Annotated in this window: 51 protein-coding genes; 21 read left to right on the top strand and 30 right to left on the bottom strand. The window is 72.0% G+C overall.

Features of this window, described 5'->3' with window-relative positions:
• The first annotated feature begins 200 nt into the window (after nucleotides 1-200).
• Entirely contained in the window at nucleotides 201-848 is a 648-nt protein-coding gene (locus WG209_RS07055; protein ID WP_337174316.1) for a fibronectin type III domain-containing protein, read from the top strand.
• Between the two features lie 454 nt (nucleotides 849-1,302).
• On the opposite strand, the gene WG209_RS07050 is transcribed toward WG209_RS07055, so the two are convergent.
• The 14 genes from WG209_RS07050 to WG209_RS06985 form a co-directional block, all read right to left on the bottom strand.
• A complete protein-coding gene (locus WG209_RS07050; RefSeq protein WP_337174315.1) occupies nucleotides 1,303-2,166 on the bottom strand; it encodes an alpha/beta hydrolase in 864 nt (287 codons plus the stop codon).
• A gap of 79 nt (nucleotides 2,167-2,245) precedes the next feature.
• Entirely contained in the window at nucleotides 2,246-3,631 is a 1,386-nt protein-coding gene (locus WG209_RS07045; protein ID WP_337174314.1) for a sigma 54-interacting transcriptional regulator, read from the bottom strand.
• A gap of 14 nt (nucleotides 3,632-3,645) precedes the next feature.
• Entirely contained in the window at nucleotides 3,646-4,329 is a 684-nt protein-coding gene (locus tag WG209_RS07040; protein ID WP_337174313.1) for a S24 family peptidase, read from the bottom strand.
• 519 nt (nucleotides 4,330-4,848) lie between these two features.
• Nucleotides 4,849-5,148, bottom strand: coding sequence for a metal-sulfur cluster assembly factor (locus tag WG209_RS07035; RefSeq protein ID WP_337174312.1), 300 nt, complete (start codon nucleotides 5,146-5,148; stop codon nucleotides 4,849-4,851).
• A 48-nt stretch (nucleotides 5,149-5,196) separates the two neighbouring features.
• Nucleotides 5,197-5,634 carry a SufE family protein gene (locus tag WG209_RS07030; protein WP_337174311.1) on the bottom strand — a complete coding sequence of 146 codons (438 nt, stop codon included), beginning with the start codon at nucleotides 5,632-5,634 and terminating at the stop codon, nucleotides 5,197-5,199.
• Between the two features lie 91 nt (nucleotides 5,635-5,725).
• On the bottom strand, nucleotides 5,726-6,586 hold the full coding sequence (locus WG209_RS07025; protein ID WP_337174310.1) for a sulfurtransferase: 861 nt from the start codon (nucleotides 6,584-6,586) through the stop codon (nucleotides 5,726-5,728).
• Between the two features lie 29 nt (nucleotides 6,587-6,615).
• Nucleotides 6,616-7,953, bottom strand: coding sequence for a Fe-S cluster assembly protein SufD (gene sufD, locus WG209_RS07020; protein ID WP_337174309.1), 1,338 nt, complete (start codon nucleotides 7,951-7,953; stop codon nucleotides 6,616-6,618).
• A complete protein-coding gene (locus WG209_RS07015; protein WP_337174308.1) occupies nucleotides 7,950-8,438 on the bottom strand; it encodes a hypothetical protein in 489 nt (162 codons plus the stop codon). The genes sufD and WG209_RS07015 overlap by 4 nt, the downstream gene beginning before the upstream one ends.
• A gap of 80 nt (nucleotides 8,439-8,518) precedes the next feature.
• Nucleotides 8,519-8,839, bottom strand: a complete 321-nt coding sequence (locus WG209_RS07010; RefSeq protein WP_337174307.1) for a type II toxin-antitoxin system PemK/MazF family toxin — start codon at nucleotides 8,837-8,839, stop codon at nucleotides 8,519-8,521.
• Nucleotides 8,814-9,110, bottom strand: coding sequence for a hypothetical protein (locus WG209_RS07005; protein WP_337174306.1), 297 nt, complete (start codon nucleotides 9,108-9,110; stop codon nucleotides 8,814-8,816). The genes WG209_RS07010 and WG209_RS07005 overlap by 26 nt, the downstream gene beginning before the upstream one ends.
• Nucleotides 9,111-9,124: 14 nt before the next feature.
• Entirely contained in the window at nucleotides 9,125-10,540 is a 1,416-nt protein-coding gene (gene sufB / locus WG209_RS07000; protein WP_337174305.1) for a Fe-S cluster assembly protein SufB, read from the bottom strand.
• 64 nt (nucleotides 10,541-10,604) lie between these two features.
• A complete protein-coding gene (sufC, locus tag WG209_RS06995; RefSeq protein WP_337174304.1) occupies nucleotides 10,605-11,438 on the bottom strand; it encodes a Fe-S cluster assembly ATPase SufC in 834 nt (277 codons plus the stop codon).
• Nucleotides 11,431-12,147, bottom strand: coding sequence for a MarR family transcriptional regulator (locus WG209_RS06990; RefSeq protein WP_337174303.1), 717 nt, complete (start codon nucleotides 12,145-12,147; stop codon nucleotides 11,431-11,433). Before WG209_RS06990 ends, sufC begins: the two co-directional genes overlap by 8 nt.
• Nucleotides 12,148-12,256: 109 nt before the next feature.
• Nucleotides 12,257-13,702: a hypothetical protein gene (locus WG209_RS06985; RefSeq protein ID WP_337174302.1), complete on the bottom strand. Its 1,446-nt coding sequence runs from the start codon at nucleotides 13,700-13,702 to the stop codon at nucleotides 12,257-12,259.
• A gap of 253 nt (nucleotides 13,703-13,955) precedes the next feature.
• Between WG209_RS06985 and WG209_RS06980 the strand changes: the two genes are divergently transcribed.
• Together WG209_RS06980 and WG209_RS06975 are read left to right on the top strand one after the other, a co-directional pair.
• A complete protein-coding gene (locus WG209_RS06980; RefSeq protein WP_337174301.1) occupies nucleotides 13,956-17,210 on the top strand; it encodes a serine/threonine-protein kinase in 3,255 nt (1,084 codons plus the stop codon).
• An 86-nt stretch (nucleotides 17,211-17,296) separates the two neighbouring features.
• Nucleotides 17,297-17,476 (top strand): hypothetical protein, encoded by a 180-nt coding sequence (locus tag WG209_RS06975; protein WP_337174300.1) that lies wholly within the window; start codon nucleotides 17,297-17,299, stop codon nucleotides 17,474-17,476.
• A gap of 22 nt (nucleotides 17,477-17,498) precedes the next feature.
• Here WG209_RS06975 and WG209_RS06970 read toward each other — a convergent pair whose 3' ends face one another.
• On the bottom strand, nucleotides 17,499-18,332 hold the full coding sequence (locus WG209_RS06970) for a cytidylate kinase-like family protein (protein WP_337174299.1): 834 nt from the start codon (nucleotides 18,330-18,332) through the stop codon (nucleotides 17,499-17,501).
• 321 nt (nucleotides 18,333-18,653) lie between these two features.
• Between WG209_RS06970 and WG209_RS06965 the strand changes: the two genes are divergently transcribed.
• The 5 genes from WG209_RS06965 (at nucleotide 18,654) to WG209_RS06945 (ending at nucleotide 23,085) form a co-directional block, all read left to right on the top strand.
• On the top strand, nucleotides 18,654-18,866 hold the full coding sequence (locus WG209_RS06965; RefSeq protein ID WP_337174298.1) for a hypothetical protein: 213 nt from the start codon (nucleotides 18,654-18,656) through the stop codon (nucleotides 18,864-18,866).
• An 88-nt stretch (nucleotides 18,867-18,954) separates the two neighbouring features.
• Entirely contained in the window at nucleotides 18,955-20,697 is a 1,743-nt protein-coding gene (locus WG209_RS06960; RefSeq protein ID WP_337174297.1) for a hypothetical protein, read from the top strand.
• 114 nt (nucleotides 20,698-20,811) lie between these two features.
• Nucleotides 20,812-21,057, top strand: a complete 246-nt coding sequence (locus tag WG209_RS06955) for a hypothetical protein (protein WP_337174296.1) — start codon at nucleotides 20,812-20,814, stop codon at nucleotides 21,055-21,057.
• Nucleotides 21,058-21,163: 106 nt separating this feature from the next.
• A complete protein-coding gene (locus tag WG209_RS06950) occupies nucleotides 21,164-21,949 on the top strand; it encodes a glucosamine-6-phosphate deaminase (RefSeq protein WP_337174295.1) in 786 nt (261 codons plus the stop codon).
• Between the two features lie 275 nt (nucleotides 21,950-22,224).
• Nucleotides 22,225-23,085, top strand: a complete 861-nt coding sequence (locus WG209_RS06945; protein ID WP_337174294.1) for a fumarylacetoacetate hydrolase family protein — start codon at nucleotides 22,225-22,227, stop codon at nucleotides 23,083-23,085.
• Between the two features lie 502 nt (nucleotides 23,086-23,587).
• Here the strand turns inward: WG209_RS06945 and WG209_RS06940 are convergent.
• From WG209_RS06940 to WG209_RS06925, 4 genes are all read right to left on the bottom strand, one after another.
• The gene (locus WG209_RS06940; RefSeq protein WP_337174293.1) at nucleotides 23,588-24,466 is read right to left on the bottom strand and encodes a tetratricopeptide repeat protein; all 879 of its coding nucleotides are present in this window, start codon (nucleotides 24,464-24,466) and stop codon (nucleotides 23,588-23,590) included.
• Between the two features lie 107 nt (nucleotides 24,467-24,573).
• Nucleotides 24,574-25,347, bottom strand: a complete 774-nt coding sequence (locus tag WG209_RS06935) for a HAMP domain-containing sensor histidine kinase (protein WP_337174292.1) — start codon at nucleotides 25,345-25,347, stop codon at nucleotides 24,574-24,576.
• 44 nt (nucleotides 25,348-25,391) lie between these two features.
• On the bottom strand, nucleotides 25,392-25,652 hold the full coding sequence (locus WG209_RS06930) for a hypothetical protein (RefSeq protein ID WP_337174291.1): 261 nt from the start codon (nucleotides 25,650-25,652) through the stop codon (nucleotides 25,392-25,394).
• 129 nt (nucleotides 25,653-25,781) lie between these two features.
• The gene (locus WG209_RS06925; RefSeq protein WP_337174290.1) at nucleotides 25,782-26,432 is read right to left on the bottom strand and encodes a response regulator; all 651 of its coding nucleotides are present in this window, start codon (nucleotides 26,430-26,432) and stop codon (nucleotides 25,782-25,784) included.
• A 198-nt stretch (nucleotides 26,433-26,630) separates the two neighbouring features.
• Here WG209_RS06925 and WG209_RS06920 point away from each other — a divergent pair, with 198 nt between their 5' ends.
• Complete coding sequence (locus WG209_RS06920) at nucleotides 26,631-27,119, top strand: MaoC/PaaZ C-terminal domain-containing protein (protein WP_337174317.1); 489 nt, start codon at nucleotides 26,631-26,633, stop codon at nucleotides 27,117-27,119.
• A gap of 74 nt (nucleotides 27,120-27,193) precedes the next feature.
• Here the strand turns inward: WG209_RS06920 and guaA are convergent, their stop codons facing one another.
• Nucleotides 27,194-28,756: a glutamine-hydrolyzing GMP synthase gene (gene guaA, locus WG209_RS06915; protein ID WP_337174289.1), complete on the bottom strand. Its 1,563-nt coding sequence runs from the start codon at nucleotides 28,754-28,756 to the stop codon at nucleotides 27,194-27,196.
• Between the two features lie 279 nt (nucleotides 28,757-29,035).
• On the opposite strand from guaA, the gene WG209_RS06910 reads away from it, so the two are divergent.
• On the top strand, nucleotides 29,036-29,491 hold the full coding sequence (locus WG209_RS06910; protein WP_337174288.1) for a hypothetical protein: 456 nt from the start codon (nucleotides 29,036-29,038) through the stop codon (nucleotides 29,489-29,491).
• Nucleotides 29,492-29,938: 447 nt separating this feature from the next.
• Here the strand turns inward: WG209_RS06910 and WG209_RS06905 are convergent, their stop codons facing one another.
• From WG209_RS06905 to rpmA, 5 genes are all read right to left on the bottom strand, one after another.
• Nucleotides 29,939-30,238, bottom strand: a complete 300-nt coding sequence (locus tag WG209_RS06905) for a hypothetical protein (RefSeq protein ID WP_337174287.1) — start codon at nucleotides 30,236-30,238, stop codon at nucleotides 29,939-29,941.
• A 15-nt stretch (nucleotides 30,239-30,253) separates the two neighbouring features.
• Nucleotides 30,254-31,105 carry a pyrroline-5-carboxylate reductase gene (gene proC, locus WG209_RS06900; RefSeq protein WP_337174286.1) on the bottom strand — a complete coding sequence of 284 codons (852 nt, stop codon included), beginning with the start codon at nucleotides 31,103-31,105 and terminating at the stop codon, nucleotides 30,254-30,256.
• On the bottom strand, nucleotides 31,102-31,863 hold the full coding sequence (locus WG209_RS06895) for a type III pantothenate kinase (RefSeq protein ID WP_337174285.1): 762 nt from the start codon (nucleotides 31,861-31,863) through the stop codon (nucleotides 31,102-31,104). The genes proC and WG209_RS06895 overlap by 4 nt, the downstream gene beginning before the upstream one ends.
• Nucleotides 31,864-31,865: 2 nt before the next feature.
• Nucleotides 31,866-32,990 (bottom strand): GTPase ObgE, encoded by a 1,125-nt coding sequence (gene obgE, locus WG209_RS06890; RefSeq protein ID WP_337174284.1) that lies wholly within the window; start codon nucleotides 32,988-32,990, stop codon nucleotides 31,866-31,868.
• Between the two features lie 122 nt (nucleotides 32,991-33,112).
• Nucleotides 33,113-33,364, bottom strand: coding sequence for a 50S ribosomal protein L27 (gene rpmA / locus WG209_RS06885; protein ID WP_337174283.1), 252 nt, complete (start codon nucleotides 33,362-33,364; stop codon nucleotides 33,113-33,115).
• A gap of 207 nt (nucleotides 33,365-33,571) precedes the next feature.
• Here rpmA and queC point away from each other — a divergent pair, with 207 nt between their 5' ends.
• Nucleotides 33,572-34,279 (top strand): 7-cyano-7-deazaguanine synthase QueC, encoded by a 708-nt coding sequence (queC, locus tag WG209_RS06880; RefSeq protein ID WP_337174282.1) that lies wholly within the window; start codon nucleotides 33,572-33,574, stop codon nucleotides 34,277-34,279.
• Nucleotides 34,280-34,306: 27 nt separating this feature from the next.
• Here the strand turns inward: queC and WG209_RS06875 are convergent, their stop codons facing one another.
• Nucleotides 34,307-35,080 carry a hypothetical protein gene (locus tag WG209_RS06875; protein WP_337174281.1) on the bottom strand — a complete coding sequence of 258 codons (774 nt, stop codon included), beginning with the start codon at nucleotides 35,078-35,080 and terminating at the stop codon, nucleotides 34,307-34,309.
• Between the two features lie 314 nt (nucleotides 35,081-35,394).
• On the opposite strand from WG209_RS06875, the gene WG209_RS06870 reads away from it, so the two are divergent.
• The 6 genes from WG209_RS06870 to WG209_RS06845 all read left to right on the top strand — a co-directional run bounded on the left by WG209_RS06870 (nucleotide 35,395) and on the right by WG209_RS06845 (nucleotide 44,774).
• Nucleotides 35,395-36,408, top strand: a complete 1,014-nt coding sequence (locus tag WG209_RS06870; RefSeq protein WP_337174280.1) for a trypsin-like peptidase domain-containing protein — start codon at nucleotides 35,395-35,397, stop codon at nucleotides 36,406-36,408.
• A 201-nt stretch (nucleotides 36,409-36,609) separates the two neighbouring features.
• Nucleotides 36,610-38,418: a hypothetical protein gene (locus tag WG209_RS06865; protein WP_337174279.1), complete on the top strand. Its 1,809-nt coding sequence runs from the start codon at nucleotides 36,610-36,612 to the stop codon at nucleotides 38,416-38,418.
• 101 nt (nucleotides 38,419-38,519) lie between these two features.
• On the top strand, nucleotides 38,520-41,030 hold the full coding sequence (locus WG209_RS06860; protein ID WP_337174278.1) for an excinuclease ABC subunit UvrA: 2,511 nt from the start codon (nucleotides 38,520-38,522) through the stop codon (nucleotides 41,028-41,030).
• A 59-nt stretch (nucleotides 41,031-41,089) separates the two neighbouring features.
• Nucleotides 41,090-41,746 carry a hypothetical protein gene (locus WG209_RS06855; protein WP_337174277.1) on the top strand — a complete coding sequence of 219 codons (657 nt, stop codon included), beginning with the start codon at nucleotides 41,090-41,092 and terminating at the stop codon, nucleotides 41,744-41,746.
• Nucleotides 41,747-42,067: 321 nt separating this feature from the next.
• Entirely contained in the window at nucleotides 42,068-43,534 is a 1,467-nt protein-coding gene (locus WG209_RS06850; RefSeq protein ID WP_337174276.1) for an RtcB family protein, read from the top strand.
• 4 nt (nucleotides 43,535-43,538) lie between these two features.
• Nucleotides 43,539-44,774, top strand: a complete 1,236-nt coding sequence (locus WG209_RS06845; protein WP_337174275.1) for a DUF4832 domain-containing protein — start codon at nucleotides 43,539-43,541, stop codon at nucleotides 44,772-44,774.
• Between the two features lie 14 nt (nucleotides 44,775-44,788).
• On the opposite strand, the gene WG209_RS06840 is transcribed toward WG209_RS06845, so the two are convergent.
• Genes WG209_RS06840 through WG209_RS06830 form a run of 3 tightly spaced genes read right to left on the bottom strand, consistent with a single transcriptional unit; the run spans nucleotide 44,789 to nucleotide 45,858 of the window.
• Nucleotides 44,789-44,974: a hypothetical protein gene (locus WG209_RS06840; protein WP_337174274.1), complete on the bottom strand. Its 186-nt coding sequence runs from the start codon at nucleotides 44,972-44,974 to the stop codon at nucleotides 44,789-44,791.
• Nucleotides 44,975-44,981: 7 nt separating this feature from the next.
• Entirely contained in the window at nucleotides 44,982-45,365 is a 384-nt protein-coding gene (locus WG209_RS06835) for a VOC family protein (protein WP_337174273.1), read from the bottom strand.
• A 7-nt stretch (nucleotides 45,366-45,372) separates the two neighbouring features.
• A complete protein-coding gene (locus WG209_RS06830) occupies nucleotides 45,373-45,858 on the bottom strand; it encodes an EVE domain-containing protein (protein ID WP_337174272.1) in 486 nt (161 codons plus the stop codon).
• A gap of 82 nt (nucleotides 45,859-45,940) precedes the next feature.
• On the opposite strand from WG209_RS06830, the gene WG209_RS06825 reads away from it, so the two are divergent.
• Entirely contained in the window at nucleotides 45,941-46,483 is a 543-nt protein-coding gene (locus WG209_RS06825; RefSeq protein ID WP_337174271.1) for a hypothetical protein, read from the top strand.
• Nucleotides 46,484-46,530: 47 nt separating this feature from the next.
• On the top strand, nucleotides 46,531-47,595 hold the full coding sequence (locus tag WG209_RS06820) for a GTPase (RefSeq protein ID WP_337174270.1): 1,065 nt from the start codon (nucleotides 46,531-46,533) through the stop codon (nucleotides 47,593-47,595).
• Nucleotides 47,596-47,608: 13 nt separating this feature from the next.
• Here WG209_RS06820 and WG209_RS06815 read toward each other — a convergent pair whose 3' ends face one another.
• Entirely contained in the window at nucleotides 47,609-51,154 is a 3,546-nt protein-coding gene (locus WG209_RS06815) for a serine/threonine-protein kinase (protein ID WP_337174269.1), read from the bottom strand.
• Nucleotides 51,155-52,213: 1,059 nt separating this feature from the next.
• Here WG209_RS06815 and WG209_RS06810 point away from each other — a divergent pair.
• Nucleotides 52,214-53,686 carry a peptidylprolyl isomerase gene (locus tag WG209_RS06810; RefSeq protein ID WP_337174268.1) on the top strand — a complete coding sequence of 491 codons (1,473 nt, stop codon included), beginning with the start codon at nucleotides 52,214-52,216 and terminating at the stop codon, nucleotides 53,684-53,686.
• Between the two features lie 105 nt (nucleotides 53,687-53,791).
• Nucleotides 53,792-56,329 (top strand): ATP-dependent helicase HrpB, encoded by a 2,538-nt coding sequence (gene hrpB, locus WG209_RS06805; RefSeq protein ID WP_337174267.1) that lies wholly within the window; start codon nucleotides 53,792-53,794, stop codon nucleotides 56,327-56,329.
• Nucleotides 56,330-56,581 lie beyond the last annotated feature (252 nt).

Genomic DNA, 56,581 nt, shown 5'->3' with positions numbered 1-56,581 from the left:
GGCCGGCCGCGCGGCCGGCCCCGCGAACGACGCGGCCATGGTCGAATATCGCCGACCGCCTCCGCGGTCTTCCCGAGGGAGCCAAGGGCATCTCATGAATCACTACTACATTTCCGCCGCGCGGGGCAGCGATTCGGCCGGAGACGGCTCCGCGACGAGTCCGTGGAGTACGGACCGTCGCGGATATCAAGTCGTCCGCGGTGATCGCGAGCGGAGGGATCGCCCTCGGCGGAGCCGGCCGCCCCGCCAACACCGGGATCGTCTATCGCATCTACTCCAACGGAGGCCACGGGCCGATCGACTACGAGTCGCCGCTCGCGGAGGCGCCCGGGCTGGAATGGACCAGCCAGGCCTTGCCGGCCGGGTCGTCCTTCCGATTCGCGGCGCGAGCCCACGACCCCGTCACCGGCCTCCAGGACGGGAACCTCGACGCGACGGCCTCCCTCGTCATCGACGCGGGGGGGCGGGACGCGACGCGAGTCCCCCGCCCGCCCATGGGCCTCCGCGTCGTGGACAGGGGCGGGGGCCGGGTCCGCCTGGAGTGGGCGGTCGCCGACGCGACGCCGTCCTACCGCGCGACCCACTTCCACGTCTACCTCCGCGAGGGCGCCGTCACGGACTTCACGTCCCCGATCCTGGTCCCCGCGTCGTCCTGGCGCGGCGACGTCGCCTCGGCCGAGATCCACGGCCTCCTGGAAGGGCGGCGTTACGCCGCGGTCGTCCGGGCGGCGAACGCCCACGGCGAGGACGGCAACGTCGACTCCATCTTTTTCACCGCCGACCACACCCCGCCCGCTCGCGTGGACGGCCTGTCCGGCCCCGACGATACGAACGCCCAACTACATTGAAAGGAAAAATCTCCATGCCAAGTCCTCGTAATGGCAAGTCTCAAGCCCCCCGCCGCTCACGTGCAACCGCGGAAGGTGCAAGTTGGTTCTCTCGCAAACTGATTGGCTCCCTGATCGCAGGCGTCGCCCTGGCGATTCCCCAAATTGTCGCCAAATGGCCGTCTCCTCCCGCCAAGGAGTCTCAGCCATCGCATCTGCCACCCATCGTGGTTCGGCAGGAGGTAACGATCACCGGACAGAGATCGACCGACGGCTGCCGCTGTCAACGCGACCCGCGTCCACCCAGCGACCGTAATCCCACTGACGGCGTTTCAAGGGAGCGACCTACCCGGGAGCATGGCCCACCAACGAACAGGACATCTCCACGGGCGACCGAGTGAACGCGGGGCCCATTGCCGCGCTCCAAGCCCTCTGGTCCCGGCCCTGCCGCGGTCGCAACATTGGGTAGGCCGCGTCAGGCCGGTTCGCGCAGGAAGCCCAGCAAGAGTTGGTTCACCCGATCCGCTTCCTCGTGCTGGACCCAGTGCGTCGCCTCCTCGATGAATTCGAGCCGGCCGCGGTCGCAGTAGGCCAGGCTTTTTTCCGCCAAGCGACGGTCGATCGCCGGATCCCTGGCGCCCCAGATGACGAGCGTCGGGGCCGAGACGCGCGCCCGCGAGGTCTCCGAGGACGAGGGCAGGGGGGCGCGATACCAGTTGATCATGGCGGTCATGGCGCCGGGCCGGGACCACGCCTCGGCGTAGGCGTCGAGGTCGGCCTCGGTGAAGGCGTCGGGGCGGCCGGACCGCCGCATCATGCGCCGGAGCGGCGCCCAGCGTCGCGGGCGGAGCAGGGCCTCGGGCAGCCAGGGGACCTGGAACAGCATCGCGTACCAGCTCCGGAGCATCTGCCGGGGCGAGGTCCTGATGAAGCGGCGGAAGGCGTCGGGATGCGGGGCGTTGAGGATCGCGAGCCGCTCCACCCGCTCGGGATGCCGCGCCGCGAGCCACCAGGCCACGATGCCGCCCCAGTCATGGCCCACGATCGCGGCGCGCGGCAGCCCCAGCGAATCCAGCAGGCCCACCACGTCCCCCGCCAGGGCGTCCAGGTTGTACGCCGAGGCCGAAGGCGGCTTGTCGCTCGTGTTGTAGCCGCGCTGGTCCGGCGCGATCACGCGGAAGCCCGAGCCGGCCAGCGGGGCGATCTGATGCCGCCAGCCTCGCCAGAACTCCGGGAAGCCGTGGAGCAACACGACGGGACGCCCCGCGCCGGCCTCGACGAAGTGCAACGAGACGTCGCCGACTCTCGCGGTTCGGTGCTCAATCTGTCTCGGGTCCATGGCGGCCTCCCCGGGCGCGGGTCGCGGGAGTCGGGTCGACGGCCACCGTTGCAACGAGGGCGCCAAGATCGGCAGACCCTCAATCCTCGTCGACGTCGGGGAAGCCCAGTTCCTTCAGGCGGCGGTAGAGCCGGGGGCGAGAGACGCCGAGGATCTCCGCGGCGCGCGACTTGTTGCGTCGGGAGCGGGCCATGGCGTTCTCGATCAGCCGGCGCTCGACGTCGACGAGGATGTCGTCGAGGGGCCTCGGGGGGGCGGGCTTCGGCGCGGGGTAGGCGTCGGCGAGGTGGCCGCGGACGTCGGCGGGGAGGTCGTCGGGGGCGATGAGCGGGGCGTCGCCGCGCCCGTGGGCGTGCTCGACGACCCGGGCCATCTCGCGGAGGTTGCCCGGCCAGTGGTAGGCGGCCAGGATCTCCTCGGCGGCCGGGGTGAAGCCGGCGCGCTGGGGGCCGCCGCGACGATTGATGCGCTCCAACAGGCCCTGCGCGAGCAGCGGGATCTCCTCGCGACGCTCGTGGAGGGGGGCCATGCGGATCGTCAGGACCGACAGGGCCAGGAGGAGATCCTCGCGGAGCGTCCCGTCGCGGACGAGGGCCTCGGGATCGGAGGCCGTGACGGCCAGCACGCGGACGCGGTCGTCGGCCGGTTCGAGGGCTTCCACCAGCCGCGCCTGCACGTCGCGCGGCAGCGAGGCGACGTCGCCGAGCAGGACCGTCGAGCCTTCGACGCCGCCGAGCCGCGCGGGCCCCGGCCGCTCGGGGTCGTCCGGGAGGAACAGCTCGCGGTCGAGGATCGCGGCGGGGAGGGCCTCGCAGTCCAGGGCGCGCAGCGGCGCGTCCGGGGCCTGGAGCAGATGGATGGCACGCGCCGCGTGGCGCTTGCCCGAGCCGGGCTCGCCGACGAGGAGGACCGGCCGGCGCACGGTCGCGGCGACGCGGATCTGCTCCATCAGGCGGCGGTGGGCCGGGCCCGAGCCGATGAGCGAGTCGACGCCGAAACGCCCACGGAGGGCGGCCTGGGCGTCCATCAACGCGAGACGGGCGCGGTGGCCCAGGCCCTCGGCGGCGATCGCGCCGGGGGGGGCGGGCTCGTCGGGGTCGAGGATCCGGCCGAGCATGCCGAGGGGCGCGCCGGCGGGGTCGCGGAACGGCTGGAAGAGGATCCCGCGCCGAGCGGGGCCTCGCTCGGGGTCGACGAACACGGCGGCGGTGGTCGCGACGCGGCCGGCCAGGGCTTCGGGCGGCGGCGCGAGGCTCGCGGCGAGGTCGGCGGGCCCGCCTTGACCGGTCGGGCCGTGCGCGGGGCACGTCAGGCCGACGACGGAGTCGGCCGGGATCGCCGAGAACGCCTCGAAGGCGGGGTTCACCCAGGCGACGCGGAGGTCGGCGTCGAGCCAGAACAGGGGCTCGCGGGCCGAGCGCCAGAGTTGTTCCGGCTTCGGGGCGGAGGGGCGAGGCGGCGGCATGGCGGCCCTTCCGGTCAGTCCTCGCTGAAGCGGCTCCACGACCAGACCACGCGGCCGACGATGAAATCCTCGGGGGCCTCGTCGAGGACGACGGAGACCAGCGGGGTGGAGGGGCCGGGGTTGTTCGGCCGGAGGATGGCGTGTCGGCCGCTGAGATCCAGCCATCGGATCAGCAGCTCGCCGTCCTTGCGGGCGGCGACGATCTTACCCTGGAGGTCCGCCGGGTTGACGTCCGAGCGGTCGATGGCCGCGACCGAGCCGGAGGGCAGGATCGGGCTCATCGCGTCGTCCTGGACGCGCGCCGCGACCGTGGCCGCCGGGTTGGGGAGCCACTGGCGGAAGGCCAGGACGCGGCCGACGGCGTCGGCCGGGTCGAGCCGGGGCCTCAAGAGATCCTCGATCGGGAAGACGGGGACGCTCTGGAATTCCGCGGCCTCGCGGCATGCGTGGGCCGTGCCTTCGGCCCCCCGCTCGCGTTCCAGCTTCTCCAGGCCGCGGCGGATCAGCTCGATCGGGGAGAGTTCCGCGGGGAGGGGCTCGGCCGACCGGCCGCCGTATCGGGGGCCCTCGCCGCTGGTGAGATAGGCGGGCGCGGCGCCGGTCAGCTCGATGAAGGCGAGCAGGACCTCCGCCGGGACGGTCACGCCGGTCTCGTAGTTGTACCACGTCCGCGCCGGCAGGTTAAGCCGTCGCGCCAACTCGGGGCCGCCGTGCTCGCCGAAGAGTTCCTGACGGATCTCCCGGAGGCGGCGCGATAAGGCGGTCTTGATGGTAAGGCGAACTTTCGGTGTTTTCTTCCGAGCCACGGCGCGCGATCCCCCTGCAAGGGAGCCAAGGGCCCCAGATTCCGGGCTTTAGACAGCAATTTTGACGATCATTCGGGGCGTTCACGAAAGCGAGGCGAGAGGGCGGCGGCGGTCCCCCGCGGTCGGGCTCGTCGCTTCGGCATGGGCTCGAACCGGCCCGCCACCCTGGCGAGCCAACTTAACACACGGAACCGGCCGCGTCATCAGGCGTCGAGGCCCATCATATTAAATCATACGCCGACGTAGGGAATCGGCAACGCCACAGCATGGAAGATTGCGTGGGGTGAACGCGCGAGATTAATCCGGACGCCCGGCGGGAGAAAGGAAGGGGGCCGGGGGGATCGCTTGAAATGGCGTGGCCGGCGCTGGGGGAGGGCGCCGGCCCGGGTTGGAGGCCGGTGAGGCGGGCGGTCAATACATGCCGAGTTCGTCGCGGGCGTCTTCCGTCATGCGGTCGGGGGTCCAGGGGGGGGACATGACGAGCCGGACGTCGACCTTGGCGACGCCTTCCACCTTCTCCAGGGCCGCGATGGTGTTGCGGAGGATTTCCGGGCCCATCGGGCAGGCGGGGGAGGTCAGCGTCATCTCGACGTTGACGGCGTCGCCGTCGGTCCGGACCGAGTAGACCAGGCCCAGGTCGAAGACGTTGACGTTCAGCTCGGGGTCGTTGACGGTCTTCAGCGCCTTGATGAGCGCCTCATGCTCAACCATGGGGTGACTCCTCGGAGACGGGGAGGGGGGGATGGAATCGGATTCGATTCAGGGAGATGTGGGCGCGGACCCCACGGCCCGGGCCACGTCGCGCTGGATCCGGCGGAGCACGCCGGTGAGGCCGCCGACGCGGAGCATGCCGAGGACCTCGGTCAGGCCGCAGCGGTCGACCAGGTCGCCGGGGATCTTCATCACGTCGGCCGGCGAGGCCCCGGAGAGCCCTTCCAGCAAAAGCGAGACGAAGCCGCGGACGGTGGGCGATTCCATGGGCGCGTCGGCGTGGAGGGCGACGCGGCCGTCGATCACCTCGACGAACAGATAGACGGGCGACTGGCATTCCGCCACCCGGTGCTCGGCGTCCTTGCGCGCCTCGAGCTCCGGGGGGAGCGGCGGCAGCGAGGCGGCGAAGTCGAGCAACAGGTCGATCCGCTCCTGGCGGTCCGCCTCGCGGAGTTCGGCCACGATGGCGTCGAGCGCGGCGGGCATGGGGATTGTCGGCTCCTTCGGGCGATGTGGGGGGCCGGGCCGCCCGCCCTTCGCGGCGCGGCCCGGCGTGGCTTCGCGGGATCGGTCGGGGTCAGGCCTCGGCGCCGCGCTTGATCGGGGCGCGAACCAGGTTGCCCCACTCGGTCCAGGAGCCGTCGTAGTTGCGGACGCGGGGGTAGCCCAGCAGGTGGGTCAGGACGAACCACGTCAGGCTGGAGCGCTCGCCGATGCGGCAGTAGGCCACCACGTCGTCGGAGGGCTTCAGGCCGGCCTCCCCCTCGAAGATCGCGCGGAGTTCGGCGGGGGACTTGAAGGTGCCGTCCTCGTTGACGGCGCGGCTCCAGGGGACGCCGCGGGCGCCGGGGATGTGGCCGCCGCGGAGCGAGCCCTCCTGGGGGTACTCCTCCATGTGGAGCGCCTCGCCGGTGTACTCCTTCGGGCTGCGGACGTCGATCATCTTGCCGCCGGCCTTCATGTGGGCGAGAACGTCGTCGCGGAAGGCGCGGATGGCCGACTCGTCGCCGCCGACGACCTTGTAGTCGGTCCGCGGGTACGTCGGCGTCTCGCGCGAGGTCGGCCGGCCCTCGTCGAGCCACAGCTTCCGGCCGCCGTTCATGACCTTCAGGTCCTTGTGGCCGAACAGCGTGAAGGCCCAGAAGGCGTAGCAGGCCCACCAGTTCGACTTGTCGCCGTAGAAGACCACGGTGGTGTCGTTGGCGATGCCGTTCCTGGAGCAGAGGTCGGCGAACTTCTCGGCGTCGATGTAGTCGCGGACGATCTGGTCCTGGAGGTCGCCGTGCCAGTCGATCCGCACGGCGCCCGGGACGTGGCCGACGTCGTAGAGGAGGAGGTCCTCGTCGCTCTCGACGATCCGCACCTTGGGATCGTCCAGGTGGTCCTGGACCCACTGGGTCGAGACGAGGGTTTCGGGGTGAGCGTATTCGTCCGCCATCAGTTCAAACTCCCTGGCTTGCCGAGCGATCAAGATTCCCCGAGCTTCGCGGCGACGGCGTCGGCGAGCGTCTCGCGGACGGGGTCGAGCGTGATTCGGTCGTAGACGTTGGCGAAGAAGCCCTCGACGATCAGCCGGACGGCCGTCTCGCGGGGGATGCCGCGCGCCTGGCAGAGGAAGACCATCTCCTCGTCGACGGGGCCGGCCGTCGCGCCGTGGGTGCAGCGGACGTCGTTCGCCTCGATCTCCAGGCCGGGGATCGAGTCGGCGCGGGAGGAATCGGAGAGGATGAGGTTGTCGTTCTTCTGGTAGGCGTCGGTGCGCTGGGCGTCCTGCTCGACCCGGATCATGCCCCGCCAGACGATCCGCGAGCCGTCCTTCAGGCCCCCCTTGTACAGCAGGTCGCTGGTGGTGTGCGGCGCCTGGTGGTCCTGCCGGGTGAAGTAGGCGAGGTGCTGCTTGCCCGTCGTGAACATCACGCCGTTGACCTGCGCCGAGGCCCCCTTGCCGGCGAGGACGACCTCCTGGTTGACCTTCGACAGCCGCGAGCCGAGCGCCCCGACCGTCCACTGGAGCGAGGCGTCGGCGCCGATCACGGCGCGCTCGCGGGTGAAGTGCCAGGTGGCGTCGTCCCAGTTCTGGATGTTGACCAGCTGGAGCCGGGAGCGGTCCTTCTGGACGACCTCGAGCGCACCGACGTGCAGGGCCGGCGCGCCGCCGCGGGCGGCGGAGGCGGTCTCGCGGACGAGGGTGGCCTCGGCGCCCTCCTCCAGCACGACGAGCGTGTGGCCGAAGTCGACGCGGCCCTCGGCGGAGAGGCCGTTGATGCTGAACAGCGGCAGCTCCACCTTCACGCCCTTCGGGACGTACAGCAGCGTGCCGCCGTTCCAGAACGCCGCGTGCCAGGCGGCCATCACGTCGTCCGTCGGCTGGACTACGTTCGTGAGCAGGTGCTCCCGGAGGATCTCCGGGTGCTCCTTGGCCGCCGTCGCCAGGTCGACGAAGACCGCGCCGCCGAGCCGGGACGGATCCGGCGCGCGGACGACCGCGCCGTCGACGTGGGAGACGCCCGTCGCGTAGTGGGACGAGAGGTCTTCCCAGAGCGGGTCGAACGCGGCGCGGGCGGCGGCCGAGGGCTCGACGACGGCGGGCGGGCCGAAGTCGGCCGGCTTGAACGCCCGGATGTCGGTGCGCCGCCACTCCTCGTCGCGGAGGGTCGGCCAGGCCGACGCCTGGAGCCGCGCGAACGCCTCGCGGCGGCGGTCGACGAGCCAGCCGGGCTCGTCGCGCCCCTTCAGGAAGGCCTCGAAAACGTCTTCGGTGAACCCGGCCGGTGCCGCGGTCGTCGCGCTGGGGCTGCTAGTCATGGGGATTCCAGAACTTGAACATCACTTCTTCGCGGAATTCGCTCGTCGCCGCTTCGGCCCCGGCGGCGGGGCCTGACGGCGTTTCTTCGTGTACGGCTCGTTGGCCTCAACGCTCCCACGGCGAGAAGGCTGCCGCCGAAGACGGCGACCGGCAGCAGGCTCCGATTGCCTACCACCCTCGCCGTGTACGGGTCGCCGGGGATGTACTGGACCGCAACCTCGTCTCCGGCGGTGATCTCCCAATCCGGGGGGAGGATGTCGGTCGTCGTCCGGTGCTCGCCCCCTTCTTCCCGGTAGGAGAGGGTCGCGAGCATCACGTTCCGCCCCCGCCGGCTCCCCGGATCCCGACCGAGCTTCGCCTCGACCACGTCCGCCCGGGCGGCGCGGCCCCAGAGGAGGTACCGCGGCTCGTTGACCGAGGAAAACCCCGAGACCACGAACACGACGAGCGCCGTCATCGCCAACCGAAGCCTTCGAATCTCCACCCTGGGCGCCTCCCGCCGGTCTCTATCGCAGGGGCACGGATCGGACCGGCTGGCCCGGTTGCGTAGTCGAGCCGAGGGATTCAGAGGCCCAACCATTCCCGGGCGACCGCCTCGATGCTTTCCATTTGCTCCGGCGTCAGCGCCCCCAATTTCCTGTGGAACTTCGCCAGCGGTACCGCCTGGAGGTTCTGGACGTCGAAGACGCCTTCCCTCCGTAGGAAGCGCAGGCCCAGTTCGACCTCGTAGCGAGTGCCCCAGGTGGCCGTCGTGCCAGGGACGATGACAGCCAACGCTCGCTCCGAGTCGGCTGCAGGAACGCTCAGGACGAGGCACGGGCGGTTCTTCCCCGCCCGCCCCAGGTCGACGACCCAGACCTCACCGCGGCCGACTTCGTTCGCCACGAGCGAAGGCCTCCTCCTCGCGGTCCATCGCGTCGAAGGCCTCCGCGACCAGCGAGGCTTGGTCTCCCTCGGTGATCTCCCCCCAGTTCAGTTCATCCTCGTCCACGGACTCGTGGCCGGGCGGGGCGGCGACGGGCTCGGACGCGGGCGGCGACTTGCGCAGCAGCCTGGCCAGCGCGTCGCGCTTGGCCGGTTCCGAGAGGCGGTCGAAGGCGTCCAGGAAGGCCTGGACCTCGGGGGCGATCGTTTCGGGATGCAGGTCGACGCTCATGGAGACCTCCTTCGTCAGCCGACGGAGCCTTCCATCTGGAGCTGGATGAGCTTGTTCATCTCGACGGCGTACTCCATCGGCAGCTCCTTCACGAGGGGCTCGATGAAGCCGCTGACGATCAGGGCGGAGGCCTCGGCCTCGGAGACGCCGCGGCTCATCAGGTAGAAGAGCTGCTCCTCGCCGATCTTGGAGACGCTGGCCTCGTGGCCGATCTTCACGTCGTCCTCGTCGATCTCGATGTACGGATACGTGTCGGATCGGCTGATCGGGTCGAGGATCAGGGCGTCGCAGACGACGTTCGACTTCGAGCCCTTGGCGCCGTCGGCCACCTTCAGCAGGCCGCGGTAGCTGGACCGGCCGCCGTTGCGGCTGATGCTCTTGGAGATGATCCGCGAGCTGGTGTGGGGCGCCTCGTGGACGACCTTGCCGCCGGTGTCCTGGTGCTGGCCGGCGCCGGCGAACGCGATGGAGAGGATCTCGCCGCGGGCGCCCTTGCCGACCATGTGGACGGCCGGGTACTTCATCGTCAGCTTGCTGCCGAGGTTGCCGTCGACCCACTCCATGATGGCGTCCTCGTGGGCGACGGCGCGCTTGGTCACGAGGTTGTAGACGTTGTTGGCCCAGTTCTGGATCGTCGTGTAGCGGCAGCGGCCCCCCTTCTTCACGACGATCTCGACCACGGCCGAGTGCAGGCTCTCGGAGGAGTACGTCGGGGCGGTGCAGCCCTCGACGTAGTGGACCTGCGCCCCCTCCTCGACGACGATCAGCGTCCGCTCGAACTGGCCCATGTTCTCGGCGTTGATCCGGAAGTAGGCCTGCAGGGGGACGTCGACGTTCACGCCGGCGGGGATGTAGACGAACGAGCCGCCGCTCCAGACCGCGGAGTTCAGCGCCGCGAACTTGTTGTCGCCGATCGGGATGATGGTGCCGATGTACTCGCGGACGAGGTCCGGGTACTCGCGGATGGCGGTGTCGGTGTCGACGAAGATGACGCCCTTCTTCGCCAGATCCTCGCGGAGGCTGTGGTAGACGACCTCCGACTCGTACTGGGCGCCGACGCCGGCGAGGAACTTGCGCTCGGCCTGGGGGATGCCCAGGCGGTCGAACGTGTTCTTGATCTCGGCGGGGACGTCGTCCCAGCTCCGGCCCTGGCGGTCGGTCGCCTTCATGAAGTAGCGGATGTCGTCGAAGTTCAGCTCCGCCAGCGAGCCGCCCCAGGCGGGCATCGGCCTGCTCTCGAACGTCCGCAGGGCCTTGAGGCGGAAGTCCCGCATCCAGGCCGGCTCGCTCTTCATCTCGGAGATCTGCTCGACGACCTCGCGCGAGAGGCCCCGCCCGCTCTTGAAGGCGTAGTTGGCGTCCGAGTCCCGGAAGCCGTACTTGTACTCCTCCTTGATCCCCGCAACCTGCTGATTCAGATCGGTCGCCATCTCAGCCGTCCCTTCGTCGAATGGTGGATCGTCCGTCCCCGCCGGGCCGTCGGGCCGGGGGCCGTCAGGCGCCCACGCCCTGGGCGCGGGGGTCGGCGGCCTCCAGCTCGTCCTCGAGTCGGGCGGCCTCGGGGTGCTTGGCGCGGACCCAGTCGTAGCCCTCGCGCTCCAGCTGCTTGACCAGCTCGGGCCCGCCGCGCTCGACGATCTGGCCGCCGAAGAGGATGTGGACGAACTGGGGCTTGATGTAGGTCAGGATCCGCTCGTAGTGGGTGATGACCAGGATGCCGGTGGAGTGCTTGGCCGCGACGCGGTTGACCCCCTCGGAGACGATCCGGACGGCGTCGATGTCCAGGCCGCTGTCGGTCTCGTCGAGGACGGCGAAGGCCGGGCGGAGCATGGCGAGCTGGAGGATCTCCGCCCGCTTCTTCTCGCCGCCGGAGAACCCCTCGTTGAGGTAGCGGCGGGCGAACTCCGGGTCCATCCCCAGGTCGTCCATCTCCTGGCGCAGCTCCTTGCGGAACTCGCGCATCGGGATGAGGTCCTGCCCCTCCTTGCGGTCCGGGTTCCGGACGTTGGTGACGGCGTGGCGGAGGAAGTTGGCCACGGTGACGCCGGGGATGGCCGTCGGGTACTGGAACGCGAGGAACAGCCCCGCCTTCGCCCGCTCGTCGGGCCCCATCTCCAGCAGGTCGACGCCGTCGATGGTGGCCGAGCCCCCCGTCACCTCGTAGTTGGGGTGCCCCATCAGCGCGTAGCTCAGGGTGCTCTTGCCCGAGCCGTTGGGGCCCATCAGCGCGTGGACCTCCCCCTGCTTGATCGTCAGGTCGACCCCGCGGAGGATCTCCTTGCCCTCGATGGCGACGCGCAGATTCTCGATCCGGAGGACTTTACTCATCGACATTTAAACCCTGTTGACGTCGTCTTTCGAAAGCGAGCGGGGCGGCCTTCCGGGGCCGGGGCGACGCCAGGACGGCCCCGGCGATCGCCGGCTTCGCCTGGAAGTCGCACGATCGGTCGCCGTCGAGCCGGCACTGCGAGAGGGTCAGCCCCTTGCCCAGCACCTTCTCGAACATCTTCCGCTCCAGGGCGCAGATGGCCCTGTCCAGCTCGGCCAGTTCGTAATAGGGGCAGGAGTGCTGGCGGAGGAACGCCGGCCGGTCGTCCCCGTCGCGGGCGACCTCGGCCTCCACCCCTCGCACCTGCAGCAGCCCGCTGAGCTGGACCAGCCGGCCCTCCCAGCCCTCCCCCTTGACCTGGGAGCGGTACAGCTCGGCCAGGCGTTCGGTGATCCTCGTGAACAGCAAGCGGCGGAGCCTGGGGTCGTCCACCGCGGTCATCATCTCTTCCCAGAGGGCCACGGCGAGGTCGGCGTAGTTCTGACCCAGCCGCTTGTGCGCCTCGACGCTGGCCCGGTATTCGTGCTTGGGGCGGCCCCGGCCGTCCTGGCGGGATTGGCGTTCCACCAGCCCGGCGCCCAGGAGCCGGGCCAGCCGGTTCCGGACCGCCGTCCCGGTCACCCCGGTCTCCGCGGCCATCTCGCCGACCGTCAACGGGCCCCGTCGGCGGATGAGGTCCAGCAGCGCCCGATCCGACGTTTCGGACATCGAATCCCCCTTGTTTCAAGGAAGGCGCGGCCGACGAGCGGCCGGCTCCGCGCCGCCCGCTGGAACCCCATTGTAGCCACGCCCTTCCGCCCCGTCCACGCGCCGAGCCCTATTTTTCGCAATTTGCGTTGCGAGAAAGGCGAAAAATCGAGGCCGCCCGCCTCGCCGGGGCGCCCGCGCGCGAGTCGGCCCGGAGGGCGGCGATCGGGCGCGGGGGCCGGGCCGGGGCGCGGCCATCGGCCGGGGGGAGGATGGCGGCGAGGGCGACGGCCGGGAGGAAGTAGTGGGCGAAGCTGACGGGCTGGAACAGCATCGCGGCGCACAGGCCGACGGCCATCGCCGCGAGCGTGGCCGCGGGGCGTCGCGAGGCGTGGGCCGTCCAGGAGGCCGCCGCCAGGACGAGCGCGGTGGCGATCGTCGCGGCGTGGGGGGCGACCCGCGAGGCGAGCGGCAGGAACGTGAATCGCCCCGACATGACCGGCCCCGACATCCCCCCGCGCTCCAGGAAGGCCGACCGCGCCAACGGGCCGGCGTCCCAGGCGAGGAAGGGCGCCAGCACGAGCATGAACATCGCGGCCGCCAGCGCGCCGAGGCCGACGGCGCGCGCCGGGCCCCATCGCCGCGCCCAGCCGGCGAGCAGGATCGGCCCGCACGCGCCGATCATCTGGTTCGCGCCCGTCGCCAGGCCCAGGACGATTGCCTGGAGGCGCGGGCCGGACAGGAGCGCGGCGTATCCCAGGAGGGTCGCCAGCAGGACGCTCGGCGGGTATTGCGTGTTGGCGCCGAAGTGGACCCAGATCGGGTGGAGCATCAGGCACGGGAGCAGCAATTGCTCGATGGCCGGCCCGGAGTCGGCGTCGCGGCCCGCCCGGATCGCGACGAGCCGCCCGAGGTAGACGGCCGCGACCGCCGTCAGCGCGTCGCAGACGGCGTTGGCGTAGCGAAGGTCCACGCCGAGGGCCCAGGCGGGGGCGTAGGGCAGGAGGGTCAGCGGCAGGTAGGGCATCGGCGGCGCTTCGACCAGGTACGGGGAATGGCCGAAGGACATCGCCTCGAAGGCCCGCCGGACGTTCTCCAGCATGTCTCCGTCGAGCCGATGGAACGGCCAGACCCATTGCGCGAGCAGCCGCGTCCCGACCATCAGCCCCGCCAGCGAGACCGCCAGCCAGCGCGTCGAATACCCGCGCCGGGCGAGCACCGCGACCGCCACGGCCCAGGAACCGATCAGGATCGCCAGCGGGATGGTCGGCGGCGTCCGGGGCATCAGCACCAGGTAAGGCGCGAGCGGCCTCGCCGCCGCGTTGGGCGCCAGCAGCGCGGTCAGGACCAGGACGACCACGCGGGGACGGATCGCGGGGGAGGGGGCGGGGTGGAGGCGTCGGCGTCCGAGGATCGGGGCCGCCATCTCGACGACCGCCATGAGCAGCAGCGCCGAGGCCGCGTAGCCCAGGGCGGCCCGCGTGGCCCCCGAGGCGTGCCATCCCGCGCGCTGGGCGACCAGCGCGGCCGCGACGGCCAGCGCGGCCATCGCCTTGTACGAGGCCCCTCGGATCATGGCCGGTCCCGCCCCCCCGTCGCGCGGCCCCGGAATGAGGCGGCCTCGCCGGGTCTATCGGCAAGCCGCGCGTGGAGACTCGCCGGATCGGGAGCGAAGCGGGACGATCCGGGCGCGATTGTTCCAAGTATGGCGCCTGCGCCACGCCGCGGCGCGACGCTCGTTGCACGCACCCGGGTGATCGGCCACAATGCGCCCGGCGAGCCCGTCGACGACCGACGACGCTCGCGCGGGGACCGACCAGGGGCGCGCGATGCCCGACCGATACCGGGAGACCGAGCCGGCCGCCGAGGCGGAGGAGCCGACGGAAGGCCTCACCCCGACCGAGGAGACGGCGGCGCCGACGACCCCGGCGACCGTGGAGCCTTCCCTCGGTGCCGGGGACGTCGACGCGTTCGTCCGCGCCGCGCCGGAGTCGCTGTCGGATCGCTACGACCTGCTCAAGCTCCACGCCAAGGGGGGGATGGGCCAGGTCTGGCGGGCACGGGACCGGCAGTTGCCGCGCGAGGTGGCGATCAAGGAGTTGCAGCCCAGGGTCGCCGACCGCGAGGACCTCCGCGCGCGGTTCCTCGTCGAGGCCGAGATCACCGGCCGGCTGGAACACCCGGGCATCGTGCCGATCTACAGCCTGGGGGAGGACGAGGCCGGCCGGCCGTACTACGCCATGCGGTTCGTGCGCGGCCACAGCCTGGTGAAGGCCATCCGCGACTTCCACCGGGCGCGCCGGGACGCCGAGGCCGCCGGCGCCTCCCCGGCGCGCGCCTGGGGGCTGGAATTCCGCCTGCTGCTCCGCCGGTTCGTCGGCGCGTGCGAGGCGCTGGAGTACGCGCACGGCCAGGGCTGCATCCACCGCGACCTGAAGCCCGGCAACATCATGGTGGGCCCCTACGGCGAGACGCTGGTGGTCGACTGGGGCCTGGGGAAGATCCTGGGGAGCGGCCCGGAGCCCGCGCCGGCCCCCTCGTCCGACGGCGACGACGACGAGCGACGCACCCCCATCAGCGCGACGAAGCCCGGCGATCGCATCGGCACGCCGCAATACATGAGCCCGGAACAGACCCTCGGGGATCTGGAGCGGGTCGGCCCGTCGAGCGACGTCTACAGCCTGGGGGCGACCCTCTTCGAGCTGCTGACGGGCAAGCCCCCCTTCGACGGCCGCGACCCGCACGCGATCACCGTGGCCGTGATGCGCGGGGCGAGGCCGCCGCGCTCCGTCCTCCCGTCGGTCCCCGCGGCGCTGGACGCGGTCTGCGCCAGGGCCATGGCCTTCCGCCGGGAGGATCGCTACGAATCGGCCGGGGCGCTCGCGCGCGACCTGGAGAACTGGCTGGCCGACGAGCCCGTCTCCGCCCGCCCGGAGCCCCGCCGCGAGCGGCTGGCGCGGTGGATCCGCCGCCGCCGTGCCTGGGCCGCTGCCGCGGCCGTGGCGCTCGTCGCCGTCAGCGTGGCCGCGACCACGGCCGCCGTGGCGGTCGGCCGGTCGTGGCGGAACGAGTCGGCCGCGCGAGCCCTGGCCGAGGCGAACTTCGAGGACGCGCAGGAGACCGTCGACAAGTACCTCACGCGGATCAGCCAGGACGAGCTGCTGTCGCGCGAGGACTCCGTCGACATGCGCCAGCTCCGCCACGACCTGCTGCGCGAGGCGCTGGCGTATTACGAGCGCTTCGCGCGCGAGCACGCCGACGACGACCGGCTGAAGCGTCGGCTGGCCGAGGCGTTCGGCAACATGGGCGTCATCCAGTTGCAGATCGCGACGCCCGCGGACGCGATCGCCCCGTTCGAGGCCGCTGTGGCGACCTGGGAGGGGCTGATGGCGAGGGCCCCCGACGGCCGCCGCCCCGTCGCCGAGCATGGCTGGGCGCTGTTCCAGCTGGGGGAGGCGAGGGAGGCCCACGGGAGCCTGAGCGACGCCCAGGCGGCCTACGCCGCCTCGGTCGCCGCGCTGCGGCCGACGCCCGCGCCCCCGGGGGGGGCGGACCGGTCGGGTCGCGCCCTGGCCTCCGCCCTGCTGGGGTTGGCTTCGATCCGGGACAAGCTGGGCGACGCCGAGGGCGCGCTCGCCGCCTACGCCGAGGCGCGGGGGCTCCTGGAGCGGCTGGCGGCCGATCGGCCGGACGACGCCGCGATCGGCGTCCAACTCGCCAGGGCGGCGAACACGCAAGGGGTGATGGCGAGCCGCCGCCGCGACCACGCCGCGGCCCTGCGCCACTACGAGGAATGCCGCGCCGTCTGCCGGTCCCGGCTGGACGCGATCGCGCGGGGCCGTCCCCGGCCGCTGACGCTGCTGGAGCTGGGCGCGATCGGCGCCGCCAACGTGGCCGACGCCCTGGCCGAGACGGGCCGCCTCGCCGAGGCCGAGGAGGCGTACGCCCGCGCCCTGGAGGAGTACCGCGACCTGTCGGCGTCGCACCCGACCGTCGGCCGCTTCCGGCGGAGCCTCGGCCACGTGCAGGGGGGCCTCGGCTACGTCAGGCTCGCCCTCGGCCGCGACGCCGACGCCCTGCGGGCGCTGGAGGAGGCGACCGAGACCTTCGAGGCCCTGCTGGCGACCTCCCCCGACGACACGGCGAGCCGGGGCCGGCTGGCCCGGTCGCTCAACACGATCGGCTGCATCCGCGACGGCCGCGAGGAGCACCGCGACGCGATGCCGGAATTCCGCCGCGCCATCGCCGAGTATCGCCGGGCCATCGCCGGCGCGGCCGAGATGCTCGACTTCCGCGACGGCCTGTCGCACAGCCTGGCGAACCTCGCCGAGCAGCACGCCGACCTGGGCGAGATCGGCGCGGCGACCGAGGCGTGGGAGGAGGCGGCGCGGGCCGTCCTCGACGTCCTTCGCGACCCCGCGGCGCGTGGGACGCACCTGCCGATCTCGCTCTCGCTGGCCATCACGTCGGGCGAGGTCCGGCTCCACGCCGGGGACGTCGACGGCGCGCTGGCCCGGTTCGACGAGGTCGCCGACGCGATCCGCGCGACCCCCGCCGCCGACGACGCCGCCCGCGCCGCGGCCGTCGCCACCCTGGAAGTCCGTCGCGCCGAGGCCCTCCTCGCCGCCGGCCGGGTCGACCAGGCCCGGTCGATCCTCGATCGGCTGGAGGACGGCCCGAAGCCCTCGCGCGGCACCATCTCCGAGGCCCTTTGGCTCCGCGCCGAGGCGCTGCGACGATCGGGCCGCGAGCCCGACGCCCGCGCCGTGGAGGCCGACCGCGCCGCCCTCTGGACCCACGACGCCGCCGCCGCGCTGGTCGCCGAGGCGTCCACCTCGGCGACTCGCGCCTGCCTGTTCGGCCATGGCTCGGCGCCGCTCCCGGAGATCGGCCGGCGGGCCCGTTCCCTCGCCGCCGCGAAGGCCGCCGACGACCTGCGGCTCGCCCTGGCCCTCGGCCTCGCCGACCGGGGCCAGATCCGCGCCAATCGCGACCTCGCGCGGGCCCTGGCGCCCCCGGAATTCCGCGACCTGCGCGACGAACTCGCCTTCCCGGAATTCCCGTTCGCGGAGGCGACCCGGTAAGATTCCTTCCCGTTCGGCCGTCCCGTTGGATGATCTCGCGCGGGGATCGATCCCGCCTCACCACCCACCGCTAGAAGGAGGCCCGCATGCCCGACAACCCGACCCAGCCCGGCGCGACCGGCGCCGGGGAAGACGACACGAATTCGGTCACCGGCCCGACCGGCCCGATCGACAACCCTCCGGGCACGAACCCGACTCCGACGGGGCCGACCGGGCCGACGGGTCCGACCCAGCCCACCCAGCCCCCGACCGACACGACCGAGTGATCCCAGGCCGGGAGACGCCCCCTCACGCGGGGCGGTCGACGGCCCCGCCGCCGGGCTTCGGAGGGGAGACCGGCGGGACGGTCCAGGTCGAGCCGATCCCCGGCGACGGCGGACGGCCGGCCTCGACCGCGCGCACCAAAACCTCGGCGGCGATCTCCAGCCCCAGGCTGTGCGAATCCAGCACCATGTCGTAATTGTGGGGGTCGGCGCCGTTGATCCGGTGCATCGTCCGGTCGAACGCCAGCCGGCGGGCGTCCAGATCCTTCGCCGCCCGCCGCGCCGTCCGCGCGGAGACCCCCATCCGCTCGCCCAGGCGGACGGCCCGCGCCTTCATCGGGGCGACGATCCGCACCGAGAGCGTCGCCTCGCGCGGCAGCAAGAAGCCCGCGCCCCTTCCGACCAGCACCGACTGGCCGGCGCGGCCGATGGCCTCCAGCAGCTTCGCCAGGTGGTCCAGGTAGGCCTCCTGCGGCGCGTAGTGCTCCTCGCGCAGCGGGAGGAGCCAGTCCTGGATGACGCTCGGCGCCAGTTCGTCGTAGGTGCGCACCTCGTCGACGGTGGTCTGCATGCGGTGGGCGATGGCCTCCAGCAGCTCGTGGTCGAAGACCTTCCAGCCCAGGCGACGCCCGACCATCCGCGCGATCGCCCCGGCGCCGGCGCCCGCCTCGCGGCTGATGCAGATGTTCTGGAACCGCGCCGAGCCCCCGGCGGACAGCGGCAGCTCGCGCTCCTCGTCCCCCCAGCCCAGCAGCCAGCGCACCACCGAGCGGGGCCATTCGCCCAGCGCCCAGCCCCGGTCGGGCCCCGGCGCGGGGGCCTCGGAGGTCGAGATCGAGAACGGTTCCCACGAGCCCATGTCCACGCCCTCCTCCCTCCGCGTCGCCGCCCCAAGTCACTCTAGGAGATCGGCCGCCCGTTGAAAAGCCGCCGCCGTCGGCCGGACGTTGTAACAGTTACATCCGGCCGCCGCCCCGCGAGAATCATCGCGAGATCGTAAATTTTCGCTCAAGTCTCGCCCCGACCATGGTTTGAAACGGGACGCCGGGGGCCTCGGCCCGGCTCGGCGCGCCGATTGCCCTATGGTAGTCACGTCTGGCGGAGGACGGACGGGCGGCCCCGCGAAGGCGGACCGGCCGCGACAGGATCAAGACGGGCCCGGATGAAGGATCGTCCCACGATGAAGAATCGGCGACACACCCTCCTGTGGATGAAGGATCTCCTGGACCACATGGCGCAGTGCCACGACCAGCTCCAGTGGGCCGACGAGGGCGACCCGGCCCAGGACTTCCTGGCCGACTCCCTCCTGAACAACCTGGCCGAGTGCCGCCGCCTCTGCGAGGAGCTGAAGGCCCCCGAGGCCCGCTCCGCCCCGCGCTTCGCCCTCTCCTGAACGACCCCCGGTGGGTTGACCCCCGCCCCCGGCCCGGTCATCCTCGCGGTCGACGAGGACCAATCGCCTCTCGATCACGGGGGACAGCATGAGCCGGACGGAGATCGATCGCAGGGCTTTCCTGGGCATGGCCGCCGGCGTCGCGAGCTGGGCGGCCACGGGCTTCGCGGGGACCGCGGCGGGCCGCCCGCGCCTCCCCGGCCGCGACGGCTTCTCGTTCCTGCACTCCTACGACTCGACCGGCCGCTACTGGAAGGGGATCGAGAAGGCGGGTCTGATCCGGCCGACCAACGGCGTCCGGCTGGTGAACACGCCGTTCAGCGACGACGACGCCCACCGCTTCAACGTCACGGCGGCCCGCGGCGGCCCTCTCCACGCCATCCTGGCCGCGCGCAAGCCCTGGTTCGTGGTCGACCGCGTCTGCGGCGGGGCCCCTTATCGCGACTACGCCTTCGACAAGGCCCTGATCGCCGAGTACGCCGCGCTCCTGGGCGACCGGTTCCTCGGAGGCCAGGTGCACGAGGTCCTGTCCAACACTCACAACGACTGGAACCGCTTCAAGACGGCCAACGCCGAGAAGTCGGCCGGCCCGATCGACCCCGACGACTTCCGGGGCTACTTCGACTGGAACGGCCAGGCTCGCTGGCTCGAGTACGGCACCCCGGACGACTATCGCGGCCGGGTCCGCCCGACCGACGAGCGGGGCTTCTGGGCCGAGGCCGAACATAACGTGAAGCGCCAGGGCGAGCGCTTCGGCGGGCGGTTCTCCTACGCGGAGGGGACCGGCCACGGCGAGCTGGCGTGGCCGGCGTTCTACCGCTTCGGCGCGTCGTCGTGCTTCGTGGAGGTCGGGCCTTGGGCCTCGGCGCGATCGCAGTTCTCCATCGCCGTCGCCCGCGGCGCGTCGAGGGCGGCGGGCAGGCCCTGGGGCGTCTTCTTCGCCCCCTGGGGCCCGGAAGGATGCACCAGCTGGGTCGAGCCGTCGGAATCCTCGTGGCGGGTCGAGCGACGGGCGCTCGACCAGAGCGGCTGGCCGGTCGGCCCGGACAAGGGGCCTTCGAGCGCCTTCCAGCGCAGGACGTTCTTCCACGCCTACCTCTCCGGCGCGTACACGCTGCATGAGGAGTGGGGCGCGGAAGACAACCTGAGCGACATCGAGGCCGGCGTCCTTTCCTCCTACGGCGAGGTCACGCGCGACCTGCTCGACTTCCAGGACGCCAACCCCGACGTCGGCGAGCCCTTCACGCCGATCGCGCTGCTGGCCGAGCCCGTCATCCCGCCCAACGCCGCCGAGTGGGCCGCCGTGAAGGAGGCGATCTTCGCCCCCTCGGCCTTCGACAGGGCCCAGGCCACGCGCCCGACCGCGAACAACGCCGAGGCCGCATGCTACCCGGCCATGGCCCTGCCGGAAGTCTTCGACGTGGTGCCCGCCGACGCCCCGGCGGCCCTTCTCGCCGGGTACGAGGCGGTCATCCCCGCCTCGAACCCCGACGCGGCCGACCGCCTGCGCGCGGCCGTCGCCCGCCTCTGCCCGTTCCGCCGCGAGACGACGCTCCCCTTGCAGGTCAACCGTCGCGCCTCCGACGGCGCGTGGATCCTCGCCCTGCACAACCCCTGGGGCGCCACGCGGGGCGACGTCGAGGCCACCGGCAGCGTCCTCGACCCCGAATGCCGCCAGAGGGACGTGATCGCCGCCGCGACGCGCATACGCTCCGTCCGAGCCCTCCACGCCTGGCCCGAGGGGACCGCCGCCACGCTCCGGGGCGACGCCATCGAATGCGAGGTCGGCCCCGGCGGCGTCCTGATCCTGGAGGTCCGTCTGGACGGCTGACGCGCGGACGAGCCCGCCCGGCGACGCCTTGACCGCCGCGCCGGGCGCCAGCATGCTGGGAATTCGACGACCACGCACGGCACGCCCGACGACTTTAGACGATCGAGGTCCGCCATGCTCCTCGGACTGCTCCCCATGATCGGCCCGATGGAAGTCCTGGTGTTGTTGGTGATGGGCTTCGCCGTCGTCTGGCCGGCGTGCCGGATCTGCGACAAGGCGGGCTTCCCCGGCGCGCTGGGGCTGCTCGTCATCATCCCCATCCTGGGCATCGGCCTGATGCTCTTCCTCGCGTTCGCCGAGTGGCCGGCCCTGCGCCACGCGAGTAAGGAGACGCATCGGTCCGATTGGAACCTGGATTAGACGACCCGCCGGCCGGTCGCCGACGCCGGACGGTGGCGGTCCCGCGCCGCATCGGCTATGGTGCAGGCCACGCATCAGACGATCCCGGCCGATCCGAGTCCACGCCATGCCCGCGTCCCACCCCGAACCGATCGCGCGTTTCACCGTCGACTCCCTCAAGGTCGAGGTCCACGAGGAGCGAGGCCAGGCCGGCAAGGCCGCCGCCGAGGCCGTCGCGAAGGCGATCGCCGCGCGGCAGGCCGAGGCCGGCCGCGCCAACGTGATCTTCGCCGCCGCCCCCAGCCAGAACGAGCTGCTCACCGGGCTCGTCGCCGACCCCTCGGTCGACTGGTCGCGCGTCTCGGCCTTCCACATGGACGAATACCTGGGGATCTCGCCCGATCACCCGGCCTCGTTCCGCCGCTACCTGCACGAGCACCTGTTCGGCCTGGTCGGCATGCGGGCCGTCCACGCGATCCCCGGCGAGGCCGAGCGCCCGCTGCCTGCCTGCCTGGCGTACGAGGACCTGCTGCTGGGCAACCCCACCGACGTCGTCTGCGCGGGGATCGGCGAGAACGGCCATCTCGCGTTCAACGACCCCCCGGTCGCCGACTTCCTCGACCCGCTGCTCATCAAGGTCGTCCGCCTGGACCGGGCCTGCCGCGAGCAGCAGGTCCACGACGGCTGCTTCGACCAGCTCTCCGACGTGCCGACCCACGCCTTCACGCTGACCGTCCCCGCGCTGCTACGCGCCGCGACGCTCGCCGTGGTGGTCCCCGGCCCCCGAAAGGCCGACGCCGTCCTCGCCACCCTGCGCGGCCCCATCGCCGAATCCTGCCCCGCCTCGGCCCTGCGCCGACACCCCGGCGCGACGCTGTACCTCGACCGCGAGTCCGCCCGGCTGGTGCTGTGACCGAGAACGATCTTCCCCCCTGGAGGGGGAAGACAGACCGCGAAGCGGTCAGATGAGGGGGAGCTTGCCCACGGGGCCCCGGACTTCGGGACTCCGCCCAGGCCGTCGCGTCGGGAGTTCCGACCCGAATCGCAAGGGCCGTCTCGCTCGTCCCCCCCTCATCCGGCCCTCCGGGCCACCTTCCCCCTCCAGGGGGGAAGGCCGTTATGATGGCGCGCTCCGAATCCCAGGCTCGTGAGAGTCGATAGATTTCCATGCCCCGAGGAGCCGGCCCCATGCGCTTCGTGACCATCGCCACCGACCGCGGCCCGCGCGCCTGCGGCGTGCTGCCCGACGGCTACGTCGACCTCAACGCCGCCGACCCCGGCCTCCCCGCGAGCCTCAAGGACATCCTCGCGCTCGGCCCCGACGGCGCTCGCCGAGCCTCGGAGGCGACCGCGAAGGCCGGCGCGACGATCGACCCGTCGCGCGCGAAGCTCCTGCCCCCCATCCCCGACCCCCGGAAGATCCTCTGCATCGGCCTGAACTACCGCGACCACGCCGCGGAGACGAACTCGCCGATCCCGTCCGAGCCGATCCTGTTCGCCAAGTACCCCAACACGCTGATCGCCCACGGCGAGCCCATCCTCCTCCCCGCCGAGAGCCGGCAGGTGGACTACGAGGCGGAACTCGTGGTGGTCGTCGGCCGGGGCGGCCGGCGCATCCCCCGCGAGCGGGCGATGGAGCACGTCGGCGGCTACATGCCGGGGCACGACGTCTCGGCGCGCGACTGGCAGATCGGCCGGCCGGGGAAGCAATGGACCGCCGGCAAGACCTTCGACACCTTCGCCCCTACCGGCCCCGAGCTGACCTCCGCCGACGCCGTCCCCGACCCCCACGCCCTCGGCATCCGCCTCCGCCTCAACGGCGAGACGATGCAGGATTCGTCGACCTCGCAGCTCATCTTCACCGTCGCCGACCTGATCGCCCACCTCTCCGCCATCATGACCCTCGCCCCCGGCGACCTCATCTTCACCGGCACCCCGCCGGGCGTCGGCATGGCCCGCAAACCCCCCGTCTGGCTCCAGCCCGGCGACGTCGTCGAAATCGAGATCGACGGCATGACGACCCTCCGGAACCCCGTCGTCCCGGGGTGAAGACGCGGCCACGAACCCGCCAGCCTGGGCTGAGCACACGCGTGGGCGCGCCCACGCTTTCTCATGGCGGGGTGACGGAACAGGAGGCTCGATCCCGGCGGCCAACTCTCGGGCTCCTGGGCTCGTCACATCGGCCGATCCCGGCCAATCCCTCGAAATTCCGAGAATTTCCCTCGCAACCCGCAATCTGTATGCATTGTCCATGGTGGAGAGTCGCGCGGAAGTTCCTTGGCAATTCGATGCGAAGCCACGATCGGGGGGGCAAGCCCCGGTCGGACCGGGAGAGTCGCGCGCGGAGAATGGAGGCGGCCCTCCCATCGGGGGGCGAGCCGAACGAGTGTCGCGGGGCTCGGCTCCCAGCGTCGAGTCGACGCGAAACTCATCGCGAAACGACGAACGAAGCCAACCGAAAACCGCGATCAAATCCATGGTGGGAATCAACTTGCGCCACAATCACGGCACCCCGCGGCGCGACGAACGAAGCCAGGCGGAGCCGGCGGGCTTAGCGTCGGAGGCTGTCGGAGAGGGAGCGGGCCTCGGCGTCGTTGGGGGAGATGCGGAGGACGGCCTCGACGGCCTTGAGGGCGTCGACGGGCTGGCGGTCGGCGGCGAGGGCGCGGGCCAAGGCTAAATGGACCTCGGGGCGGTCGGGGAGGCGCTGGGCCGCGTTGCGGAGGTCGGCCACGGCCTGGGAAGCATGGCCGAGCGCCAGGTGGGCCTGGCCGCGGAGGAACAGGGCCTCCACGTCCGCCGGCGCGGCCTCGATCGCCTGGTCGAGCCGGACCAGGGACTGGTCGGCCTCGCCTCGGCCGAGCTGGATGGCGGCGATCCCGCGGCTGGCCGCGGCGAGGAAGGGGTCGGCCTCGAGGGCCCGGAAATAGGCGGCGAGGGCGTCGTCGGTCCGGCCCAGCGCCTCCAGCACGCAGGCCAGCTCCATGTGCGCGGCGGCGTCGTTGGGCTCGACCTCGACGGCCGCCTCCAGGCGCTTGAGGGCGGATTCCAGCTTGCCCGCGGCCGCCTCGACGCGGCCCAGGCCGGTCAGCGCGGCGACGAAGTCGGGGTCCAGCTCCACGGCCTTGCGGAAGCAGACCTCGGCCTCGGCGGCCCGGCCCTGCTGGAGGAGGATCGATCCCCGTCGCTGGAGGGGCTCGGGGGCGGAGGGGGCGAGGTCCGTCAGCCGGGCCAGCTCGGCCTCGGCGGCGGCCAGGTCGCCGGAGTCGAGGGCGGCCCGGGCGCGCTCGTCGATCGCCCGGAACTGGGCGGCCCGCTCGGGGTCCAGGGGGCCGCCGGCCCCCCGGCGCGCGCCGGGCCAGCTGCACCCCGGCGTGGCGGGGAGCATCCAGATGAGGACGCCGAGATAGGCGATCCATCGCCGACGCATGCGTATCGTTCCCCCGTCCGTGGGGCGGGCCGAATGGTCCCTCCTCGGGCGCGACCGCGCCCGGGGGGACCGAATCCGACGAAGGCTACGGCCTATCCCGGCCGTGGTCAATGGCGATCGGGCGTGGTGGGCGGCGGGGCGGGGCCCGCCACCCGGGGGAAGATGGCGACGGCCACCACCCCCTCCCCCTCGCTCGCGGTCAGCTCGATCCGGCCGCCGATCTGGGAGGCCAGCTCGCGGGCGATCGGCAGGCCCAGGCCGCTCCCCTCGACGGCGTGCTCGTCGCGGGTGAGCCGGTAGAACGGCTCGAAGGCGCGGGCGGCCTCCTCCTGGGTCATGCCGGGGCCGTCGTCCACCACCGACACCTTCCAGGAATCGTCGTCGACCTCCCCCACGACCCGGACCCGGCCGCCGGGGGGGGTGAACTTGATCGCGTTGGAGACCAGGGCGACCAGGATCAACTGGCAGCGCGAGACGTCGGTTGTGAGCAGGGCGTCGGCGTCGGCGACCTCGACCGACCAGCCGAGGCCCTTCTCGCGGGCGGACGCGGCGAAGGCGCGGTCGACCTCGGCCGCGAGGGCACCGAGCGAATAGGAGCCGAGGCTGAGCGGCCGGGAGGCGCGGAGCACCTCGGCGTATTCGAGGTAGCCCCGGGCCAGCCGGAGCAGGTCGTCGCAGAGCCCGCGCATGGCCGAGACGTGCCCGACCTGCGCGGCCGAGAAGACCGGGGGCGTCCCCCCCAGCAGCAGGTCGAAACCCATCCTCAGGGAGGCCAGCGGGCGGCATAGCTCCCCGCTGAGGCCGCACAGGAGGTCGTGCAACTCGCGGCGATCGAAGCGGGCCGTAACCCCGTCGACGCCGGGATCCGGGTGCGCATCCATGGCGAACTCGCGTTGCGGACGGGCCGGGGATCCGGCCGAGGGGCTCAGGCGACGACGATCTGGTTGGCCAGCAGGGGATGGCCGTCGGTGAGGTCCAGCACCGCCTGCTGCGCCACCTGCTTGGCGTGGTAGGTGCTGGACCGGCCGCGGAGGAGGATGCGGTCGTCGTTGTACTCCACCTCCAGGTCGCGGATCCGGCCGTTGGCGGCGCGGTCGACGTGGCCCCGGATGTAGGTGGCGAGGTCGCGATGGGTCTTGACCGGCCCGGGCCCGAAGAGGTCGGCTCTCATGGCATGCGTCATCATGACTTCATCCTTAAAACCCGCGATGAAGCGAGGGGGCGGACGATCCTCCGTCTGGCCCCCGGGGCGGCCGCGCCGCGGCGACCCCCCGGGTCCTCGTCGAGCCTAACCAGACGGCCGCCCGGGGTCAACTCACTCGAAGTCCGGCGGGTCGGCCGGGCGGCGCGCCGGCCGGGGGGGGACGGCGGCCTGGCCGGCGGAGTCGAGCAGCTCGTCGGTCTGGATGATGGACTCGGCGAGCTTGGCCATCGGCACCCGGCGGTCCTGGCTCTGGCGCTGGAGCAGGCGGAACGCCTCGGTCTCGCTGAGCTGCTTGCGGGTCATGAGGATGCCCTTGGCCCGCTCGATGAGCTTGCGCTCGCGGAGGGTCGTCTTGAGCTGGTCGACGTCCTCCTGCAGCGTCTGGAGGTCCCGGGCGCGGGCCACGGCGACCTCGACGGCGGCCTGGAGGCTGGGGGTGGTGATGGGCTTCAGGAGGTAGGAGGCCACGCCGTCCTCGACCGCCTGGTCGATCAGGTTGGGGTGCCCGTGCGCGGTGACGATGATGACCGGCGTGCCGGGATCCTCGGCGATCTGCCGGGCCGCGGCGAGGCCGTCGAGGCCGGGCATCTCGATGTCCAGGAAGACGGCGTCGGGGGCGAGCCGCCGGCAGAGCTCGACGGCGCGGCGGCCGTCGTGGACCACCGCGGCGACCTCGTACCCCAGCGACTCGAGCTGGTTCTGCAACCCGGCGGCGACCGCCTTCTCATCGTCGGCGATCACGAAACGATACGGCCGTGACATGCTCACTCCTCCCCCTCCGCTCGCTGTCGCTGGGCGCCCGGGCGTACCTCGCGCGGGCCTCGCTCTCGCTTCCGCCTTGAAGGCGTACCGGATACACTCGGATCCCGGCGCGGCTCCGGTCGCCCCGCCGGGCCGCGACGCGACGCCGCGCCGCGGGCTCGCCGGCCGATCGTCTCGTCAGGGGGTCTCTCGAAGGTGATGCGACATCGCGCGACGGTCCTGGGATACGACGACCTGACGGTCGGCGACGAATGGGAGAGCCCGGGACGGACCGTGACCGAGGCCGACGTGGCCGCGTTCGCGGGGCTCTCCGGCGACTTCAACCCCCTGCACGTGGACCACGCCTGGGCCGCCGCCGAGGGGCCGTTCGGCCGCCCGGTCGCCCACGGCCTGCTGGGCCTGGCGCTGATGTCCGGGCTGGCCTCCGCGGCGCCCCGGGTGGACACCCTCGCGTTCCTGGCCGTCCTGGAGTGGCGATTCCTGCTCCCCATCGGGTTTGGTGATACGATCCGGGTCCTCTCCACGGTCGAGTCGATCGAGCCCCAGGCGCGCGGCCGACGGGCCGTCGTGGTCTGGCGGCGTCGGCTCGTCGACCAGGATGGCCGCGCGGTCCAGGAGGGGCTGACCCAGAGCCTGGTCCGGGCCCGCCCCCGCCGCGAGCCCGAGCCGGGGCCATCCCCGGATTGACCGACCCTCGACGACGAGGGACGGATCACAAGCAAATCCGGGGCCGACGCCGGGGGATTCCCGGCGTCCCGGCCTCACTCCCACTCGATGGTCCCGGGGGGCTTGCTGGTCACGTCGTAGACCACGCGATTGACCCCCTTCACCGAGTTGATGATCCGGGTGGAGGTCCGGGCCAGCAGGTCGTGGGGGAGGCGGGACCAGTCGGCCGTCATGAAGTCCTCGGTCTCGACGGCCCGGATGGCGACGACGTTCTCGTACGTCCGCGCGTCCCCCATCACGCCGACCGACTGGACCGGCAGCAGCACGGCGAACGCCTGGGCGGTCTGGCGCTCCAGCCCGGCGGCCCGCAGCTCGTCCAGGAAGATGGCGTCGGCCTGGCGGAGCACCTCCAGCCGAGGCGCGGTGACCTCCCCCAGGCAGCGGACGGCCAGCCCGGGGCCGGGGAAGGGGTGCCGCCAGACCAGCGAGTCCGGCAGGCCGAGTTCCAGGCCCAGGCGGCGGACCTCGTCCTTGAACAGGTCGCGCAGCGGCTCGATCAGCTCGAAGCCCAGCTCGGCCGGCAGGCCCCCGACGTTGTGGTGGATCTTGATGGTGGCCGCGGGGCCGTCGGGCTCGCCGCCGCTCTCGATGACGTCCGGGTAGAGCGTCCCTTGCGCCAGGAAGTGCGCCCCGGGGATGGAGCGGGCTTCCTCGCGGAAGACCTCGATGAACGTGTGGCCGATCCTGCGTCGCTTCTCCTGGGGGTCGGTCACGCCCGCGAGGGCCTTCAGGAAGGCGCCGGCGGCGTCGACGACCCGCAGCTCGGCGTCGCTGTGGCCGCGGAAGACGTCCTCCACCTGGGCGCGCTCGCCGCCGCGGAGCAGGCCGGTGTCGACGAACACGCAGACGACCCTGTCCCCCAGCGCCTTCGCCAGGAGCGCGGCGCAGACGGCGGAGTCGACGCCGCCGGAGAGCCCGCAGACGACGCGCTGGTCCGCGCCGACCTGGCCTCGGATCCGCTCCACGGCGTTCTCGATGAACGCCTCCATCGTCCAGGCGCGGGGGTTGCCGCAGATCCGGTCGAGGAAGTTGCCCAGCATCAACGCCCCGTAGGGGGTATGGGAGACCTCGGGGTGGAACTGGAGGCCGTAAAACGGGGCGGTCCGGTGCTTGACCGCGGCGATCGGGCAGGTGGAGGTGGCGGCCAGGGGGATGAAGTCGGGCCCGGCGTCGAGGATCTGGTCGCCGTGGCTCATCCAGACGACCGTCTCGCGGGGGACGTCATGGAAGAGGGGCTCGTCCGGGTCGAGCACGCGGCAATCGGTCCGGCCGTATTCGCGGGCCGGCGGCGCGTCGACCTTGCCGCCGAGCGCCTGCACCGCCAGCTGCATCCCATAGCAGATCCCCAGGACGGGGACCCCCAGGCGGAACAGCTCCGGGTCGCACTTCGGCGCGCCCGTCTCGTAGACGCTGCTTGGGCCGCCGGAGAGGATCAGGGCCAGCGGATTCAGCTCGCGGACCCGCTCCGGCGTGATGTCGTGGCGGACGACCCGGGCGAAGGCGTGGCGCTCGCGGACGCGCCGAGCGATCAGCTGGACGTACTGGGCGCCGAAGTCGAGGACCAGGACCGGCCGCGACGAGAGATCGGAAGGCTCCATTTTAGGCATGTCTTCCCGGCGACGAGGGATGGGCCGGGCCCGCGAGCCGTCTCGGCGGTCTCGGCAAATCGTCAGTTTAGCACGCGGATCGACCACCGAAAACCCGCCAGGCCGCGGTTTCCCGACGCTGGGACGGCGGGACGCCCTCGGCGCGGCCTCCGTGCGGCCGGCGGGGCCGTCCCATCCACCGGCTCGCCTTGGGCCGCGGGGTCGGGTAACATGCGGGGGAAAAGCCGGGCATCTCGGCACGGCTGGCGCGCATGAACGGGAGCGACGACGATGGCGACGGCGCCGGACGATGCAGGAACCGCGACGCCCGGCGAGGCCCCTTCGCCCGCGTCGCCCGCCGAGACCAGCGGCCGACAGGAGTACGAGTTCAACGAGGCCGAGGGCCGCATCATCCAGGACCTCGGCTCGCGGATGAGCTTCGCCGGCCTGTTCATGGTCGGCATGGGGTTCTGCTTCGCCGTCTCGGCGATCCAGCGCTGGTCGCGATACCTGGAGATCGAGGTCGGACTGCTGTTCCTGACGATGCTGTTCATCGTCTTCGGCATCTGGACCCACCGCGCCGGCGCCGAGTTCCGCCGCGTCGCCGACTCCAAGGGCCGCGACGTCACCCACCTGATGGCCGCGCTCGCCTCGCTGCTGAGCTGCTACCGGCTCATCTACCTGCTGTTCTTCGTCGGCCTGATCTTCGCCATCTTCCAGCTCGCCGCGACGAACGTGGGGGGGTGAGGATGGTCCCGGATCCAGGCGCCCCATTCTCATCCCGGCGGGAAGAGGCCTCCGCCATCAACCCCCGGCGCAATTCGACGCGGTACTCGCGGTACTCATCGTTGATCCGAAGCACGGCCACGGTGACGCGACCGATCGGCGTGCGACCCAGCAGGACCGGCCCGTCCCAGCGAAAGTGCCTCGACCACTTGTTCCGACGGGGGTTGAATAGCGGCGTCAGCTTCCGGGCGACGCCGTCCAGTCCGGCGATGTCCGAGCCCTTGTGCGAATTGCAGTAATAGCAGCTCAGACAGAGGTTGGCCGCGGTGGTCGGGACGGCGTGATTGCGGGCGATGATGTGGTCGATCTCGAACGTGGCGTCGTCATAATCCTGAGGCGTCCGGCAGTACTCGCAACAACTCGCCGCCCGTTCCCAGACCAACTTCGCCAGCTTTGCATCCACGGCGTTCAAGATCCCGAGCGCGACGGCGCTTTCACGCCAAGCGAACGGCGGGCCCTGGACTTGAGGATGGACAGGAGCGTCGATGCCTTGGCGAAGGCGTGCATTTCTTTGTGCTCGGCGGGAGATAGGGCGTCGTCCTGGTTCCGGACGGCTAGCTCGTGCATGCGAGCCCGGTCGCGATCGCTGATCCGCAACGACAGGAGGTAACGCGCGAGGTCGACGGGGAGTTCACCCTCCTCATCGACCAGGAGGCGGGCCAGGATCGCCACTTCATTCTCGCCCGTGGGCGGGGTCGCGGTCGCCATGATCCCTCCTTTGCTTTACTCCTTCGCCGCCGCGGCCAGCTCGGCGGATCGGCGGGCGGCGGCCTCGACGGCGTCGATCAGCGCGCCGCGGAGGGCGGCGCGTTCCAGGACCTGGACGCCGGCGATGGTCGTGCCGCCGGGGCTCGTCACCTGGTCCTTCAGGGCGCCGGGGTGCAGGCCGGTCTCCAGGACCATCCGCGCCGCGCCCAGGACCGTCTGGGCGGCGAGGGTCGTGGCGACGTCTCGGGGGAGGCCGGCGCGGACGCCGCCGTCGGAAAGGGCCTCGACGATCAGGTAGACGAACGCCGGGCCGCTCCCCGAGAGCCCGGTGACGGCGTCGAGCTGCGATTCGGGGACGCGGACCGCCCGGCCCACCGACTCCAGGAAGACGCGAACGGCCTCGGCGTCGGCCTCGGTCGCGGCCGGGCCGAGCGAGAAGGCGGACGCCCCTTCGCCCAGCAGCGCGGGGGTGTTCGGCATCACGCGAATCAGGCGCGTCGACTCGCCCAGCGCCCTCGCCATCGTCGCGATCGACACGCCGGCCGCGATCGACACGACCAGGTGACGAGGCCCGAGCAGCGGGGCGATCTCGGCCAGCACGGACGCCATGCCCTGCGGTTTCACCGCCAGCACGACCACGTCGGCCGCCTCGATGACCGGGGCGTTCGTCGCGTGGACGACCACGCCGGCCTCGCGGGCGAGTTGGTGGCGCGCGGCGGGATATGGGTCGCTGGCGACGACGCGGTCGGGAGTGGCGACCCCCGCGCGGATCATCCCTCGGACCAGGGCCGAGGCCATCCGGCCCGAACCGATGAAGCCCCAGCGGAGCGAGCCCAGGCGCGACGATGCGGCGGCGGGAGTCGTCATGATTCGCTCGGAAACGCGGCGTGGACGAGGCCTTGCAACACGAGGTCGGGGACGACGCGCGCCGTCGCCCCCTCGACGGCCGCCGCCAGCGGGGGGGCGTCGCCGCCGGTCCAGACGACCGACGGGTCGTCCCCCAGGTCGGGACGCTGGCGGTCGATCAGTTCGCGGACGGCCCCCACGGTCCCCCAGAAAACGCCCGCCTCCAGGGAGGGCTCGGTCGACCGCCCCCAGGCCGGGGATTCGAGGGTCGGGGATATCAGCGGGAGTTGCGCGGTGAAGTGATGGAGCGCGCGGGCGCACAGGCCCAGGCCCATCGCGATCGCGCCCCCTTGCCAGACTCCGGCGGCCGTCACGCGCTCGACCGTGATCGCGGTGCCGCACATCACGACCAGGATCGGCCGGCCTGCCCCCAGCAGCCTCGACGCCCCCAGCACGGCCAGGGCGCGATCGGAGCCGCCGGTCTCGGCTCCCTCGACTTCCTTAGGCACGGGGACCTCGGCGGCCGTCCGGATCCAGCGCACCTCGGCCGGCTTCCGCTCGGCCAGGAATGCCTCCAGGCGGCGGGCCAGGGGGGGGTTGACCGAGGAGACGGCCCACGACGAGGCACCCGGCAGGTTACGATGCCAGGCGTCGTAAATGACGGCCCAGGCGGTCGGGTCGTCCAGCGGCAGCGAGACCGTCGGTCCCGGCGCGCCCGACTCGTCGAGCATCGCCCACTTGAGCCGGGAGTTCCCCAGGTCGGCGACGATCCGGGGCATGGTCACTCCCCCTCGGGAGGGACCGCGACAGAGGCCGGGGCGGCCTGGGGCCTGGGGCTGGGGCCAGGGCTTGCCTGGGCCCGCGCCCTGGCCGCCGCCTGGGCTTCGGCTTCGGCCTGGGCTTCTGCCTCGGCCTCGCGGTTCTCGGCCAGCTTGCCCTGGATCGCGCGGAGGAGTTGGGGGACGCCCTTGCCGGTGACCGCCGAGATCGAGAAGACCTCGCGGCCGATCTCGCGGGCGATCCGGTCGCGCGCCTCCTCGGCGCCGGTGAGGTCCATCTTGGTGACGACGACCAGTTCGGGCCTCGTGGCCAGCGCGGCGCTGTAGTGGGAGAGTTCCTCGCGGATCATCGCGTAATTGCGCGCCGGATCCGAGCCGTCGACGGGGATCGCCTCGATCAGGTGGACGAGCAGGCCGGTGCGCTCGACGTGGCGGAGGAACTCGTGCCCCAGGCCGTGGCCGGAGTGGGCACCCTCGATCAGGCCGGGGATGTCGGCGACGACGAAGGCGTTCTCCATATCGACGACGACGGTCCCCAGGTTCGGGTACTTGGTGGTGAACGGGTAGTCGGCGATCTCCGGCTGGGCGCGGGAGATGCGCGACAGCAGCGTCGACTTCCCGGCGTTCGGGAGGCCGACGAGGCCGACGTCGGCGATGACCTTCAGCTCCAGGACGATCCAGCGTTCCTCGCCCTCCAGGCCCTTCTCGACCTGGCGCGGGGCGCGGTTGGTGGACGACTTGAAGAAGGTATTGCCGTGGCCGCCGCGGCCCCCCTTGGCGACGACCACCTCGTCGCCGTCGGCCTTCATGTCGCGCAGGACGTGGCCGCGGTCGCGGTCGCGGATGATGGTCCCCGGCGGGACGGTGATGACGACGGGCTCGCCGCGCTTGCCGAAGCAGTTGCTCCCCTGGCCGTGCTCGCCGCGGCCCCCCTTCCAGTGCCGCTGGTGCGACAGGTGGGCGAGGTTCGTCAGCCCCTCGGCCGCGCGGATGATCACGTCGCCGCCGTCGCCGCCGTCGCCGCCGTTGGGGCCCCCCTTGGGGACGTACTTCTCGCGCCGGAAGCTGAGGCAGCCGTTGCCCCCGTCCCCGCCACGAACGTAGATGGTCACGCGATCCGCGAACATGCGGCGACTCGATCCGATCTCAAGAATTCACGGCCCGATCGAACGGACGGAGAGCGGGGCCCCGCGCGAGGCCTCCGCCCTCCCGGAAATTCGCCGCCCGAGCCCCGGGGCCCGCGACGGGGTCAGTTGGCGTCGGCGATCACGTTGATGCGACGACCGCCCTGGTCGAACTTGACCTTGCCCTCGATCAGCGAAAAAATCGTCCAGTCGCGGCCGACGCCGACGCCCCGGCCGGGCTTCCAGCGGGTGCCGCGCTGGCGGCAGATGATGGCGCCCGGCTTGGCGGCCTGGCCGCCGTAGAGCTTGATCCCCAGCATCTGGGGGTTCGAGTCGCGCCCGTTGCGGCTGGAGCCCTGTCCCTTTTTGTGAGCCATCGCTCGACCCTGCCTGTCTCGATGTGAAAATCCGTCCGCAAGACCGTTTCGTCCGAGCCGGCCGGGCCGGGGACGACGAGGCGGGGCCCGTCATGGCGCGGCATGGCCGCGCCGGACGGTTCCCCGCCGATCATGGTAGATTATCCGAACGAACGGCCGCCCGACAAGCCCTGATGCGGGGGAGTCGCGGCGCGGGGGGAGGGTCGCGTGGGAAACGGTGCGAATGAGCGGCGTCCGGCGGTGGTCCTGCTGAGCGGGGGCCTGGACTCGGCGACGGTGCTGGCCGAGGCCGCGGCGGCGGGGTTCGCGCCCCACGCCCTGACGGTCGCCTACGGCCAGCGCAACGACGTCGAGCGCGCCGCGGCGCGACAGGTGGCCGCTGCGGTCGGCGTGGTCCGCCACGTCGAGATGGCGATCGACCTGCGCGCCTTCGGCGGCAGCGCCCTGACGGCGGACGTGGACGTGCCCAAGGACCGCGAAGCGCCCGACGCGCCCGGGGAGGTCCCGATCACTTACGTCCCCGCGCGGAACACGGTGTTCCTCTCGCTGGCCCTGGCCTGGGCCGAGACGCTGGGGGCGTTCGACGTCTTCATCGGCGTCAACTGCGTCGATTATTCCGGCTACCCCGACTGCCGCCCCGAGTTCCTGCGGGCGTTCGAGGGCCTGGCGAACCTGGCGACCCGGGCGGGCGTGGAGGGGGCGGGCCGGTTCACGGTCCACGCCCCTCTCCTGAAGCTGACCAAGGACGCGATCATCCGTCGCGGCCTGGAATTGGGGGTCGACTACGGCCTGACCCACACCTGCTACGACCCGACCCCCGAGGGCCTCTCCTGCGGCCGTTGCGACGCCTGCCGGCTCCGGCTCGCGGCGTTCGAGAGGCTGGGGATGAAGGATCCGGTCGCCTACGCCGGCTGAGGTCCGCCGGCGGGCGCGGGGGCCGGCTCACCAGTAGACCCAGTCGTACGGAGGGTCGGCGGGCTCGATCTCGTTCTCGGAGATGTTGCGCTCGTCGCCGCGGCGGATGTAGTCGATCTTGAGGGTCTTGTAGCGGACGATCGGCTTGCCGCCGTCGGGCGGGGTGATCTCCTTGTAGCCGTCGGAGAGGCCCCGGACGTAGATGCTGAAGCGGTCGGCCGAGGGGTCCCAGCGGTCCCAGACGGCCACGCCGACGACCGCGTCGTCGACCCCCTCCTTGGTGCTGGGGGGGATGGTCCCCATGATGTCGACGGCGCCCCTGGCCTCGATGCTGACGTCCTCGCGGGCCTGGATGATCGGGATGGCCTCGGGGACGACCTCGTCCTCGAACTTCTGGCCGCGCTCGTTCACCATGATGAACTGGGGGAGGAAGGGCCGGGGCGCCCCGGTGCGGTTGACGACCTTGTAATAGAGGTAGTGGACCGCGCGACGCCCCTTGCCGGGGATCTCGACGGTCTGGATCCGCAGCGGCTTGTAGGCGAAGTCCAGGACCCAGATCCCCTCGCGATCCCTGGGCAGGGGCGCGGTCTGGATGGAGGTCCAGCCGAACGAGACGCGGTCGTGCCGCCAGGGGATCGTCGGCAGTTCCGGGATCAGCCTGGGCGCCGGGTCGGGCGTGGGCTTGATCATGTCGTCGGGCTGGAGCCCGGGGATCTCGGGGGCGGCTTCCTGCGCCGGGGCGAGGGCGGCCGTCGTCGAGAGCGCCAGGGCGAGCGCGATCCGCCTAATGAGGATCGACACGGGACAGTCTCCCCAGGTGTTTGTCCCGCGAGAGGGACGGAAGCCAGTGCGTTACGTTCGGCAGACGGGATCCGAGTCGCGAGGCGCGTCCGGGTGCGGCCCCGGAAGCTATCCCGAAGGGTCGAGGCCCGTCAAGCCGACTTCAAGTTTAGCCGGCGCCCGGGCGGGCGGGCCGCGGCGGCCGGCGTGGCGCGGCGATTTTCCGCCTCGCCGGGCGAATCGCCAGGGTTGCAACGCCTGCGCGGGCCCTTACAATGAAGCGGCGCGGCCCCCGGGGGCCGAGACGGGACGAACCCACGAAGGACTCGCCGCCCATGATGATCCGCGGGATTGCAACGAGCGCCGCCCTCCTCGTCATGATGGTCGCGGCGGCCGTGGCCGAGGAGGGGCCGAGCGAGGGGTTCGAGACGATCACCCTGAAGGACGGCCAGCGCGTCGTGGGGGACGTGGTCGCCGAGAAGCCCGAGGCCCTGTACGTCGACCTCGGGTACGACCTGCTGAAGATCCCCCGCGAGACGGTCGCGAGGCGGGCCAAGGGGGAGGACGCCGACGGCGAGGTCGTCGTTAGGCCCGGCTCCACCGTGGCCGACCCCTCGGGATTCTTCACGACCGGCACCCTGCGCCCCGCCCCGGTGAAGGAGCTGGTCGCCAAGCACGGCGAGGCCGTCGTGGCGATCGAGACGCCGTCGAGCAAGGGCTCAGGCTTCCTCGTCAACGACGAGGGCTACGCGATCACCAACGCGCACGTCATCGAGGGGGAGACCCGGATCGCCGCCATCCTCTACGAGAACGCCCCCGGCGGCGGCCTGTCGCGGCGGCGCGTGGAGGACGTGGAGATCGTCGCGATCAACCCGTTCTTCGACCTCGCCCTGATCAAGCTCCCCCTGGCCGAGGGCGTGAAACCCGGCCACGCCGTCCTGGGTACAGAGGGGGTGAACTCGGGCGATTCGGTCTTCGCCGTGGGCAACCCGCTGGGGATGGAGCGGACCGTGACCCAGGGGATCGTCAGCAATCGGAGCCGGAACCTGGAAGGCCAGCTCTACATCCAGACCGACACCGCGATCAACCCGGGCAACTCCGGCGGCCCCCTGTTCAACCAGCGCGGGGAGGTCGTGGGGGTGACGAGCCGGGGGGCCCGGGCCGACATGGCCGACAACCTCGGGTTCGCCATCCCGGTCGCCTACGTCAAGGACTTCATCCGCCACCGCGAGGCGTTCGCGTTCGACAAGACCAACCCCAACAGCGGCTACCGCTACCTCGACCCTCCTCGACGCCATCGGCGCGAGAAGCCGGAGGGCCTGATCGGCAAGTCCGGCGAGGCGAGGTAGGCGAGCGGTGCGCCGCGCGCGAGGGACGGGCCCGACGGTCACCGCCGTCGGCCCTCCGGGCGTCCCCGAGGGGATGGCCCGGCGCGTTCGTTTGCGGAAGGGAAGCAATGGTCATCGGCAGCGGGCCGCGTGACGTGACAGGTTCCGCGCCCCCGGCCGGTGAGCCGTGGCGCGACAGGCAGCAAAATGGAGTGATGATCGATGCCTAAGGCCCAGGGGGCGATTCTTCGCCTGGCCCTCGTCGGATTGCTCGGGGTGACGAGCCTCGGCTTGGCCGTCGGCCGCGTCCGCGCGGCGGCCCCGCCGGAGCAGGTCCTGCCCGACTCGACGCTGTTCTTCCTGAAGGTCGCCGACGTCGGCCAGTTCCGCGAGGCGTTCCGCGCCAGCACCTACGGCCAGCTCCTCGCCGACCCGGCCCTGGCGGATCTCCGCGCCGACTTCGTCGAGAAGATCAAGCCGACCAGCGACTCCCTCAAGGAGCGCGTGGGCGTCTCCCTCCAGGAGCTGATCGAGCTGCCCAAGGGCGCCGTCGCCATCGCGGCGATCGCCGGCGCCGGGGACAAGTCGGCCGTCTCGCTGGCGATCATCGCCGACGCCGGCGAGAACGCGCCGAAGCTCGCCGAGGTCCTGGTCCGGAGCGGCAAGCAGGCGGCCGACAACGGCGCCAAGGTCGTCGTCGAGACCTTCAAGGGGAACCCGCTCCACGTGATCACGCCGGCGGACAAGCCGGGCGACGACCAGGAGGCCCCGCCGCCGGTCGTCTGGACCCAGTCCGGGAGCACGTTCCTGCTCGGCAGCAACGTCGACGCGATCAAGGACCTGGCGACCAACGCCGACGGCCGCGGCTCCTCCGCCTTCGCCTCCGGCGAGGCCTACGTCAAGACCCTGAGCAAGGTCGGCGGCGAGTCCGCCCAGGTGGTCTGGTTCGCCGACGTCGCCCGGATCGTCAAGTTCGCCACCCAGGCCGGCGCCCGCGGCAACGACGTCCAGGCCCAGCAGCTCGCCTTCCAGATCCAGGCGCTGGGGCTCGACGGCCTCAAGTCGGTCGGCGGCAGCCTGTCGCTGAACGCCGGCGGCTACAGCAGCCTGACCAAGACGTTCTTCAACGCCCCCGCCGCCGGCATCAAGGGCCTGCTGAAGATCTTCTCGTTCCCCCCGATCGCCGTCCGCCCCGAGCCCTGGGTCCCGGCCACCGTCGCCAGCTACCAGACCTTCTCCTGGGACCTGGACAACGCCTACAAGGCCATCGAGGACCTGGTCAACCAGTTCCAGCCGGGCATGCTGAACGTCCTGGAGCAGCAGCTCGTCGGCCCCGAGGGGGGCCAGCCGCTGTCGTTCCAGAAGGACGTCTTCGGGCCGATCGGCGACCGCATCAGCATGATCAGCGACTTCAAGAAGCCGATCAAGGAGGATAGCCAGCGCGTCGTCGTGTCGGTCGCCCTGGAGGACGCCAAGGCGTTCCAGGCGACGCTCGACCGGGTGATCGAGCTGGCCCGCGCCAACCCCAAGAAGCGCGAGTTCCAGGGCTCCACCATCTACGACTTCGAGCTGCCCGAGATGCCCGCCCAGAACGGCGTGCAGGCCCAGATCAAGGGCCCCGTCAGCGTGACGGTCGCCAAGGACTCCCTCTTCATGACGACCGACGCGGCGCTGCTGGAGCAGCTCCTCCGCCCCGGCGTCGTCCCGCTCGCGGAGAGCCCGGAGTTCCAGACGGTCGCCAAGGAGATGCCGGAGAAGGTCAGCGGCATGACGTTCGTCAAGCCCGACGAGCAGGCCCGCCTGACCTATGACATGTTCAAGTCCGGCCGCTTCGAGGAGGCTTTCCGGCAGGGCATGGCCGCCAGCCGCCCCGGCCAGCCCGCCCCCGAGATCCCGCAGCTCGTCGACCCGGACAAGCTGCCGGACTTCGAGGTCTTCGCCAAGTACCTGACCCTCAGCGGCAGCTACAGCGTGATGGACGACGACGGCTTCACCCAGACCGGGTTCAGCCTGCCGAAGTCCAACCCCTGATCGTCGGCCATCCCGCCGGAACGATCGATCGACCGACAGACCCCGCGGCGAGCCGGACCATCCGGCTCGCCGCTCCCATTTCATCCCTGGGAGGCCCGCCGATGCCCCGGCCCGACGCCCACATCAAGGTCCGGGGGGCGCGGACGCACAATCTCAAGGGGATCGACCTCGACCTCCCCCTCGGCCGCCTGATCGTCGTCACCGGCGTCGGCGGCGCGGGCAAGAGCACGCTGGCGCTCGACACGCTGTACGCCGAGGGCCGGCGGCGCTACGTCGAGACCTTCTCCGCCTACGCCCGCCAGTTCCTGGAGCCGGTCGAGAAGCCCAACGTCGACCGGGTCGAGGGCCTGCCGCCGGCGGTCGCTCCGGGCACGGGCTCGCGGCCGTCCGGTCGGGCGACCGTCGGATCGCTCTCCGAGGCCCACGACCACCTCGCCCTCCTCTTCGCCCGTCGCGGCGAGGTCCGCTGCCGCGCCTGCGGCGAGCGGGTTTTTCCCGCGACCCCGCTGACCGTCGCCGACGCCATCGACGCGCTGCCGGAGGGGACGCGCTACGAGATCGCCTTCCCCGTCGACCTCCTCCCCGGGACCGACCTGGCCGCGCTCGGTCGGGTCCTGCTCGAACAAGGGACGACCCGGCTCCGCGCCGGCGACCTCCGGATCGACCTCACGGCCGAGACGCTCGACGCCGCCGGGCTCGTGACGGACGCCCCCAGCCAGCTCGACGCGATCGTCGACCGCCTGGTCCGGGGCCGCGACGCCACGCCGCGCCGGCTGGATTCCATCGAGACGGCGCTGGGGCGCGGGCTCGGCCGCTGCCGGATCGTCACCGAGGGGGGCGCGCTCGCCTTCGTCCGGGGCTGGCGATGCGGGCGGTGCGGTGCCGACCACGTCGAGCCCCAGCCCAACCTGTTCCGCTGGACCAGTCCCCTCGGCGCATGCCAGCGCTGCGAGGGGACGGGGGAGGACGCCGACGGCCGGCCCTGCGAGGCTTGCCGGGGCGCGCGTCTGCGGCCCGAGGCGCTCGCCGTCCGGGTCGGCGGCCTGAACGTCGCCGAGTTCTCCGCCCTGACGGTCGACAGCGCCCTCGCGACGCTGGCCTCCTGGGCCGCCCCCGACGAGCCGCCCGACGTCGCGGCCCAGCGGGCGCGGATCGCCGCCCGGCTCGAAGCGCTCGACAGGATCGGCCTGGCCCACCTGCCGCTCGACCGACCCGCGCGCGACCTCTCCGCCGGCGAGCTGCGTCGGGCCTCTCTTGTCCGCGTGCTGGGGACGGGCCTGGTGGGGACGCTCCACGTCCTGGACGAGCCGACGACCGGCCTCCACCCGCATGACGTCGGCCGGATGCTCGACGCGATCCGCGGGCTCCGCGACGAGGGCAACACGCCGATCGTGGTGGAGCACGACGCCGAGGTGATCCGCGCGGCCGACTTCGTCGTGGATCTCGGCCCAGGCGCGGGCGAAGCCGGAGGCTCGGTGGTCTACTCCGGCCCGGTCGCCGAGCTGCTCGACGCCCCCGGCTCGGTCACGGCCGACTTCCTGACCGGCCGCCGCGCCGTCGGTCGCCCGGCGTCCCGCCGCGCGCCGTCGCGGGGGTTCCTGACCCTGCGGGGGGCATCGGCGCGGAACCTCAAGGGGATCGACGCGGCCTTCCCGCTCGGCGTCCTGTGCGTGGTGACGGGGGTCAGCGGCGCGGGGAAGTCGGCCCTCGTCGAGGAGACGCTGTACCCCGCGCTCCGGAACGCGCTCGCGGGCGAATCGCTCCCGACGCCGCCGTTCGAGTCGCTGGAGGGGATCGGCGACCTGGCGCTGGTCGAGCGGCTGGACCATTCGCCGATCGGCCGATCGGGCCGGGCGAACCCCGCGACATACTTGAAGGCGTTCGACGAGATCCGCCGCGTATTCGCCGCGACGCACGACGCGAAGCTCAGGAACTACGGGCCGGCGAAGTTCAGCTTCAACGTCGACGGCGGCCGATGCTCGGCGTGCAAGGGGGAGGGGATCCGTCGCATCGACATGCAATTCCTCCCCGCCGTGACCGTGCGCTGCCCCGACTGCAAGGGGACGCGATACCGGCCGGAGGTCCTGGAGATCACCTATCGCGGCAAGACGATCGCGGAGGTGCTTGAGTTGACCGCGCGCGAGGCGTTCGCCTTCTTCCGCAACCGGCCTCGGATCCAGTCGCGGCTGCGTCCCCTGCTGGATCTGGGGCTGGCCTATCTGAGGCTCGGCCAGCCCTCCGCGACCCTCTCCGGCGGCGAGGCCCAGCGCCTGAAGCTGGCGGCGTTCCTCGGCGGCTCGACGGCCGCGCTCAACCGGATGGGCAACATCTCCCACACGCTGTTCATCCTGGACGAGCCGACCGCCGGCCTCCACCCGGCCGACATGGTCCGCCTGCTGGAGGCGCTGTCGAACCTCGTCGACCGCGGCCACTCCGTCATCGTCGTGGAGCACAGCCCGGAGGTGATGCTCGCCGCCGACTGGATCATCGACCTCGGCCCCGGCGCGGGCGAGCGCGGCGGCCGGATCGTCGCCCAGGGGACGCCCGAGGACGTGGCGAGGTCCGGAACGGCGACCGGCGAAGTCCTGGCGGCTCGGCTCGGGTCGAGATAGCGGCGGCCCACGGTGGACATTACCGGATTAACCCGAGCTTCCATGCGGGAGCAGCCGCCATGCCAAGCAAGAGCAGTCCGCTGCCCGGCCCGATCTCGAGCGACCACGAATTGCTGCGGGAAATCCTCGGCGGCTCCCCCTTGGGTTTACACCAGACTCACCACGTCGTACTCCCCGCCGCGAGGAGGTCATTGGAGATCTGTCTCCGGAGCGTCAATGGGGTTGGCGCCGTCTGGGGAGACATTCCAAACCACTACGAGAACGGCGAGCCGACCGGCCCGGAACTGGACGACATCAGTTTATTCCGCCTCTGGGCCGCCGACGTCAATCAACGATATGTTCTCAGGTTTGGCTGTGCCGCCAAGCTGGGTTGTTTCACCGCCGTGATCGATGCTCGGACTCAAGAAGACCTGATCCAGCTCCTGGATAAATCCCGCCCCCCCGACACGGCCCCCTTCATCGACGACGTCCTGCCGGCCATCGTCCGCTCGATAGAGCGCCTTGGATGGTCGTACATCCCGCTCTCGGACGAGTATCCGTTAGCCCTGTTCATCGTCTCCCCGGCCAGGAAGGCTTCAATCGCCGGTATCAAGGCCGCCGCCCTGCGCGAGGGAATCCCCTTTTCCCAGCTCCAGTACATCACGGGTCGTGAAACCTGGAGGCTTTGCCCCGAGTTGCGGCGCATGTGCCGAGTTTCCCACGGTGAATCAAAGTGACGGGCCGAGAAGGAGGCGGGCACTCTCTCGGATTATCCTGCGCGGCTGGTCCGCGTTGGATTCCGTCCTCGGGTCCACGGCAACCAACTCGAATCTGCGTCGCTCCCGGGGAAATGCCGGCCGGGTTGACGGCGGAAGGAAGCGAACGCTCGGGGCTGGCACGCGGGAGAGGGCGGCGCAAGCCCGCGCCGCCGGACTCGAACGCACATGGTTCGACCAAGTCCGAACCCGTGCTTCCCGTCCCGCGTCCTTGACCCATCGAGGACGGGCGACGAACAATGGAGCCTCGCGGGGCGAGGTCGAGGCGGGGAGGATGCTACGATGGCGAAGGAAGGGTTCGCGGGGCCGCTGGAGCAGATCTCGCCGTTCCAGTATCGGATCCCGAAGGACTACCGGGAGGACATGCGGGTCGACGGCGTCATCTTCGCCGACGACTCGCTGATCGGGCACATCCGGGCCGACCAGGGGCCGGAGCAGGTGGCGAACGTCGCCACGCTGCCGGGCATCCAGAAGGCCAGCCTGGCCATGCCGGACATCCACTGGGGCTACGGCTTCTGCATCGGCGGCGTCGCGGCGACCGACCCCGAGGAAGGGGGCGTGATCTCCCCCGGCGGGGTCGGCTACGACATCAATTGCGGCGTCCGGCTGCTGCGCACCGACCTGGAATGGGCCGACGTGAAGGGGCAAATTCGCCCGCTGGTGGAGCAGCTCTTCCGCGACGTCCCCACCGGGGTCGGCCAGCGCGGGCCGTTCTCCTTCACCAAGCCGCAGCTCGTGGAACTGATGGAGAAGGGGGTCTCGTACGTCGTTAACAAGGGCTGGGGGACCGAGCGCGACATCACGTTCGCCGAGGCCGGCGGCCGGCTCGACAACGCCGACCCCGGCCGCGTCAGCGACCGCGCCATCATGCGCGGGGCCGACCAGTGCGGGACCCTCGGCTCGGGCAACCACTTCATGGAGGTCCAGGTCGTCGACCGCGTCATCGACGAGCCCGCCGCGAAGGTGATGGGCTTGCACGAAGGCCAGATCACCGTCCTGATCCACTCGGGCTCGCGGGGGCTGGGCTATCAGGTCTGCGAGGACTTCCTCACGGTGTTCAAGGACGCCCCCAGGAAGTACGGCTTCACGCTCCCCGACAGGCAGCTCGCCTGCGCGCCGGTGCGGAGCCCGGAGGGGCAGGCGTACCTGGGGGCGATGCGGGCCGCGGCCAACTACGCCTGGTGCAACCGCCAGCTGCTGACCCACCAGGCGCGCGAGGTCTTCGCGAAGGTCTTCGGCAAGCCGTGGCAGAAGCTGGGGATGGACCTGGTGTACGACGTCGCGCACAACATCGCCAAGTTCGAGGAGCACGACGTCGGCCGCGGCGTGCGGAAGGAGGTCTGCGTCCACCGCAAGGGGGCCACGCGGGCCTTCCCGCCGGGCCATCCCGAGATCCCCGAGGCCTACGCCGAGACCGGCCAGCCCGTCATCATCCCCGGCAGCATGGGGACGGCGAGCTGGGTCCTCGCCGGCCAGCCCGGCAGCATGGTCCACTCGTTCGGCACGAGCTGTCACGGCGCGGGGCGGCTGATGAGCCGCACGGCCGCTGTGAAGCTCGCCGAGGGCCGCCGGATCGACCGCGAGCTGGCCGACGTCGGCATCATCGCCAGGGCCCGCGGCCACAAGGGGCTGGCGGAGGAGCAGCCCGCCGCGTACAAGGACGTCGACCTCGTCGTCGACGTCGTGGACAAGGCCGGCATCTCCAAGAAGGTCGCCCGCCTGCGACCGGTGGGCGTCATCAAGGGGTGAGATTATGAATCCCAGGCTGGTCATCGGACTGACGCTCTGCTGGACGACGCTGGCCGCGTCGGGTCGCGCGGACGACCTCCGCCCGATCCCGCTGAAGTCGGAGGTCCGCGAGGTCCAGCCGATGACCGGCATCGTCCTGTGGTCGACGAACGCGGCCGTCCGCACGGCGCCGATCCAGCTTGAATTCCGCTACTTCCCGTACGCCGAGGTCATCCGGGGGAAGGACGAGTACGACTGGGGGCCGGTCGACAAACTGCTCGACGAGGTGGCGACGCGCAAGCATCAGGCGATCATCCGCTTCTTCGACACCTATGTCGGCAAGCCCTCGGGCGTCCCGGAGTACATCCGGGCGCTGCCGGACTATCGCGGCGTGGACGCCCTCTCGGAGAAGAAGAAGACCGGCTTCGCGGACTGGTCCCATCCCGAGCTGCGCCGGTGCGTCCTGGAGTTCTTCCGCCGGTTCGCCGAGCGGTACGACGACGACCCGCGACTGGCGTTCCTGGAGGTCGGCTTCGGCCTCTGGGCCGAGTACCACATCTACGACGGCCCGATGACGATGGGCGGGACATTCCCCTCGCTCGACTATCAACGCGAGTTCGCGCTGACCCTGGCCGATGCGTTCAGGCGGACGCCCTGGATGATCTCGGTCGACGCGGCGGCCGACCGCGCCCCGTTCGCGAACGACCCGAAGCTGCTCGCCCTGCCGTTCGGCCTGTTCGACGACTCGTTCAACCACGCCGACCACGCGCGCTGGAACGAGCCGAACTGGATCACCCTGGGCCGCGACCGCTGGAAGGTCGCCCCGACCGGCGGCGAGTTCAGCTTCTACGAGCCGAAGGACCAGGAGGAAGCCCTCGCGCCGAAAGGGCCGCACGGCGTCCCGTTCGAGGAGCACGCCGCGAAGTTCCACATCTCGTTCATGATCGGCGACGCCCAGCCGCGTCACCAGGAGCCCGAGCGGATCCGCGAGGCCGGCATGGCGTGCGGCTATCGCTTCCGCGTCGTCGACTTCCGCGGGTCGGCCGATCGCTCCGTCCCGACGATCGAGAACACGGGCTTCGCCCCGATCTACCACGACGCCTACCCGGCCGTCGGCGGGGTGCGCTCGGCCGTGTCGCTGAAGGGCCTGCTCCCCGGCGAGTCGCGCGCCTTCCCGATCGAGGCCGGCGGAGAGGCTTTGACCATCGAATCCGACCGCCTCGTCCCCGGCCAACGGATCGAGTTCGACGCGGACCTTTGATGGCTCGCGCGTCGTCACGCCTCGCGCGTGACTCGCCAGATCGACCACGCGCCGAGGCCGATCATGGCGAGTCCGGGAGCCATGCAGGCGATCGCGACCGTAGGCGACGCGGACCGGATCGGCGGCAGGGCGAGCGCGGTCGCGACGGCGCCGACGGCGATCCACAGGAGCCCGGGCGTCCGCTCGTCGTCGATGAACACGCGGCCCTCAATCCACCAGCGGCCTGCTCCGCCAGACGAGCTGGCAGCGATTGCCTTCGGGATCGTGGAAGAAGCAGGTTTTGATATTGGAGTCGTCGGCGGCGGTGTCGGTCTCGAAGCGGATTCCGAGCCTCTCAAGCTCGGCCTTCTTGCCGAAGACGTCGTCGACCCAGAACGCGAGGTGACACACCCAGCGCTGGTTGGCGTTCGCGTGGTCGGCGGGGCGGGCGATGATCTCGATGGCGCCGCCGTGGTCGTCGGCGAGGAAGTAGCCGCCGGGCGGGTTGCCGTCGCCGACGCGGGCGACCTTCATCCCCATGACGCGGATGTAGAAGTCCTTCAGGGCTTCCAGGTCGGCCGCGTAGATCGCGAAGTGTTCCAGTCTCGCCATCGGTCGCTCATCCTTTCCGCGACTTCCTCGCGGGCTTGATCCCGGCCAGCTCCAGCACCGCCCGCCACTCGTCGTCCGTGACCGGCTGGACCGAGAGCCGGCTCCCCTTGCGGAGCAGCTCCATCCCCGCCAGCGCGGGGACCTCGCGGAGGCTCGCCAGGCTCAGGGGAGGGTCGACGGGCCGCACGGGCTTGATCGTGACCTGGAACCAGATCGGTGCGTCGGGCTTGCTCTTGGGGTCGTGGTAATGGGAGTCGGGGTCGAAGGCCGACGGATCGGGATGGCCCGCCTCGATTACCTCGGCGATGCCGACGACGGCCGCGGGGTCGGCGTTGGAGTGGTAGTAGAGCACGCCGTCGCCGACCTTGATGGAGTCGCGCAGGAAGTTCCGGGCCTGGTAGTTCCGCACGCCGTTCCAGCCCGTCGAGCCGTCGCGCTCCAGGTCGGCGTAGGAGTAGGATTCCGGCTCGGACTTGAACAACCAGTAGGCCATGCGGGATCCTCGGACGTCCGCCGTTCGGTCGATCGGCCGTCCATAAGACCGACCCGCTTCGGATTCGGCAACAGGAGATTTCATGGGCACGGACATGCTGGTCGTACTCGCGATCGATGACAACTCACCCATCGAAGGGCCCCGCTTCTTCAACACCCCTTCCTATTGGGACCTGACGAACGATTTCGGCCTAACGGGGGGCAAACACTACGAGTTCCACGCGGCCATCGCCGGCGTGCGAAACGAAACCGGCTTACCGCCCTTGATCCCGCCCCGCGGAGTGCCGGATTATCTGATGCCCCACAGGTCTCGGGAGCGCCCACCCGCGACCCACGATGCTGAAGCGTCGTCCCCGGAGCCGGCGCGACGGACCGAATGCCAGACTCCGAGCCCGGGATCCAACGACTTGGCGGCGTGGAACGACATGTATCCGATGTTCGATGGGTTATGCAGCAGCGGCATTGTAGGCTGGTTGACGTTGGAGGAGATCGGGGCGGCGATGCGACATCACAACCTTGATGGTTCTCACCTGGACTCCTCGGTTCTGCTTGTTCTGGACGCGATGGAGGCGGCGGAACGTCGCTACGGACGGGACCGGGTCCATCTGGTGTTCGGGATCGAATGAACGACCATCCTTCCCTTGAAGACGAGGCCGGGTGCGAGGCCCCGCGCATGGCCGTCTTGACCCCGGCCGGCCGCGGGGCGGTGGCCGTGGCTCGCGTGTGGGGGCCGGACGCCCTGGCGACGGTGGACGCGGCGTTCCGCCCCATGCGCGGGAAGCCGCTGGCCGAGACGCCGCCGATGCGCCCCCGGCTCGGCCGGCTCGGCGCGGGGCTGGGCGACGAGGTCGTCGTGGTGATCCTCGACGGCGAGCCCGGCGGCGTGGAGGTCCAGTGCCACGGCGGTTCGGCCGCGATCGAGATGGTCCTCCGGGCGCTCGCCGATGGGGGGGCGCGGCTGGTCGAGCCTTCGGCGTTCCTCCGCGCTGCCACCCCGACGGAGACGTCGGCCGAGGCGTGGGAGGACCTGGCGCGGGCGCGGACGCTCCGCGCGGCCGAGATCCTGCTGGAGCAGGCCCAGGGGGCGCTCGACCGGGAGGTCGAGTCGATCGCGAACGGCGGCCCGGACTCGACGTCGCGGCTGGATGCGTTGATCGATCGCGGTCGGGTCGGCGTCCGGCTGGTCGAAGGCTGGCGGGTCGTGATAGCGGGGCGGCCGAACGCGGGCAAGAGCCGGCTGCTCAACGCCCTGGCCGGCTACGAGCGGGCGATCGTCGCTCCGACGCCCGGCACGACGCGCGACGCGGTGACGGCGCGCACCGCGTTCGACGGCTGGCCCGTCGAGCTGGTCGACACCGCGGGAGTACGGTTGGCCGAGGACGTGGTGGAGCGGTCGGGCGTCGAACGGGCGCTCCGCGAGCGGGCGCGGGCCGACCTGACGCTGCTGGTGCTGGACCGTTCGCGCCCGCTGGAGCCGGGCGACGAGGCGTCGCCGGGGCCGAGCACGCTCATCGTCGCCAGCAAGGCCGACCTCCCCGCCGCGTGGGACCCCGCCGAGGTCTCCGGCGCGACCGCGTCGCTGGTCGTCTCGGCCGAGACGGGGGAAGGTCTCGAAGCGCTGGGCACCGCGATCGCGCGGGCGTTGGCGCCGGAGCCGCCCCCCCCGGGCGCGGGCGTGCCGTTCCGCCGCGGGCAGGTGGATCGACTCATCCGGATGCGAGCGAGCCTCGGCCCCTAGCGCCGCGACGGGTTCACGACCCGGAGCCGGGGGCCGGGGGGATGGCGGCGAAGTCGGGGCCCTTCGAGGCGAGCGGGCCGCGCGGGGCGAGTCGCAGGGCCCGCGGCGAGAGGTCGCGCGCCGGCAGGGCGGGGGCCTTGCGGTCGGCGAACTCGACGTCCAGGACCGGGGCGTCGTCGCGGGTGGAGAGGTTGACGAGCCAGTCCGACCGGGCGTAGCGCCTGGGGGAGACGCCGATGCGGCCGGCGTCGTCGGCCCGATAGGTGGTGATGTCGTGGTAGCCGACGTCCTCGCCCGTCCACCGGATGCGATCGGCGAGGCCGTCGGACTGGCCGCGGCCGTCGACCCGGAACAGGGGGGCGCCGGCGTCGCCGGTGCTGAAGACGGAATCGCGGGCCGTCACCTCGGCCATCGGCAGGCCGGCCTCGTCGGCCGAGCCGTCCAGGTGGACCATCCCCCCCTTGGCCCGCGCGAGGACGCGCTCCATCTTGAGCGAGAGCGAGGCGCCGTCGCCCGCGGGGCCGCCCCCCTGCGCGTGGAGCAGGCTGCCGTCGACGGCGACGACGGCATTGTCCAGCCGGGCGTCGAGCCGCTGGCCCGGCGCGACGAAGACGGCGTCCCCCACGGACCGGATGAAGCCGTCCCGCAGCCGGACGACGGCCGGACCCGCGACGCCGGGCCCGTTCGGGTCGCGGGGCGACGGGACCACGATCGCCGCGTGCGCCGGCGCCTGGCCGACCAGGCTGATCGTGCAGTCGGACAGCTCCAGCGACGCCCCGGCCGCGACGCTGACGGCGGCGAGCCTCCCCATCAGCTGGTGGTCGTCGTCCTCGACCAGGAGGTCGAGGCCCTGGAGCTTCAGCTCCCCGGACTGGACCTGGAACAGGGCCGTCCAGGCGGAGGAGGACCCGAAGGGGGAGGGATGGAACCTCAGTTTCGGGCGGCGCCCGCCGGGCTGGGCCGCGATGGTCCACGATCCGGGGGGGAGCGCCAGGGTGGTCAGCTCCAGCTCGGCCCCGGCCGCGACGCGCAGCTCGCCGCCGTCGCCGTCCCGAGCCGCCGCGATCATGCCCCGGAACTGCTCGGCGCCGCGGATCAGGTCTTCCTCGTCGGGATGCCGCGCCGGGGCGGCGTCCGCGTCCCGTCGCGGCTGGGCCGGGGGAGAGGAGGCGACGGGGGGCGTCGGCTCGGGTTCCTCGGGCTCCGCGTTCACCATGGGGGGCATGGTCGCGGCCATCGGGGGCTCGGGCTCCTCGGTGGTCGGCGTGGGGGGCGCGACGGCCGCCGGGGTCGTCGGGACCGGCGTCGCGGAGCCGGAGGTCGCCAACGCGACCTCGGGCTCGGCGTCCGAGGCGGAGGGCTCGACGATGAGGCCGCCGAACGGCCCCTTCCGCGCGCCGACGGAGGAGGGCCGGCCCTCGGCCGCGACCAGCCTGAACGCGCGGGCCGGCGCCTCGGGGCCCTGGGCCAGCTCGCGGGCCGGGTCGGGCGACTCCCAGACCGGCGGCGCGGCCAGGACGGAACGGTCCTCCCGGAGGCCCGATCGCCAGGCGTCGAAGTCGGCGACGGCCTCCTCGGAGTTGGGGGCGTCGGCGACCCGCAGGTAGGCGTCGAACGGGCCGTAGAGGTTCCCGCGGCCGAGCCAGGCGAGGTCGCGCGGGGAGTCGACCATGGCGAGGACGCGGCCGGGCGTCGAGGGGTCGGCCGCGGCCATCACGCAGTCGTCCACGCGGAACCCGACCCTGGGCCCGCGCGCCAGGAAGACGGGGGAAACGCCGGCCATGAAGCTGGACCGGACGGCCGTGACGTCGCGCGGATCGGCCGCCCCGCCGCCGGCGTCGTCCAGGACGACGGCCGGCCCGCCGGGGCCGAAGGTGCAGTCGTACAACTTGACGTCCGCCGGCCCGCGGCACTCGACGGCCGCCGCGCCGGGGTCGAAGTGGCACTGGCGGGCGACGATCGCCGGCGGCCGGTCGCCGGTGGCGTCCGGGCGGGAGACGCGGCCGAGCACCGCCGGGATCCCGGGACCGCCCCCCGGGCCGCGGCGGAAGGAGCAGCCGGTGAGCTGGAGTTCGGCGTCGTCCAGGACGATGGCGGCGAGGCGGTCGTCGAGCGCGCGGCCCTCGGCCTCGAAGGTCAGGCCCTCGATGGCGATCCGGCCGCGCGTGAAGGCCAGGAGGGCCGTCCCCGGTCGGTCCCCGCCGCCGGCGGCGTCGGCGACGAACCGCAACACCGGGCGCCTGCCGACCTCGGCCCGGATCGTGAGGTCTCGGGCGTCGCCGCGGGGGGCCGGGACGCGGCCGGTCAGCAGGTAGGGGCCGTTCTCGGTCAGCGTGACGACGGACTTGTGGGGCGCGGAGGCCAGCACCGCCGCCAGGTCGTCGCCCGGCCGGACGTCGATCTTCCGGGGGGCCGACGAGGCCGCGAGGGGGGCCGCCTCCGGGCCCGCCGCGGGGGGCGTCGGCCGCGGGTTCGACGCGACCCGGGACGCGCTCAGCGACGGATACTCGACCGCCGGGGTGGGCGCCGAGGGGTCGGCCAGCTCGCGCCCCCAGTAGAAGAGGCCGGCCGCCAGCAGCGCGAAGCCGGCCAGCGTCGCGAACGCCATCGGGCGCTCCCACGCCGGCCGCTCGGCGGGGGCCGCGGCGGCCTCGAACCGGGGCAGGGGGATGCCGACCCGGCCGGCGACCCCGAGCAGCTCGCGCACCAGCTGCTCAGGCGACTGGCAGCGGCGGTCGCGGTCCTTGACCATCAGCCGGTCGAGCACCTTCGCCAGCGCCGGGGGGACGTCCGGGTTCAGCTCGCGGACGTCCGGGGGGGGCTCCTCCTGGTGCTGGAGGAGCTTCTGGAGCACCGTCCCCCCCGGGAACGGCGGCCGGCCCGTCAGCATGTGGAACAGGGTGCAGCCCAGCGAGTACAGGTCGCCGCGGACGTCCACGTCCCGGGGGTCGCGGGCCTGCTCGGGGCTGATGTAGTCGAACGTCCCCAGGGTCATCCCGGTCTGCGTCAGCCCGCCGCGATCCCCCTGGCGCTCGAACCGCCGGGCGAGCCCCATGTCGACCAGCTTCGCCCGGCCCTCGGGCGTGATGATGATGTTCGAGGGCTTGACGTCGCGATGGACGACGCCGCGATGCGAGGCGTGGACCAGGGCCTGCGCCATCTGGAGCGTGACGTCGACCGCCTCGGCGACCGACATCGGGCCGCGCTCGTCCACCCGGCGGCGGATCGTCTCCCCCTCGACGTATTCGAAGATGATGAAGTGATACGGCCCGTCGCGCCCCAGGCTGAAGACCCGGGCGATGTTCTCGTGGTCGAGCCGGGCCGCCGCCCGCCCCTCCTGGTAGAAGCGCCGGACGACCTCGGGGTCGTCCATCTGGTCCGGGGGGAGGAGCTTCAGCGCCACCTCGCGGTCGAGGGTGGCGTCGTGGGCGCGGAAGACGGCGCCCATGCCGCCGGCCCCGATCGCCTCCTCCAGCACGAAGCCCCCCAGCACGTCCCCGGGGCGGGGGGTCGGCGCGGCCGGCGGGCGGGAGGTCCCGGCCGCCCGCCGCGAGTCCACGCTCGATCCCCGGGCGGCCGTCGGCGCGTCGGCGGGCGCGGCCGCCCTCGACGCGCGCGAACTCCCCTGCTGGCGCGGGCCGGGTTGGGGCGCGCGACCGCCTGGCGGTTCGGATTGGTCGTGGGGGGGCTCGTGCTGGCTCAAAGGGGCTCATCCCCGCAACAGGACGTCCGTGCGCGTACCAAACGACGTATCGAGACGAGGGCCAGGGCCCGGAGACGTGATCCCCGCCGGGTGCATGCTTGGACCGCGGGGCACTGGTACTATAGATCCGGCCGCCCGCGCTGTCAACGCCCACCGAGTCGCGCGCGAGCCTCGCGATCTCGGCGGCGCGACTCCCTCATCCCACGCGAATCCCTCGCCCGATTCGAGCGGCCAGCCCCCGACGGCGGGGTCGCCGCGGAGTTGGCTTCGTTCGCGCGCCGCCGTCGCCCGCGATTCACGATCAACCTTCTCTCCGGCAATGACTTGCGACCAACCAGGCTTGGCTTCGTTCGTCATTTTCGAAGTGCTTTCCTTTCTTGTCACCCCAGACTCCGCGAGACGAAACGCGCGTCCTCTCGCCCGACGACCGGGGGCGGCCCGAAGCGAAGGGCGGGGGTCGTCGGACGATACAGATAGCGGCGGTTCATGGTCGGCGTGACTGGCGAGCCCGCCGATAACCGGCGTCTGTCGCCCTCCACCGGCGCGATGGCCCGCCTCATGAGGCCACAAGGGACGATGGATCGGCACGCCCGAGCGGTCCCAGCGGCGTCGCCCAGCGATCCTCAACTGCTTCCGAGATGCCAAGGAACGCCTTCATCGAACACCGGCATGGTCAGCGTCCGGGCGGGCGGAATTTCACGTTCCTCGGATTTTTTTCCGGACGCCGCCGGTGAGGGCTCGCGGGCTCCGCCCACCGGGACGGGATATCGCCGCCGCGGGGCGCGCCATATCCGGGGATCGATTCGGGCTCAAGGCGAAAATCCCCGGTTGACGATACAACCCGCGGACGCATCGGCGATGTCGATGGCGGTCGCGGCGAGATGGATAGGATAGGCGGCGGCAGGAGGCAGAGTCATGTGGCACCGAGTCCTTCGGAGACGTCCGTTCCTTGCGAGGTCGCAAGCGGGCGGGCCGGCCCCCCACGCCGCGCGGAACAAGCGCCGCCTCGCCGTCGAGTCGCTCGAAGGTCGCGAGTTGCTGACCGCCGCGCTCGCCCCCATCCCGGACGTCGCGGCCCCGGCGGGGCAGGGCTATCAGCTGGCGCTGGACGGTAGCGCGGGCGGGGCGACGAACCAGCGGTTCACCGCCACGTCCGACAACCCGAACATCAAGGTCTCCGTCGCCGAGGGCCAGTTCTGGACGATCGACGTCCAGCACCTCTCGGCCGGCGCCGGGGATCCCAACATCATCAATGAGCCGCTGACGTTCCAGTTCTTCCCCGACGTCGCCCCGCAGACCGTCCAGCGGATCACCAACTTCAGCAACGACGGCTATTACGTCGACCAGGGCCGCTACTTCCCGCGGATCATCGAAGGCTTTATGGCCCAGGGGGGCTCGAACAGCCCCACCAGCACGGCGTCCTCCAGCGGCGTGACGCCCATCGGGATCGAGGTCGACCCCTCGGTCGCCTTCAGCAGCTACGGCCAGCTCGCGATGGCGAACACCGGCCAGCCCAACTCCAGCGACGCCCAGTTCTTCGTCACGTTCGGGCCGCAGACGGCGCTCGACCAGAAGTACACGATCTTCGGCCAGCAGGTCGACGGGTTCGACACGCTGGAGAAGATGTCCCAGATCACGACCGTCCAGTCGGGCGAGCGGTCGGTGCCGGTCAACCCGGTGACGATCACATCCTCCAGGATCACCAGCGAGAACCCCAACGGGGCGCTGCTGATCGACACCACCGCCGCCGGGCCGGGACAGACGGCGACGATCACCGTGACCGCGACCGACCCGGCCGACGGCTCGACCGCCACCCAGACCTTCCGCGTCTACACGGCCGGGAACACCGGGGCCGTGCGACGGATCCAGGACGTGCTGATCGCCACGCCGGTCGCGCGGGGGCGGTTCTTCGGCGGGACCAACACCATCGAGGTCAAGCAGGCCGACGCGCCGACCATCCCGCCGTCGCAGAACATCCAGGTCTTCGTCAACGGCGTGCTCGACTCCATCCGGCCGTCGCCGTGGGATCTGACGCAGATCATCGTCCAGGGCTCCAAGGCCAACGACACGATCACGGTGGACGACTCGGTCACCGTCCCGGCCACCATCGACGGCGGCCTGGGGGGGCGGAACCGGGTGAAGGCGGGGGGCGGCTACACGCTGGCCCACGGCTGGTTCGGGCGGACGACCCTGATCGCCGGCGAGGGCATGAACCAGATGGCCGGCCGCGAGGGGCACGTCAGGTTCCGGGCGAACGCCAACACCCGCTACGCCTTCGAGGGGGAGGCCCGCGGCCGGGCCAGCAACGGCGAGACGCTCCGGCCCAACGGCACCTACTACAAGTTCATCGGCAACCGCCTGGTCCCGGTTCTCAAGATCCGGGGCTGACGCTACGCTGGACTTCAAGCCGCGCCCGGCGCGGGCCGATCGAAGCGGGGGCGCCTCCCGCTTCGCGGCGTTTCGAAGGCCGATGATCCCAGCCCGACAGCCGCCATGACCCCGCTCCCCATCGACCCGAGCCTGCCCGAGATCCTCGACGCCCTGGACGCCCGGGGCGCGCTGGTGCTGGTCGCGCGGCCGGGCTCGGGCAAGACGACCCGAGTCCCCCCGGCGATGGTCCGTCGCGGCGCGGGGGGATCGGTGCTGGTGCTCCAGCCGCGTCGAGTCGCCGCGCGGTCGACGGCCGCGCGCATCGCCGACGAGCAGGGCTGGACGCTCGGCCGCGAGGTCGGCTACCACGTCCGGTTCGACCGCCGCGCCTCGGCGGATTCCCGCCTCGTCGTCATGACCGAGGGGATCCTCTCGCGCCGGCTCCTGGCCGATCCGTTCCTGGAAGGCGTCGGCGCGGTCGTCCTGGACGAGTTCCACGAGCGGAGCCTGCACACCGACCTGGCCCTGGCGCTCCTGCGCGAGGTTCGCCGCGAGGTCCGGCCCGACCTGCGGATCATGGTGATGTCGGCCACGCTCGACGCCGCGCCGGTCGCCGCGTTCCTGGACGCGCCGGTGGTGGAGGTCCCCGGCCGGACCTACCCGATCGCCGTCTCCCATCGCGACTCCCAGCGGCCGTCCGACCCGGAGACGATCGCCGGGGCCGTGGCCGACGTCCTGGCCGACCCGACCGATCGCGGCCACGTCCTTGTCTTCCTGCCCGGCACGGCCGAGATCCGCCGCGCCCAGTCGGCGCTGGGGGGGATCGCGTCGGCCCGCGACGCCGTGGTTCTGCCGCTGCACGGATCGCTGCCGCCGGACGAGCAGGACGCGGCGCTGCGGCCTTCGCATCGACGTAAGATCATCCTTGCGACCAACATCGCCGAGACCTCGCTGACGATCGACGGCGTGACGACCGTGATCGATTCCGGACTGGCGCGAGTCGCCGGGCATGACGCCTCGCGCGGGCTCGACCGGCTCGACCTCAAGCCGATCAGCCGGGCGTCGGCCGACCAGCGCGCCGGGCGCGCCGGGCGGACCGGGCCGGGGCGCTGCGTCCGGCTGTGGTCGGAGCAGCGGCACGCGCTGTTGGAGCCGTTCGAGGCCCCCGAGGTCCGCCGCGTCGACCTGGGCGCCACGCTGCTGACGCTCCACTCGTGGGGCGTGACCGAGCCCCGCGCCTTCGCCTGGTACGAGGCCCCGGAGCCCGAGCGGATCGACGCGGCCGAGGCGATGCTCGCGCGGCTGGGGGCGTTCGACCCCGCGACCCGGCGGATCACGCCGACGGGCGATCGGATGCTCGCGCTCCCGGTCCATCCCCGACTCGCCCGGCTCCTGCTGGCGGCGGCCGACGCGGGGCTGCTCCGCGAGGGGGCCGCGCTGGCGGCGCTGCTCTCCGAGAAGGACGTGGCCGATCGTCGCCGACCGGGCGGCCGACGGGGGGCGTCGGACATGCTCGACCGCCTGGATCTCCTGCGGGAAGCGGAGGCCGCCCGGTTCTCGCCCCATCTCAAGGAGCGCGGGATCGACGTGGCCGCGGCGCGACAGGCGGCGCGGATCCGGGACGACCTGGTCCGGCTGGGGTCGCGGCTCGAATCGGGCGGCCCGTCGGGGCTGGACGCGGAGGCCCGCGAGGAGGCGTTGCTCAAGCTCCTGATCCTGGCCTATCCCGACCGCGTCGTCCGGCGGCGGGGCTCGGAGGAGACCGGGGTGATGGTCGGCGGCCGGGGCATCCGGCTGGCGCGAGAGTCGGTGGTCCGGGAGGGGGAGTTCTTCCTGGCGCTCGACCCGAGGGAGGAGCGCCGGCGGGGGACGCTGGAGTTGCAGGTCTCCGTCGCCAGCGCCGTGCGGCTGGAGTGGCTGGAGGAGCTGGTGCCGCAGTCGATCCGCCGCGAGCGCCGGGTGGAGTACGACCCCGCGCGGGAGCGCGTCGCGGCGATGAACCGGCTCTGGTACGAGGACATCCTGATCCGCGAGGATCCGGCCAGGGCCCCCGACGGCCGCGAGACCGCGAGGGCGTTGTTCGAGGCCCTGCGCCATCGCGCGGGGGAGATCTTCCGGGCCGACCCGGCCGCCGCGGCGTGGCTCGCCCGCTACGAGTTCGTCCGGGAAGCGGTCCCCGAACTCGGCTGGCCGGCGCTGGACGATGAAGCCCTGGCCGGGCCGCTGGAGGTCCTCTGCCACGGCAAGTCCGGGATGGACGAGGTCCGGCGGGCGTCGAAGGTGGCGTACCTGGACGGGCTGATCTCGCACGACCAGTCGCGCGAGCTGGACGCCTGCGCCCCGAACTCGATCACGATCCCCAGCGGCCGGAGCGTCCGGCTGGAGTACGAGCCGGGCCGGCAGCCGGTCCTCGCGGCGAAGTTGCAGGAGCTGTTCGGCTGGCCCGAGGCCCCCAGGCTGGCCCGGGGCCGCGTCCCCCTGCTGCTGGAACTCCTGGGCCCCAACCACCGCCCGGTGCAGGTGACTTCCGACCTCCGCAGCTTCTGGGCGACCACCTATCATCAGGTCCGGAAGGACCTCCGCGGCCGATACCCCAAGCACCCCTGGCCCGAGGATCCCACCACCGCCCAGGCCCCCGTCCGCTCCCCCCGGCCGCGCTGAGGCCGTTGGCTTCGTTCGCGCGGAGTTCGAAGCGTTTTTCTCGCGATCCCCAACTCGTCGAGCGTGAAACGCGCGTCCCCTCTCCCGCTGGGAGAGGGTGGCCCGAAGGGCCGGGTGAGGGCCTGGGCGCTTCGGAGATCGCGACGGCTCATCTCCGGCGCGGCCGGCGCACACACCGAAACGCCCAGGCCCTCACCCGCCGCTGGCGCGGCTGCCCTCTCCCGGGGGGAGAGGGGACAAATTCGGGCCGGA

The sequence above is a fragment of the Paludisphaera sp. genome (assembly GCF_037189885.1).
GTDB lineage: Bacteria > Planctomycetota > Planctomycetia > Isosphaerales > Isosphaeraceae > Paludisphaera.
This window is presented reverse-complemented; position numbering and strand designations above follow the sequence as displayed.

Coding starts and splice junctions, on each gene's coding strand:
- WG209_RS07050 (WP_337174315.1), bottom strand. CDS start 2,166: ATGGACCCGAGACAGATTGAGCACCGAACCGCGAGAGTCGGCGACGTC.
- WG209_RS07045 (WP_337174314.1), bottom strand. CDS start 3,631: ATGCCGCCGCCTCGCCCCTCCGCCCCGAAGCCGGAACAACTCTGGCGC.
- WG209_RS07035 (WP_337174312.1), bottom strand. CDS start 5,148: ATGGTTGAGCATGAGGCGCTCATCAAGGCGCTGAAGACCGTCAACGAC.
- WG209_RS07030 (WP_337174311.1), bottom strand. CDS start 5,634: ATGCCCGCCGCGCTCGACGCCATCGTGGCCGAACTCCGCGAGGCGGAC.
- WG209_RS07025 (WP_337174310.1), bottom strand. CDS start 6,586: ATGGCGGACGAATACGCTCACCCCGAAACCCTCGTCTCGACCCAGTGG.
- sufD (WP_337174309.1), bottom strand. CDS start 7,953: ATGACTAGCAGCCCCAGCGCGACGACCGCGGCACCGGCCGGGTTCACC.
- WG209_RS07005 (WP_337174306.1), bottom strand. CDS start 9,110: ATGAGCGTCGACCTGCATCCCGAAACGATCGCCCCCGAGGTCCAGGCC.
- sufB (WP_337174305.1), bottom strand. CDS start 10,540: ATGGCGACCGATCTGAATCAGCAGGTTGCGGGGATCAAGGAGGAGTAC.
- sufC (WP_337174304.1), bottom strand. CDS start 11,438: ATGAGTAAAGTCCTCCGGATCGAGAATCTGCGCGTCGCCATCGAGGGC.
- WG209_RS06990 (WP_337174303.1), bottom strand. CDS start 12,147: ATGTCCGAAACGTCGGATCGGGCGCTGCTGGACCTCATCCGCCGACGG.
- WG209_RS06985 (WP_337174302.1), bottom strand. CDS start 13,702: ATGATCCGAGGGGCCTCGTACAAGGCGATGGCCGCGCTGGCCGTCGCG.
- WG209_RS06980 (WP_337174301.1), top strand. CDS start 13,956: ATGCCCGACCGATACCGGGAGACCGAGCCGGCCGCCGAGGCGGAGGAG.
- WG209_RS06975 (WP_337174300.1), top strand. CDS start 17,297: ATGCCCGACAACCCGACCCAGCCCGGCGCGACCGGCGCCGGGGAAGAC.
- WG209_RS06970 (WP_337174299.1), bottom strand. CDS start 18,332: ATGGGCTCGTGGGAACCGTTCTCGATCTCGACCTCCGAGGCCCCCGCG.
- WG209_RS06965 (WP_337174298.1), top strand. CDS start 18,654: ATGAAGAATCGGCGACACACCCTCCTGTGGATGAAGGATCTCCTGGAC.
- WG209_RS06960 (WP_337174297.1), top strand. CDS start 18,955: ATGAGCCGGACGGAGATCGATCGCAGGGCTTTCCTGGGCATGGCCGCC.
- WG209_RS06955 (WP_337174296.1), top strand. CDS start 20,812: ATGCTCCTCGGACTGCTCCCCATGATCGGCCCGATGGAAGTCCTGGTG.
- WG209_RS06950 (WP_337174295.1), top strand. CDS start 21,164: ATGCCCGCGTCCCACCCCGAACCGATCGCGCGTTTCACCGTCGACTCC.
- WG209_RS06945 (WP_337174294.1), top strand. CDS start 22,225: ATGCGCTTCGTGACCATCGCCACCGACCGCGGCCCGCGCGCCTGCGGC.
- WG209_RS06940 (WP_337174293.1), bottom strand. CDS start 24,466: ATGCGTCGGCGATGGATCGCCTATCTCGGCGTCCTCATCTGGATGCTC.
- WG209_RS06935 (WP_337174292.1), bottom strand. CDS start 25,347: ATGGATGCGCACCCGGATCCCGGCGTCGACGGGGTTACGGCCCGCTTC.
- WG209_RS06930 (WP_337174291.1), bottom strand. CDS start 25,652: ATGATGACGCATGCCATGAGAGCCGACCTCTTCGGGCCCGGGCCGGTC.
- WG209_RS06925 (WP_337174290.1), bottom strand. CDS start 26,432: ATGTCACGGCCGTATCGTTTCGTGATCGCCGACGATGAGAAGGCGGTC.
- WG209_RS06920 (WP_337174317.1), top strand. CDS start 26,631: ATGCGACATCGCGCGACGGTCCTGGGATACGACGACCTGACGGTCGGC.
- guaA (WP_337174289.1), bottom strand. CDS start 28,756: ATGGAGCCTTCCGATCTCTCGTCGCGGCCGGTCCTGGTCCTCGACTTC.
- WG209_RS06910 (WP_337174288.1), top strand. CDS start 29,036: ATGGCGACGGCGCCGGACGATGCAGGAACCGCGACGCCCGGCGAGGCC.
- WG209_RS06905 (WP_337174287.1), bottom strand. CDS start 30,238: ATGGCGACCGCGACCCCGCCCACGGGCGAGAATGAAGTGGCGATCCTG.
- proC (WP_337174286.1), bottom strand. CDS start 31,105: ATGACGACTCCCGCCGCCGCATCGTCGCGCCTGGGCTCGCTCCGCTGG.
- WG209_RS06895 (WP_337174285.1), bottom strand. CDS start 31,863: ATGCCCCGGATCGTCGCCGACCTGGGGAACTCCCGGCTCAAGTGGGCG.
- obgE (WP_337174284.1), bottom strand. CDS start 32,990: ATGTTCGCGGATCGCGTGACCATCTACGTTCGTGGCGGGGACGGGGGC.
- rpmA (WP_337174283.1), bottom strand. CDS start 33,364: ATGGCTCACAAAAAGGGACAGGGCTCCAGCCGCAACGGGCGCGACTCG.
- WG209_RS06870 (WP_337174280.1), top strand. CDS start 35,395: ATGATGATCCGCGGGATTGCAACGAGCGCCGCCCTCCTCGTCATGATG.
- WG209_RS06865 (WP_337174279.1), top strand. CDS start 36,610: ATGCCTAAGGCCCAGGGGGCGATTCTTCGCCTGGCCCTCGTCGGATTG.
- WG209_RS06860 (WP_337174278.1), top strand. CDS start 38,520: ATGCCCCGGCCCGACGCCCACATCAAGGTCCGGGGGGCGCGGACGCAC.
- WG209_RS06855 (WP_337174277.1), top strand. CDS start 41,090: ATGCCAAGCAAGAGCAGTCCGCTGCCCGGCCCGATCTCGAGCGACCAC.
- WG209_RS06850 (WP_337174276.1), top strand. CDS start 42,068: ATGGCGAAGGAAGGGTTCGCGGGGCCGCTGGAGCAGATCTCGCCGTTC.
- WG209_RS06845 (WP_337174275.1), top strand. CDS start 43,539: ATGAATCCCAGGCTGGTCATCGGACTGACGCTCTGCTGGACGACGCTG.
- WG209_RS06835 (WP_337174273.1), bottom strand. CDS start 45,365: ATGGCGAGACTGGAACACTTCGCGATCTACGCGGCCGACCTGGAAGCC.
- WG209_RS06830 (WP_337174272.1), bottom strand. CDS start 45,858: ATGGCCTACTGGTTGTTCAAGTCCGAGCCGGAATCCTACTCCTACGCC.
- WG209_RS06825 (WP_337174271.1), top strand. CDS start 45,941: ATGGGCACGGACATGCTGGTCGTACTCGCGATCGATGACAACTCACCC.
- WG209_RS06820 (WP_337174270.1), top strand. CDS start 46,531: ATGGCCGTCTTGACCCCGGCCGGCCGCGGGGCGGTGGCCGTGGCTCGC.
- WG209_RS06810 (WP_337174268.1), top strand. CDS start 52,214: ATGTGGCACCGAGTCCTTCGGAGACGTCCGTTCCTTGCGAGGTCGCAA.
- hrpB (WP_337174267.1), top strand. CDS start 53,792: ATGACCCCGCTCCCCATCGACCCGAGCCTGCCCGAGATCCTCGACGCC.